The organism is Nonomuraea antimicrobica, from assembly GCF_039536965.1.
GTDB lineage: Bacteria > Actinomycetota > Actinomycetes > Streptosporangiales > Streptosporangiaceae > Nonomuraea > Nonomuraea antimicrobica.
The window spans coordinates 111,552-168,108 of record NZ_BAAAZP010000149.1; the positions used below are offsets into that span (position 1 = coordinate 111,552).

Genomic DNA, 56,557 nt, shown 5'->3' on the forward strand with positions numbered 1-56,557 from the left:
ACGCCGACATCCTGAACAACGAGGAAGACACGGGCGACAACAACTGACGACTCCTCACGTGGCGTAGGCAGGAAGCTGATCGGCGGCTTCCGGACAATGACGGAAGCCCGCCCGGCCAAGATCCTCTTCCTGGTGCCTTGAGGTGAACCGAAAAGAGCGGGCCGCGGAATTTCGCGAATCCGCGGCACGGGCTCGGTGCGCACCGAGATCTCGACGTCGCGCGGTTCGGGTCGATCACTGCAGGACGACCTGGGCCGCGCGATCGTGTGCCGAGCCCCCACCCTCCTCCGCTGGTGGATCGACGTTGGCCGCGCTCTCGCTCGGCCGTACCGCTCCCATGAAGGTGCGCCGGTCGAGCGGATCCACCCGGACAAGCTGCCCCGTGTACGGCGCGTGCACCATCCGGGTGGAGTCCACCACCACGCCCACGTGTTCCGGTCCGGCGGTGGCCGGATCGTTGTCATAGAAGACCAGGTCCCCCGGCTGGACGAGTTCCTTGGCGATCCGGATCCCCGAACGCCACTGCTCGTACGTGGTCGTGCCGATCAGCACCCCCGCCCGCGCCCACGCGTACTCCGTCAGGCCCGAGCAGTCGAACCCCCAGACCTTCGCCCCCTTCCCGATCCCGTATCCGGGGCCCCGCACCCCGCCCCCGCCCCACGAGTACGGTGTCCCGATCATCTCCAGCGCCGCCCGCGCCGCGATGGCGCCGGCCGCGGTGCGCGCGAGGACACCTGGGGCGCAAATCCGCGGGCCGCAGCCATTCACGGCCGCCGCGGCGGTGGAATGGGACGTGCCCGGAATCGCGATCGACAACGCTATTACCAGCAGCGGCCTCAGTCCATTCATGGCATATTCAGCGCTCCTTCGGCTCATCGCGCCCAGCCTCGCCGCGGCACGCATCAGAACGTTTCTCCTGCTTATCTTCCTCCATCTCTATGGGGATAAAACGCCCTTTGGTCATGCGGGAAGCGCGTATGGCCATAAGATGAAAAAATGCCGTCTTGCCCTCCCCGGCAAATCCGTACCACTCGGACATATCCGGACTAGTAGGGATTCACCGGCCAAGGAATTGGGGCGCGCATTTGACTTCGACTTAGCACGGCCGGGTTGCGACCCGCCGACGGCCCACGGGATTGTTATTCCTGGAATCTCGCAGCCCTGTGCGAGTGATTCACGATGACGCGCATCCCGCGCCGATTCCGACGAAGGAGAAGTAGAAATGATGCGTCGCATTCTTGCCGGTGCAGCGATCGCGGGCTGCCTGTTCGGGTTCTCCGCCACGAGCGCTTCGGCCGACGTCGGCCCCAACCCCCTCAACAAGGACAAGCAGATCCTGAGCCAGTTCAGCCTCCTCGACGACGCCACGCTGCTCAACGACGTCCTCAACGACTCCGTGAAGTACATCGACGTCCTCACGGCGGCGCACCTCCAGGACATCAACCTGGACGTCCTCAACAACGAGAAGGGCACGGGCGACAACAACTGATCGGTCACTGAAGCGGCGGCCCCCCGCCCCCGGCCCGTACGCCATGCGTGACGGCGTTCCGGCAGCCACGGCCCCTCGTGGCGGCACCTTGCCGGAGCGCCTCCCTGGCCGGCGCACGGGTGCGATGAGCCTCTGCTCACGGTAGATCGCGTCTCCGGGCAGGCCGGTGTGCGTCAAGTCCGCAGCCGGCGCGGGCATGGCCGGCCTGTTCGGAAAGCGCTACCCGCCATTATTTCCCCGTAATTCGGTCATTTCCCAGCGAAAATTACATAGCGTAACATGCCTCGTGTAACCTGAGATTCGGGTTAATCGCCCGGTGTATACACCAGCGGTCATCCCCTGCCGAGTGCAGTACGGCAATACGACCCCCAGAGTGCGCGTTGGGGGGTGCGAGGAGCGTGGGTGTCCCAGAGCGGCTGCTCTACCAGGACGAGCAGCTACGGATCACGATGGCGGCGGCGCCGGGTGTGCCGGCCGTCACGTTGACCGGCGAGATCGACGCCACCAACAGCCCCATGCTGGCCAGCACCCTGGCGAGCTGCCGCCAGGGCACCTACATCGTGGTCGACACCGGCGAGCTGACCTTCATCGACGTCTCGGGCCTGCGCGTGCTCGTGATGCCCGCCCTGCCGCCCTCACAACGGTGGATCCGGCTGCACAACGTCACGCCGTACCAGCGGAGGTTGTTGCGCATGATGGGCTGGTTCTACCAGCCGGCGGTCCACCACGTGCCGCTGTAGGCTCCACGATCGCGGCGGAGGTGCCCAGGCCGGTCGGCCCGCCCAGCCGCCACGGTCGCGGCGCGTGGTGGCGCAGCAGTGACGGCTCGTCGTAGCGGGAGCAGTGGCGGTGCCAGTTGTGGACGCTCGCCAGCCAGTCGCGCAGCTCGGCCACGAACGCCGCCACGTCGTCGCGCGCCTCGACGTCGAGGCCGAAGTCGTCGCACGCGATCGGCAGCTCGTGCGCGACGATGTGCTCGAACTGCCGCACCCGCGAGACCTGCAGATCCCTGACGATGTCGAGCGCCGCCGGATAGTCGCAGTCGAAGAAGCTCTGCACCACCAGCACGCAGTTGTGCAGCTCGCCCCCGAACTCGATCTCCTTCTGGTACGAGTAGACGTCGTTGACCAGGATCGCCCCGTCGCTCATCGCGTTCTCCAGCGCCACCATCGGCCCGCTCGCGTAGAACTCCTCCGGGATCCCCTTGGTGTGCCGCAACCGGCTCAGGCTCATCGTGAGCTGCGCGCCGAAGGTCAGCCGGCGCATCTCCATGTAGTCCACCGGGTCGGGGACATGGCCGGCGATCTCGTTGGCCAGCTCCCACAGCCAGCTCGCGCACATCTCCTCGACCGTCGCGCGCAGCTTGCGCCGTTCGGCGACCGGCATCGGCCCGGCCGTACGCGCCCACACGTCGGCCAGGCCCCGCTCCAGCGCGCTGGCCGGAGGCGGCGCCGGCGAGCAGTCGAGCGGCATGCACGCCCCCAGCCGGTCCACCGCCACCTTGGCCGCCGACAGGTTGCGCGAGCGGCCGAAGACGACCGGGAAGTAGTCGTCCGCGTACGTCCCCCAGGTCAGCCAGAGCGTGGCCAGGTCCAGCTCCTCGGGCGAGGCGTCCGGGTGCAGGCCCGCCGCGCACAGCGCGAAGTCGAAGTCGACCAGCTTGGCCTCGTCCCACACCGCCGAGCCGGCGACCCCGCTCCGTGGCTCCAGGATGCCCATCTCCCCGCACCAGACCACGACGTTGCGCCTGGCCGCCTCCAGGTGGGATGACAACCGCACGTCGGACGGCACGTACAGCTCGGGGATCCGCGACGGCCCCACCCGCTGGTACGGCACGTGCGTGAAGCCGCGCAGCCGCTTGGCCCCCAGCAGGTCCACCACCGACGACATGCCCAGCGGCCGGCTCGCCTGGGCCCGCGTGTTCATGTAGCGGCTGGAGCGCATGTGCCACTCGTGCCCGCCCGACTGCCAGTCCTGCAGCCCCTTGACGTACTGCAGCACGCCGGCCGCGCTCAGCGGATCGACGCCGTGCTCCAGGAACAGCGGCCCCAGCTCGAACACCGCCGTGTGCTCGAACTGCTGCATCCGCGAGGTCAGCAGGTCGTTGACCGCGTTCGCGGCCTCCTGCGTGTCACACCCGAGGAACCTCTCCAGCACCAGCACGCCGTTGCTCAGCTCACCCTCGTCCCCGACCTCCCGCTCGTAGGAGAACAGGTCGTTGCGCAGGTGCACGGCGTCGGAGAAGGAGTCACGCAGCACCCGCATCGGCCGCGTGCCCGCGATCCCGGCCGGCACCTCGGCCCGCACCGCGTGCTCGACGAGCCCGGCCGACCAGGGGGCGCCGCCCACCTTGCGGCGCATCTCGATGTACTCGACCGGGTTGGCGACCCGGCCCCGGTTGATGTTGGCCAGCTCCCAGAGCGACTCGTCGAGCAGGTTGCGCGTGCTCTCCGCGAAGCGCGCCCGCCAGTCGAGCGACATGCCCGGCACCGTACGCGGCCACAGGTCGGCCAGCCCCGCCTCCACCGGGTTGTTCGGCTCGGGCATGGTCAGGTCGCGACCCATCGGCATGAACCGGGCCAGCCGGCTCAGATACTCCTTGCCGCCCCCCAGGTCGCTGGTGCGTTTGAAGACCTCCAGAAAGTGGTCGTCGAAGAAGAAGACCCACACGTACCAGTCGGTGATCAGGCTCAGCTCGGTGCCGTCGCAGTCGGGGTGGGTGTAGGCGCACAACAACGCGTAGTCGTGGGCGTCGAGGTCCGCCTCCTCCCAGACCCCCGAACCTTCGAGCATGCCCATGTCGCGCGCCCACTGTCTGGAGTGCGCGCGGGCCTCTTCCAGATGCTGGTTGAGCCGGGCCGGGTACGGCAGGTAGAAGTCCGGCAGTTCGAACGGCTGGGTCATGGTCACTCCTCCAACGTGTACGGTCAGCGCGCCACCTCGACGTCCGCCAGCACCCCGAGCGCGTCCGGCACCAGCACGGCGACCGAGTAGTAGGCACTGACCAGGTACGACGCCACGGCCCTCGCGTCAATGCCGGTGAGCTTCACGCTGAGGCCCGGCTCCCGCTCGCCGGGGACGCCGCTCTGGCGCAGGCCGACGACGCCCTGGTCGTCCTCGCCCGTACGCAGGACGAGGATCGACGTGGTGCCCGCCCGGCTGATCGGGATCTTGTCGCAGGGCAGGATGGGCACCCCGCGCCAGGCCGTCACCCGGGTGCCCCCGATCTCGGTGCTGTCGGGGTAGACGCCCCTGGCGCTGCACTCGCGGTGGAAGGCGGCGATGGCGCGCGGGTGGGCCAGGAAGTAGCGTGACTTCTTCCTGCGGCACAGCAGCTCGTCGAGGTCGTCGGGGCCCGGCGGGCCGGTCCGGGTGTGGATCCGCTGGCCGGGGTCGGCCTGGTGCAGCAGCCCGAAGTCGCGGTTGTTGATCAGCTCGCGTTCCTGCGACTCGCGTACGGACTCGACGGTCAGCCTGAGCTGCTCCTCCTTCTGGTCCATCGGGCCGTTGAACAGGTCGCTCACCCGGGTGTGCACGCGCAGCACGGCCTGCGAGGCGCCCAGCTCGTACTCGCGCGGCCCGGGGTCGTAGTCGGCGAACGTGCCGGGCAGCACCGTCTCGCCCCGGTGCCCGGCGGCGGTGACGATCGCGGCCTCGCCCCACTTGTTCTGCGGCGCCGCCCGGCGCGCGCGATGGCGGTCGAGCTGGGCGCGCAGCGCCGGCGACCGGTCGCCCAGCGCGTGGATCACCACCCACGGCAGGGTCAGCACCGTGCACGCGGTGCCGGCCTCCAGCGTGTACGGCCACACCTCGCCCTCGTCGGCCGGCTCGGAGCCGACGTGGTCGCCGCCGGCCAGCGAGCCGAGGACGAGCGGGTCGCCGTACTCGCCCGCCTGGAGCTTGGTCACCTTGCCGTGCGCGATGAGGATCAGCTCCTCCGCCGGCCGTCCGGCCCGGACGATGGCGTCGCCGCGGTCGAACTCCCGCTGCTCGAACAGCCCGGCGAGGGTGTCGAGCAGGCGGTCGTCCTCGAGCCCGTGCAGCGGCGGCAACTCGGTCAGGCTCGGCGGGACGACCCTGACCAGAGCCCCGGTGTTCGAGAAGCTCACCCGGCCGCCGCCGACCCGGTACGTGAGCCGCCGGTTCACCCGGTAGACCCCCGCCGCCAGATCCACCCACGGCAGGACCCGCAGCAGCCAGCGGGGCGAGATCTCCCGCATCTGCGGGGGCGTCTTGGTCGTCGTGGCGAGCCTGCGCGCCGCCCCGGTGCCGAGACTCAGCCGCTCGTCGGACTCCGTTGACATGAACACCACCATTCCTGTGGGCCGGACGGACGGGGGAGGGCCGTGGTTACCCGTTCCTGCCGAGTTCGACGTCCTCCAGCACGCCGAGCGCGTCCGGCACCAGGACGGCCGCCGAGTAGTAGGCGCTGACCAGGTAGGAGATGACGGCCTTCTCGTTGATGTTCATGAAACGGACCGACAGGCTGGGCTGGTACTCGTCGGGGATGCCGGTCTGGTGCAGGCCGACGACGCCCTGGTTCTCCTGTCCGGTGCGCATGAGCAGGAACGACGTCGTCCGCGTGCCCGAGACCGGGATCTTGTTGCACGGGAAGATCGGCACGCCCCGCCAGGCGGGCACCCGCTGGCCGCTGACCTCGCTCGACTGCGGGTAGATGCCGCGCTTGCTGCACTCACGCCCGAACGCGGCGATGGCCTGCGGGTGGGCCAGGAAGAACGAGGGCTCCTTCCACACCGTGGACAGCAGGTCGTCGAGGTCGTCGGGGGTGGGCGGGCCCGAGCGGGTGCGGATGCGCTGGCTGAAGTCGGCGTTGTGGAGCAGGCCGAACTCCCGGTTGTTGACCAGCTCGTCCTCCTGGCGCTCGCGCAGGGCCTCGATCGTGAGGCGGAGCTGCTGGTCGAGCTGGCTCATCGGCTGGTTGTACAGGTCGGAGACCCGGCTGTGCACGCGCAGAACCGTCTGGGCCACGCTCAGCTCGTACTCGCGGGGGCTCTGCTCGTAGTCGACGAACGTGCCGGGCAGCACGGCCTCGCCGACGTGGCCGGCCGACAGGTTGATCGCGGCCTCGCCATAGTCGTTCTGGGCGTGGTCGCCGCTCGTACGCCAGCGCGTGACGTGCTCGCGCAGCGCCGGCGCCTGCTCGGCGATCTGCTCGAAGTCCCGCCGGGAGAGCGTCAGCACGGTGGTGGCGGTCTTGGCGCGGGCGGTGAACGCGAACTGCCCGCCGTCGACCAGGGCCTGCTCACCGAGATAGTCGCCGTCGGCCAGCACGCCGAGGTTCTGGTCGTCCCCGTACGCGCCGTGCGCGACCTTGACCACCCGGCCGTGCGCGATCAGCACGAGCCGGTCCACCTCGCCGCCCTCGGCGACGATCTCCTGGTCGGCCTGGACCTCGAACTGCGTGAAGCGATCGGCCAGCGCTTCGAGCACCTCCATGTCGTCGAAGCCGCGCAACATGGGCAGCTCGGTCAGCTCCGCCGGGATCACCCGCACCTCCGCTCCGGCGGTGCTGAAAGTGATCCGTCCGTCGCCCAGCGTGTACGTCAGCCGCCGGTTCACCCGGAACACGCCGCCGGAGCACTGCACCCACGGCAGCAGCCGCAGCAGCCAGCGGGAGGTGATCTCCTGCATCTGCGGCGGGGTCTTGGTCGTGGTGGAGAGCTGCTTGGCGGCATCGGTGCTCAGGCTGAGCTGGCCGTTGCCGTTGGCGTCCTCGGGGGCGGTCGAGTGAGTCGTTTCGGTCATCGTGGTGCACCACCAATCTCGATGTGGGGCCTAGCCTTGGTTGCGGAAAGCTCGGAGTTCGAGTGGCAGGGAAAAGGTCAGGGTCTCCTCGGTCAGGGTGACGGGTTCCACGTCGGCGAACCCGTGGCCGGCGAGCCAGTCCAGCAGGTCAGAGACCAGCCGTTCCGGCACGGAGGCGCCAGAGCTGACGCCGACGGTCTCCACCCCGTCGAGCCAGCGTTCGTCGGCGTCCGCGGCCCGGTCGATCAGGTGGGCCGCCCGCGCGCCGGCGTTCAGTGCCACCTCCACCAGGCGCAGGGAGTTGGAGGAGTTGGCCGAGCCGACGACGAGGACCAGCTCGCACCGGGGCGCGATGGCGGTGATCGCCTCCTGGCGGTTCTGGCTGGCGTAGCAGATGTCGTCGCTGGGCGGGTCGATCAGGTCGGGGAAGCGTTTGCGCAGCTCGGCGACCGCCTGCATGGTCTCGTCCACGGCCAGCGTGGTCTGCGACAGCCAGCTCATCCGGCCGCCGCCCGCGGTCAGCTCGTCCGGCCTGGCCGGGTCCATGACCTGGATGCGGTCGGGGGCCTCGCCCAGCGTGCCCTCGACCTCCTCGTGCTCGGCGTGGCCGATGAGGACGATCTCGTAGCCCGCCTCGGCCATCCGTACGGCCTCCTTGTGGACCTTGGTGACCAGCGGGCAGGTGGCGTCGATCGTCCGCAGCCCGCGCTCCTCCGCCACCTCCTTCACCGCGGGCGAGACGCCGTGGGCGGAGAAGACGACCAGCGAGCCGTCGGGCACCTCGTCGAGCTCGTCGACGAAGACCGCGCCGCGCCTGGTCAGCTCGTCGACCACGAAGGTGTTGTGAACGATCTGTTTTCGCACGTAGACAGGTGGGCCGAAGCGTCTCAGCGCCTCCTCCACCGTGACGATCGCGCGTTCGACGCCCGCGCAGTAGCCGCGCGGGGCCGCGAGAAGTACCCGTCTCATCGGGAAGCCCCTTACCTGTCGCGGTGCGCGAGCTGGTCGGCCATCGCCGCCAGCACGGTGGCGGCCTCGGGCTTGATCTGTGCCTCGGCCAGAGCCGACACGGCCTCGCGCACCCGGTCTTCGATCATTGCCTCGACCCTGGCCAGCGCCCCCGTCTCGACGAGGATCTGCCGCAGCTCGGCGGCGTGCTCCTCGGTCAGCGCCGGGTTGCCGTGCCAGGTCTTCAGGTGGTCGCGCTGGACGGGGGAGGCGTGCTGCACGGCGTGCGCGTACATCACGGTCTGCTTGCCCTCGCGCAGGTCGTCGAGGGAGGACTTGCCGGTCTCCGGCGTGGAGCCGAACGTGCCGAGCACGTCGTCGCGCAACTGGAACGCCTCGCCGAGCGGCACCCCGAAGCCGGAGTACGAGTCGAGCAGCTCCGCCGAGGCGCCGGCCAGCGCGCCGCCGATCTGCAGGGGCCGTTCGACGGTGTATTTCGCGCTCTTGTAGCGGATCACGGTCAGCGCCTCGGCCTCGGTCGCGCCCGCGCGGAGCTGGGTGAGGACGTCGAGGTACTGGCCGCTGATGACCTCGGTGCGCATGGCGTCGAAGAGGTGGTGGGCGGCACGCAGGCGCGGCGGCTCCACCCCGCACGCGGACAGTAACGTGTCGGACCAGGCCAGGCTGAGCGTGCCGAGCAGGATGCCGCCGGCCCGGCCGAACGCCTCGGCGCCCGCCCCTTGGTGCAGGCCCGCCAGGCTGCGGTGCACGGTGGGCCGCCCGCGGCGCAGGTCGCTGCCGTCCATGATGTCGTCGTGGATCAGCAGGCCCGCGTGACACAGCTCAAGGGCGGCGGCGGCGCTGATGATCTCCTCACAGTCGTCCCCGCCGGCGCCGCGCCAGCCCCAGTAGCACAGTTGCGGCCGCACCCGCTTGCCGCCGCCGAGGATGAAGTCGGACAGCAGCCCGTAGGCCGCGTCGACGCCCGGGTCGGAAACGGGGTTCCGCCAGGTTTCCAGGAAACCGCTCAGTCGTTCGTCAATCCGTGAACCAAGGGAGTGCTGCGTGAAGCCCACCGGCATGCGCGCGGCTCCTTCTGTCAGTCGAGAACTACCCCTAGTTACTCACTGAATACGGAGCGTGTAAAGTGTCTTTTGTGGCTCAAGTTTTCTTTTGCCACGGCGATCCCACGGCCCTGGGGACGCCACGAAGACGTTGCCGTGCGGGGGGTCGAGAGCCGGCGAGCGGGCACGAGGAGGCCCAGGCCGGAGAAGGGCTCTCCGGCCTGGGCCGATCGGCTTTCCGGGCCTGGCTAGACCTGCTGCCAGAGCGCCGGCACGTTGGGGGGCTCCCAGCCCGTCTGCGAGGTGTGGCCCTGCAGGCACCGGTACGACGCGCCGCCATAGGTGACGCTGGCGCCCGCCGCGTACGCGGTGTTCGGCGCCCACGTGCCGCCGGGCACGGTCGGCGAGACGGTCGGCGAGCTGGTCGGCCCGCCGCCCTGGGTGGCCAGGGTCAGCCCGTACGTCGAGAGGATCTCGTTGACCGGCTGGAAGTACGTCGTGCCGCCCGAGCTGCAGTTGCCCGTGCCGCCCGAGGTGACGCCCTGGGCCTGGTCACCCGAGATGAACGAGCCGCCGGAGTCGCCCGGCTCCGCGCAGACGCTGGTCCTGGTCACGCCGCTGACCGTGCCCTGCGGGTAGGTGACGCTGGTGTTGAGCTGCTGCACCGAGCCGCAGCGCCACTGGGTGGTCGAGCCCGAGCGGCAGATCGAGGAGCCGGGCTGGGCCACGGTCGAGCCGCGTACGGGCAGGATTCCCGAGCTGTAGCCGTTGACCACGCCGACCGGGGTCCATTGCGTGTTGACCTCGACCCAGGCGTAGTCGTTGCCGGGGAACGACGAGCCGCGGAACGTGCCCTGGGCCACCTGGTTCGAGCCCGACGTGCTCGCGCCCGTGGTGCCGCAGTGGCCGGCGGTCACGAAGCCGCCCTGCGAGCCGGCCCGCGTCACCGAGAACCCGACCGAGCAGCGTGAGCCGGTGCCGATGTAGTAGGCGTCGCCGCCGCGAAGGTCGTAGAACAGCTCGGGCCGCTCGTCCGAGCGCACGACCCGGACGGCCGAGGGGTCGGCGCCGCTGGCCTTGACCCAGGCCGTGGCCTTGGCGGGGGTGGAGGTCAGGACGACGACGGTGTTCTCGACGACGTCCACGTACCAGACGGGGGCGGTCCTGGGAGCCTTGGCCGACGCCTGGTCGAGGGTGGCCTTGACCTGGTCGAGCAGGTCGAGGGAGCGGGTGACCACGCGGGCCGCGACGCCGGCGGCCGTGATCTGCGCCGCCTTCGTCGGGTCGGTGGTGGCGGCGACAGGGGTGGAGGTGGGGCCGGTGACCCAGGCGCCGGCGTACGACGTGCCGAGCATGGCCCGTAGCCTGGGCTCGACAACGGCCGCGGCGGCCTCGTTCACCAGGCGCTCCTCGGCCTGCGCGCGGGTGACGCCGAGGTCGCGCGAGAGCGCCTCGACGAGGCCGGGCGGGGGGTCGGCCGCGACGGCGGCGCTCGCTCTGGCCATGGCGAAGAGGCTGTCGTCGGTGTCACCCTGCGCCGCGGCGCCCTTGGCGGCGAGCGCGACGGCCGGGACGGCGATCAGCGTGACGGCCAGCGCGATGCCGGCCGTCAGGGTCTTTCTCGGGAGCATTCGTGGACTCTCCTCGTACTGGGGGGGTTTCGCTACCGTACGGGAACGGATACGAGGAGTGGTCGTGGCAAATTGCCCCTATCGCGGTGATATGGGGGATCGCTCCTGGGCAGGCAGTTGTTCGGCGCCGAGCTCGAAAGTCATGCCGTGGCTGCTGGCCATCGTGATCACAGGGCGCCGGAGCACCTCGCTCACCCGGTGCGCCACCTCCTGGAAACGACGCTGATTCTCGGGCGTGTCGACGGCGGCCAGACGGACCGAGCCGTTCTCCAGCAGCGACTTGGCCAGCCACTCGGACATGGAGTGCTGGAAGCGGACCTCTTCTTCGGGGGTGAGGGGCATGGATTCCATGGGCCGCAGTTTAGGGCGGAACGTCCGGCCGCGGCGGTGTTGTGCCGGCCCAGCGGCGCTGACCTCGGGTTTCGCGGTCCCGGCGCGGGGCAGCGGGGCAGCCATGAGAGTCGTTGTGGTGGGAGCCACCGGAAATGTGGGCACCAGCCTGGTGCGTGCGCTGGCCGCGGACGATGACGTGACGTCGATCGTGGGAGTCGCCCGGCGGCTGCCCGGGTGGCGGGTCGACCGCACCGACTGGCGGCAGGCCGATGTGGCCGACGCCGACCTGACGCGCATCTTCGACGGCGCCGACGCGGTGGTGCACCTCGCCTGGCTGTTCCAGCCGACCAGGGATCCGGCGGTCACCTGGCGGGCGAACGTGCTGGGCAGCATGCGGGTCTTCCGCGCGGTGGCGGAGGCCGGGGTGCCCGCGTTGATCCACGCCTCGTCGGTGGGGGCGTACTCACCCGGGCCCAAGGACCGGCCGGTGGACGAGAGCTGGCCCACGCACGGCTGGCCGGGGGCCGCGTACGGGCGGGAGAAGGCCTACGTCGAGCGGGTGCTGGACGTCTTCGAGCACGATCACCCGAACATCAGGGTCGTACGGATGCGGCCCGGCTTCACCTTCCAGCGCGCGGCCGCGACCGAGCAGCGCAGGCTGTTCGGCGGGCCGTTCGTGCCGCGGTGGCTCATCAGGACGGGCCGGGTCCCCTTCGTGCCGGACATCCCCGGGCTGCGCCTCCAGGTGCTGCACGCCGACGACGCGGCCGAGGCGTACCGGCTGGCCGTCACCAGGCCCGTGCGCGGGGCGTTCAACCTCGCCGCCGAGCCCGTGCTCGACGCGTCCGACCTGGCAGCGCTGCTGGGCACCCGTACGGTGACGGTCCCGCGCGGGCTGGCCAGGGCGGCCATGGCCGCCGGCTGGCACCTGCGGCTCGCGCCCGCCGAGCCCGGTCTGCTGGAGCTGGTCCTGCGCATTCCGGTGATGAAGATCGAGCGGGCGAGAGAGGTGCTGGGCTGGCAGCCGCGGCACTCCTCGCTGCAGGCCATGCGGGAGCTGTTCGACGGGCTGCACGATGGCGCGGGCATGGACACCCCGCCGCTGGCTCCCGACCACGGCCCGGTCAGCCGGGTACGCGAGTTCGCCACCGGCATCGGCGGCCGCACCTGACGCCGTGACGCCGTGAGTCCCTGCCGTAGCCCTCCGTGCTGCCTGACGCTGCCTGAACGTCCCGTGGCCCTCCGTCTGACCTGGCGGGGCGGCAGGTAGTCTCGTAGGGACGGAAGGGGATCACTACGTTGAGCGGCGAAAATCTTTCCCCGGGGATCATCTCTCCCGTCCGGCGCATCGGGCGGCGGCGGTTCGACTTCGAGCGCCAGGTCGCCATCATGGCCATCGTCAACAGGACACCCAACTCCTTCCACGACCAGGGCCGGACGTTCGAGCTCGACAGCGCGGTCGCGGCGGCCACGAAGGCCGTGGACGAAGGCGCCGACTGGGTCGACATCGGCGGCTTCGCCTTCAGCGCCGCCCAGGCGCAGATCGGGGTGGCGGAGGAGATCGACCGGGTCGCGCCCGTCATCGCCCGGGTCAGGGCCGCCACCGACGCCGTGATCTCGGTCGACACCCACCGGCCCGAGGTGGCGCGGGCCGCCGTCGAGGCCGGCGCCGACGTCATCAACGACACCAACGGCCTGCGCGAGCCTGGCCTGGCCGAGTTCGCGGCCAAGGCGGGCGTGTGCGTGGTGGTCACCCACAGCCTCGGCGGCCCAGGGCGGCGGGTCTTCCGGCCCAGCTACGCCGACGTGGTCTCCGACGTGGCGGCGTTCCTGCGCGAGCGGGTCGCGTACGCGCTGGAGGCGGGCATCGCCGCCGACAGGATCATCATCGACCCCGGGCACGACCTCAACAAGAACACCTTCCACTCTCTTGAGCTGACGCGCCGGCTGGAGGAGATCACCTCGATCGGATACCCGACGCTGGTGGCGCTGTCGAACAAGGACTTCATCGGGGAGACGCTCGGGCGGCCCCAGGGGGAGCGGAAAGAGGGCACGATCGCCGCCAACGTCGTGTCCGTCCTCAAGGGCGCACGCATCCTGCGCGTGCACGACGTGGCCGCGACGGTCGCGTCCGTACGCATGACCGAGGCCGTGCTCGGGTGGCGCGGCCCGGTGGCGCCCAGCCACAACCTCGCGTGAGGAGGACCCGTACGTGACCGAGCGCAAGCCCGTCGGCATGCCCTTCGAGTCCTGGATCGACCGGCAGATCCGGGAGGCGGAGGAGCGGGGCGAGTTCGACGACCTGCCGGGCAGGGGGCAGCCGCTGCCGGGGGTCGATCGGCATCTCGACGAGATGTGGTGGATCAAGCAGAAGATCGAGAGCGAGGGGCTCTCGATGCCCCTGCCGCCGACGCTGGCCCTGCGCAAGGACGCGGAGGAGGCGCTGGCCCAGGCGCGCGGGGCACGGTCGGAGGCCGAGGCGCGCCGGATCGTGGCGGAGATCAACCACCGGATCCGCGAGGCGATCAGGACCGGGCTGTCGGGGCCGCCGCTCAACCTGATGCCGTTCGACGTGGACGAGATCGTCTCCGAGTGGCGCCGCGCCCGGCGCTGACCCTGCTCGCACCAGCCTTGTACCGGCCTCGCACCAGCCTTGTACCGGCCTCGCACCGGCCCTCGGGCCGGCCGGGGACTCGGGTCAGGCGGTCCCCGGCCGGCCGCGTCTCAGCGGGCCGCGTCTCGGTCGGCGGCGTTCAGTTGACGGCGTCTCAGTTGACGGGCGGGTAGGCGTTCTGCAGGAGCTGACGGAACTGGGCGGAGAACCACTGCCCCGACAGCGGCGCGTCGGCCAGCGCACCCGACATGTTGTTGCCGTTGAGGTTGTTGCCGGTGTACGTCGGGTCGCACATCCGGTCGAATTTCTTGCCCTCGTCGTTAGGGATGTCGCGACTGGCGCCGTCGGACTCGCCAGGAGGCTTGATCCACACGTAGGCGTCGAAGCCGGCCGCCGGGGCGGCGGTCGGCCGGGTGCCCAGGCCCGCGCCGTTCTGGTTGCACCAGTTTCCCGCGTGGATGCGGCGGTCGACGCGCGACTGGTTGACGAACTCGTCCAGGTTCGTCGAGGTGCTCGGCCCTGCCGGGCGGGCGCTGCCGCCCCAGCCGTTGCGCGAGGTGTCGATCAGCATGCCGAGCCCCTGGCGGAAGCCCTTGGCGACCAGGGCGTTGCGCAGGGCCGTGGCGAAGGTCTGCTCGTCCACGTAGTAGTTCCAGTCCACCCACTTGGACTGGCGGATCGTCTGGCCGTTCACGGTGCTGTTGATCGTGAAGTGCGGCTCGGTCGTGGCCGAGTAGTTGGCGGTGTTGACGATGAAGCCGTCCACGCTGTCCACACCGGCGGTGGTGGCGGCGACGGTCTCGTAGAAGAGGTTCACGGACGGGGTGAAGTTCGTGTCCCAGCCGAGCCAGGCGTGGTGGGCGGCGTCGATGTAGGTGTAGACGTTCGGGATGGCGTGGAGCTGGTTGAGCGCGTAGCGGACGCCGTCGCGGTAGCCGCCGACGCCGTTGGCCTCGCGGCACTTCTCGAAGGCGTTGAGGTTGGTGACCAGGTTCGGCAGCGAGTCGGGCTCGATGATCGTGACGATGCGCAGGCCGGCGTAGGCCGAGCTGCGGAGGATGGCCGCGATCGGGTCGATGTACTCGGCCTTGTAGCGGTTGAAGCCGTTCTCGGAGATGAGCAGCTCGCCGTTGGAGGCCAGGGCCGAGCAGTCGCGGTTGGGCAGGTTGTAGATGACGACCTGGATCGTCAGGGGAGCGGCGCCGTTGGCGGCGTCCTGCCTGACGGCCTCGTCCAGGTGGGCGCGCAGGCCCATGGCGCCGGAGGTGCCGGCGATGGCGGCGATGCGGTCCATCCACACGGCGGTGGAGGTGTTGGCGACCGCCGATCCGCCGGGCTCGGCCGCGGCCTTGGCGCTCCAGTTCGGGTTGACGTAGCCGGTGGCGCCCGCGTACGGGTTCTCGACGTGGGCCGGGTTGGTGCCGCCGTCGTCGTCGGCCTCGGTGGCGGTGACCGTACGCGAGGTCAGGCCGGAGGAGGCGACGGTGAACGTACGGCTGCCGTTGGCCGTGTCGGAGTCCTGCGCGGCGGCCAGGGTGACGGTCTGCGGGGTGTTCCAGTTGGCCGGGGTGAAGGTCAGGCCGCCCCCAGCGGAGACGGTGAGGTCGGTGTCGCCGCTGCCGGCGGTGGTGGTGACGGTCACGTTCCCCGACGGCTGCGCGGCCAGGCGCACCGTGTAGGCGCCGGTCGAGCCCTCGGGCACGGTGACCGCGGTCGGCGTCACGATGAGCGACTGCTCCACGGTGGCGTCGTCGTCCACCTCGGTCGCCGTGACCGTGGCTCCGGTGACGCCGGTGCCGCCGACGCTGAACGCGGCGGTGCCCGCGGTGGTGTCGGCATCCTGGGCGGCGGCCAGGGTGACGGTCTGCGGGGTGTTCCAGTTGGCCGGGGTGAAGGTGAGCGAGGCGCCGGAGCTCACCGTCAGGTCGGTGTCGCCGCTGGTGCGCGCGGTGGTGACGGTGATGTTCGCGCCGGGCGCGGAGGAGAGCCTGGCGGTGAAGGTGGCCGTGCCGCCCTCGTTCACCGCGACCGCGCTGGCGGAGGTGACCACCGACGGGGTGCCCGGGTTCGTGCCGCCGCAGCTCGTGCCGTTGACGCTGAACGCCGTCGGGTTCGGGTTGGTGCCCGTCCAGGTGCCGTTGAAGCCGACGGAGACCGAGGCGCCGGTGGCCAGGCTGCCGTTGTAGGGCATGTTGGTGCCGGTCACGCGGGTGCCCGACTGGCTCCAGTTCGCGCCCCAGCCGGTCGGGGTGTACTTCTGCGTGGTGGTCGGGTAGTCGAAGGCCAGCGACCACGAGGTCAGCGGGTCACCGGTGTTCTTCAGGGTGATGCTCGCGGTGAAACCGCCCTGACCAGGGCTGCTCGTCCACGAGTTGGCTGTGTAGGTCACGTCGCAGGCGACGGCGGCGTTCGCGGCCGTGCTCTGGCCGACGACGAGCCCCAGGGCCGCGCAACTCGCGGCCGTCATGGTCACGGCCCATGTGCGGAGGCCGCGGTGGAGTCTCACGGGCGATCATCTCCAGTGTTAGATGGCTGGGAGCGCTCCCATAGTGAGCCGCGCTCCCGGCCGTGTACAGAGGGCGGGCGGCGGCGGGGTGTCCGTCGCTCCGCATGCTCGTCGAATGCCCTGGAAAGCGGATGAAACTTTCATCCCGGGCAGCCTGGTGAGGGGAAGCGCGGGGGCCGCCGGACGGCCGTTCCGTTGACATCCGCCGGAGCGCACCCACAATCCACTGTGGGAGCGCTCCCATACCCCCTACTCCCATGGAGACCCCGTGAAGCACAGACCTCCCATCCTCTTGACGCGCTTGTCGAGGCGGCTCGCCGTGGCCACGGCCCTCGTCCTCGTCGCGGGCGCGACCACGGCCCTGTCGGCCGCACCCGCCCAGGCGGCCGTGTCGTGCGACGTGACGTACGCGGCCAACCAGTGGGGCTCGGGCTCGGGCGGTTTCACCGCGAGCATCACCCTGAAGAACACCGGTGACCCGCTGACCTCGTGGTCGCTGGCCTTCGACTTCCCGACCACCACGCAGAAGTACACCCCGACCGGCTGGGGCGCCAACTGGAGCCAGTCGGGCACCAGGGTCACGGCCACCAACATGCCGTGGAACGGCAGCCTGGCCACCGGCGCCTCGGCCAACATCGGCTTCAACGGCACCTGGACGGGAAGCAACCCCAGCCCGACCGCGTTCAGCGTGAACGGGGTCGCCTGTGGCGGCCCCGGCACCGGCTCCGCGCCCACCGTGGCGCTGACCTCGCCAGCCGCGGGCCAGACGTTCACCGCCCCGGCCACCGTGCCGATCGCGGCCAACGCCGCCGACTCCGACGGCACCGTCGCCAAGGTCGACTTCTACCAGGGCAGCACCCTGCTGGGCACCGACACCTCGGCGCCCTACGCCTACAACTGGGCGAACGTGGCGGCGGGCAGCTACTCGATCACCGCCAGGGCGACCGACAACGCCGGCCTGGCCACGACCTCGTCGCCGGTCGGGATCACGGTCTCGCCGAGCACTGGACCGGCGCTCGTGGTCAGCCCGACCACGCTGTCCGTGCCGGAGGCGGGCACCGCGAGCTTCGGGGTCAGGCTGTCGCAGGCGCCCTCCTCGAACGTGACCGTCTCCGTCGCGCGCGCGAGCGGCGACGCCGACCTCACGGTCTCGGGCGGCGCGACCAGGACCTTCACGTCGTCCAACTGGAACACCGCGCAGAACGTGACGCTGGCCGCGGCCGAGGACGCCGACACGACGAGCGGCTCGGCCGTCTTCCGGGTCAGCGCCACCGGCTACACCCCGGTGGACGTCACCGCGAGCGAGGCGGACAACGACGTCGGCGGCGACAACGAGTACGTCCGGCGCTTCGTGGAGCTCTACAACGAGATCCACGACCCGGCCAACGGCTACTTCTCGCCCGAGGGCGTGCCGTACCACTCGATCGAGACGTTCATGGTCGAGGCGCCGGACCACGGGCACGAGACCACGTCGGAGGCCTACAGCTACTACCTGTGGCTGGAGGCGACCTACGGGCAGGTGACCGGCGACTGGACGAAGTTCAACAACGCGTGGGCCTCGATGGAGAGGTACATCATCCCGGCCGCGGCCGACCAGCCGACGAACTCGTTCTACAACGCCGCGAAGCCGGCCACGTACGCGGCCGAGTACAACACGATCAGCAGCTACCCGACGCAGATCGACTCCGGCGTCAGCGTGGGCACCGACCCGATCGCCTCCGAGCTGCAGAGCGCGTACGGCACCCGCGACGTCTACGGCATGCACTGGCTGCTCGACGTCGACAACACCTACGGCTTCGGCCGCTGCGGCGACGGCACCACCAGGCCCGCCTACATCAACACCTACCAGCGCGGCCCGGAGGAGTCGGTCTTCGAGACGATCCCGCAGCCGTCCTGCGACACCTTCAGGCACGGCGGCGCCAACGGCTACCTGGACCTGTTCATCAAGGACTCCTCGTACGCCAGGCAGTGGAAGTACACCAACGCCCCCGACGCCGACGCCCGCGCGGTGCAGGTGGCGTACTGGGCGCAGACCTGGGCCAAGGCGCAGGGCAAGGAGTCGCAGATCTCCGCCACGGTCGCCAAGGCCGCCAAGATGGGCGACTACCTGCGCTACGCGATGTACGACAAGTACTTCAAGAAGCCCGGCTGCACGAGCCCGTCGTGCGCGCCGGGCACCGGCAAGGACGCCTCCAACTACCTGCTGTCGTGGTACTACGCCTGGGGCGGCGCGACCGACTCCAGCGCGGGCTGGTCCTGGCGGATCGGCTCCAGCCACAACCACTCCGGCTACCAGAACCCGTTCGCGGCCTGGGCGCTGGCCAACGTGGCCGAGCTGAAGCCCAGGAGCGCGACCGGCGCCGCGGACTGGAGCACCAGCCTGACCCGCCAGCTCCAGTTCTACACGTGGCTGCAGTCGGCCGAGGGCGCCATCGCCGGTGGCGCGACCAACAGTTGGGAGGGCCACTACGCCACGCCGCCCGCGGGGCTGCCGAAGTTCCACGGCATGACCTACGACTGGCAGCCCGTCTACCACGACCCGCCCTCGAATCAGTGGTTCGGCTTCCAGGCGTGGACGATGGAGCGGGTGGCCGAGCTGTACTACGCCACCGGCAACGCCGACGCCAAGGCGCTGCTGGACAAGTGGGTGACGTGGGCGCTGGACAACACCACGATCGGCTCCGACGGCAGTTACCAGATCCCCTCCACCCTGCGGTGGACGGGCCAGCCCGCGGGCGACTTCAACGCGACCACGGGCATGCCGCCGGCCAACCCCGGCCTGCACGTGACCGTCGCCGACCACACGCAGGACGTGGGCGTCGCCGGCTCGTACGCCAAGGCGCTGATGTACTACGCGGCCAGGGCCGGCCACGCCGAGGCGCGCGACACGGCCAAGGCGCTGCTCGACGGCGTCTGGCGCAACCGCGACGCCAAGGGCGTGTCGGTGCCCGAGACCAAGACCGACTACAACCGCGTCGACGACCCGGTGTACGTGCCCTCCGGCTGGAGCGGCCGCATGCCGAACGGCGACACGATCAACTCCGCCTCGACCTTCATCTCGATCAGGTCCTTCTACCGGAACGACCCCGACTGGCCCAAGGTCGACGCCTTCCTGAAGGGCACGGGCCCGGCGCCGGTCTTCAACTACCACCGGTTCTGGGCGCAGGTGGACGTCGCCGTCGCGCTCGCCGAGTACGGCCGCCTCTTCCCGTAAGCCCGCCAGAACCGAACCGCCCCCGATCCCGGTGCGTATGAGGAGGTGAGGCCGGAAACCAGCAAGCCCTGCCCCACACCATCCCCGCCCGGATGGGACGGACGCGGCCGATTCCCCCAGTCGGTCGCGTCCGTTTGTTCGTTGTCGGGGGGCTACTGAGCGGTGGAGGAGGTCGCCAGGGCGAAGCGTTCGCGGGCCGCTTCGATGGCCGTGTCGTCCTGGAAGTTCTCGAACGCCTGCCGGTGGTAGCGCTCCGGGATCAGCCGCCTGACCCGGTCGGGGTAGCCGGCGCCCGATTCCGGGACCTCGACCTGGGGCGGGATGCCGAGCTTGACGGCGATCGGCCCCGACGCGCGTACGGAGGCGGCCCAGTCGGGGCTCTCCCCGGTGATCGCGCACATGTGCCGCGCGTACACCCACTCCACCTCCACCAGCGAGGCGGCGTCCGGCGGCTCGGTGCCGAACGGCTCCACGGCGCATACGGCGCGCGAGTCGAAGCCGTGCCCGTGTGCGTGGTGCTCGCCGGGGGAGGCCCGCTCCAGGATCAGGGTCACCTGGGCGGCGAGCTGTTCGTCCAGCTCAGAGGACGGCTGGGCGAACAGCATCACCCCGGCCAGGCTCAGCCCGGCCAGGGTGATGGTCGCCGCGACAAGTCCGCGACGCGTTGCGGTCACGGGCTGGTGCAGGTCAGGGTCGGCGCGGGGCTCGGGATCGAGCCGGTGGCGTTGAACCCGAACGAGGTGGTGGCGTTCGGCGCGAGCTGCCCGTTGTACGTGGCGTTCCTGACCGTCACGTCAGGAGGTTGCGCCGACAGCACGCCGTTCCACGGTGCGCCCTCGAAGCCCTGGCCGCCGCCGTAGCTCCACTTGACCGTCCAGCCGTTGAGCGAGCCGGTGCCCGTGTTCTTCACGGTCACCTCGCCCTGGAAGTGGCCGGCCCAGCCGGTGTCGGTGGCCTTCCAGGTGGCGGTGCAGGCCCCGGTGGGCGCCGGGGGCGTCGGCGTGACGGTCGGGTCGGGGCCGGGCGTGCTGCCGCCGGGGCCGACCCCGGTCACCTCGCCGTTGCCGCCGTCGAAGACGACGTCGGAGCAACTGTAGAAGTTCTCGTTGCTGTCGGCGCGGATCCAGTGCGTGAAGATCAGGTGCCGCCCGCTCTTGCCGGACGGGAGCTGGGCGTTCCAGTAGTAGTAGTTGAGCCCGCCGGGGCCGCCGGACTTGGGTGGGTTGGTGACGCTGCCGAACGGCTCCAGGTCGGACCACTTCAGCGGCCCGTTGGGGTTCCAGCCGTTCTTGGTGATGTAGTAGTTGAACGCGCCGGGGTGTTCGGCCCAGTTGCTGTGCCGCATCTGGATACCGGCGCCGGAGGTCAGGTGGGTCAGCGGCCAGTCGGAGCGAACCGCGTTGTAGGCCGTGAAGTCGTAGGGCCCGCCGGTGCCGCCGCTGCAGAGCTGGCCGTCGGGGATGAATCCGGTGGTCCGGCCTGCGCCGTCGGAGCGCAGCACCGCGAACCAGTTGTACAGGGGAGTCGCGCCGCTCTGGTTGACCGCGGCCGCGCACGCGGGGTTGTAGGGCAGGATCTGGCCGTTCTCACGCAGGCCGTCCTGCCAGCACAGGAACGTACGGCTGCCGGGGAACATCGACACTCCGTGGGCCTGCGCCTGCGTGGGCACCATCAAGACAGTTGTGATCAGGACGAGGACGGCGGTCAGCGCCGCCGACTTGAAAGACCTCATGGGGATTCCCTTGCGCTGACGACAGAGGAAACCTGCCCACGACCTGCCCGCCCGGCCTGCGCATTGAACCACGCCCGTTCGCGATCCGACAACGCCGTGTGAAACTTTCAGCCGATCTTGGTCATCCGCCCGGCGGCGGGTCGCGCCGGTCGTCAGTCCCGCCGGATGGCCGCCTCGATGACGTCCAGCCTGGCCTGCAGCTCGCTCAGGCAGGCGGGGGCGAGCCGGCCCTCCCGCAGGCGGTCGGAGAGCTTCCGGCGCAGGCCGTCCGTACGCGACTCCGGCGGGCCGCGCCTGGGCGACACCGCGGCCTCCAGCACCTGCTTGAGGTCGAGCACGACGTCGTCGTCCGTGGCGCCGCACGGAGTCCTGGCCTCCAGCACGGTACGGAACCCGGCGGCGGCCTGCTCGACCGTCTGCTCGACCGTTCGCCCGGCGGTGGCGCTCGCCGCCGGGGAGCTTTCGAGCAGCCGGGCCGTGGCCGTGGGGGACGGCGAGGGCTTGGCCGTCCGCTCCGGCTGCTGCGGCGGCGCCGTCTGCTGGAACCACAGCAGGGCCGACACCGCGAGCACCGCCGACCCGGCCACCGTGATGCCGCGCCGCACGTTCCGGCCCAGCGTCGCGGTGTCCAGCGCGGCGGTCAGGGCCGAGACGATCTGCGCGGCGGTCGGACGGTCCTCCGGCCGGTGCGCCAGGCAGCGGCGGCAGAGCGCGGCGAGCGCGTACGGCACGCCGGGGACGCGGGGAGGCGGCTCCGTCCTGCGGGCCGCCTCGATCTCCTCCCACGTCGTCTCCGGGTACGGCGTGCGCCCGGTGAGCATGGTGTGCAGCAGCACGCCCAGCGCGTACACGTCCACCGCGGGATGGGTGGCCGCGCCGAGCAGCCGTTCCGGGGCGACGTAGGGAGGGGTGCCGCGGTCGTCGTCGGGGTCGCCCGCCCAGGCCGCGATGCCGAAGTCGAGCAGTTTGGGGCCGTCGGCGGTGAGCAGCACGTTCTCCGCGGTGACGTCCCTGTGCACCAGGCCGCGGGCGTGCCCGGCCATCAGTACCCTGGCCAGCCGCAGGGCGATGGCCGCGGCCTCCGTCCACGGCAGCGGGCCCTGCTCGACGCGTTCGGCCAGCGGCGTGCCGTCGAGCAGCGGCATCACCACGAAGGCCGCGACGCCGCCGCTCGTGGTGACGGTCTCGCCGTAGTCGTAGATGTCGATCGAGTCGGGATGGAGGAACGTGGCCGCCGCACGGGCCTCGCTGCGCACGCTGACTCGCCCTCCCGGGTCGGTGTGCAGCGGGGCCGTGAGCACCTTGACCGCGATCATCCGGTGCAGTGACTGGTCGAAGGCGCGCCAGATGACCGACATGCCCCCGCGAGCCAGTGGGTCCAGCAACAGATACCTGCGGGCCAGGACGTCCCCGGGCTCAAGCCGACTCACGGACGACCAGTTCCGTGGGGAGGACGGGGTCGATCCCCGCGGCCCCCGTCAGGAGCAGCCGGGTGGCGACCGTGGCGAGCTCCTCGACGGGCTGGCGGACGGTGGTCAGGGCCGGGATGGTGCGCCTGGCGACCGGGGCGTCGTCGAACCCGATCACCGCGACGTCCGACGGCACCTTGCGCCCGGCCCTGCGCAGGGCCTGGATCGCGCCGGCCGCCATCAGGTCGGAGGCCACGAAGACGGCGTCCAGGCCCGGGGCGTGGCGCAGCAGCCACTGCATGGCGTGGGTGCCCGAGGCGGCGGTGAAGTCCCCGTACGCGACCGGTACGTCGGGTGCGCCTGCCGTCCGGAGGGTGCGTACGAGGCCCTCCAGCCGGTCACGGGCGCCGGGTAAGGAGGGCGGGCCCCCGATGGCGGCCACGTTGCGGCGGCCCGACAGCAGGAGGTGTTCGGCCGCCTGCCGGCCGCCGTCGAGGTTGTCGACGTCGGCGTACGGGAGTCTGAGGTCGTGGGGCGGACGGCCGATGTTGCGCACCGGCACGCCCGAGGTGGACAACTTGATCGCCAGGGGGTGGCGCTCTCGCGCGCCCACGATCAGCACCGCGCCGGACAGCGCGGGCAGCGTGGCGGAGGTCGGGGTGACGGTGGTCACCATGAGGTGCGTGCCGTGCTCGCTGATCACCGCGCCGGCCGCGGACAGGAGCCTGGCGTAGTAGGGCTCGGAGAAGAGCCGGGGGAGGTGGTCACAGATCACCGCCGTGACGCCGTCGGCCATGGTCTTGGCGGACGTTCCCCGGGGTGCGCGTTGCCGGACGTATCCCATGCGGGACACCGCGTCGTAGACCTGGCGGCGGGTCGAGGTACTGACCCGCACCGAGCCTGTGAGTACTCGAGATGCGGTCGCGGGGGAGACCCCTGCAGCGGCCGCCACCTGTGCCAGTGTGGGCTGCTCGGTCATGGGGCACCTCACGGAAAGATCCTGGGAGCGCTCCCACGTTACCAACGTTTCGGCGCTGTTAATAGGGCCTTTGCAGGGAGTGCGTCCGGCTGTGCGGACGCACTCCCTGTCTGTTCGGCCTGCGCTCGGCATCGGCTCAGCTAGGGGCGGTGGCGGCGGGCGGAGCCGCCGTTCCCGAGGTGGATCACGGCATATTTCCGTGCCCGATTTGTCTTATCCGACGATCAGGAAAACCTCCCCGCCGGTGATCAGCCGAAGTCCGCGATGTCGGCGTCCTCCAGCCGGCCGTCGGAGTCGTCGTCCCCGCCGCTGTCCGGCTGTACCCGCACCGGCTGGCAGCTCGAGCCGCAGCCGCCGAAGCGGGAGTTGTCCACCGGGGTGAAGTCGCTCGGCGGGGTGCCCTTCAGGGCCGCGATCATGGTGTCCTTCCAGATCGGGCCGGGGATCGAGGCGCCGAAGACCGAGCCGTAGTAACGGCCGCCGATGGTGATGTTGTTGAGCTTGTAGTCCTGCGCGCCGCGCGGGTCGCCGATGCTGACCGCGCCCGCCAGGTCGGGGGTGAAGCCCGCGAACCAGGCGGTGGCCTGCGCGTCCGTGGTGCCCGTCTTGCCCGCCGCCGGCCGGCCGATGCCGCCGACGCTGGTCATCGTGCCCTTGGTGAACACGCCCGACAGGATGTTCGCCGCCGCGTCGGCGACCCCGGGGTCGAGGGCCTGCTTGCACTCGGGCGCGTAGTTCTTGACCTTGCCGTCACGGTCGGTGATCTTGGTGATGGCCATGGGCTCGCAGTACTTGCCGCGCGCGCCGATGGTGGCGTACGCGTTGGCGACGGTCACCGGGTCCATCTCGTTGGTGCCGAGCGTGAACGTCTCGAACTCGGTCAGCGGCAGGCCGTCGGACCGCTCGATGCCCAGCGACTTGGCGGTCTTGACCGTGTCGCACAGGCCGACCTTCTGCTCCAGCACCATGAAGAACGTGTTCACCGAGCCCCAGGTGCCGGTGGCCAGCGTCTTGAAGCCGCCGCCGCCCTCGTCGTTGGTGACGGTGTGGGTGGGGTCGCCGATGTTCTCGCCCTTGCAGTTCTTGAACGTGGAGTAGTACGGCGCCCGGTAGCCGCTGCCGACGCTGAACCCGTCGTTGATCTTCATGCCCTCCTTGAGGGCCGTGAGCAGCGTGAACGTCTTGAACGTCGAGCCCGCCTGGAAGCCGACGCCGCCGCCGTGCACCGCGTCGGCCACGACGTTGTACGACATCTCCTTCTTGCGCTTGTTGTTGCCGTACTTGCGGCTGGCGGCCATGGCCTTGATCGCGCCCGTGCCCGGCTCCACCAGGGCCTCGGAGGCGACCGGGTTGTCGGAGGCGTACACGTGCTTCTTGATGGCGTTGTCGGCGGCCTTCTGCATCTTCGGGTCGAGGGTGGTCTGGATCGTCAGGCCGCCCCGGTTGAGGAACTGGCTCCTGGCCTTGGCCGTCTTGCCGAAGACCTTGTTGCTGAGCACCTCGTTGCGTACGTACATGCAGAAGTACGGCACCTCGCTGGTCCCGCAGCCGCCCGGGATCGGGGTGCCCTTGTAGCCGAGCTTCTCCGCCTTGGCCTCGGTGGCCTGCTCCGGGGTGATCTTCTTCAGTTCCGCCATCCGGTTGAGCACCACGTTGCGCCGCGACAGCAGCTTCTTCTGCTGGTCCTTGCCCAGGTTGGGGTCGGTCGCGTTGGGGTCCTGCACGGCGCCGGCCAGCGTCGCGGACTGCGCCAGCGTCAGATCGGACGCGCTGACCCCGAAGAAGCGCTTGGCCGCCGCCTCCACCCCGTAGGCTCCGGCGCCGAAGTAGGCGATGTTCAGGTACTTCTCGAGGATCTCGTCCTTGGTGTACTTGTCCTCGACCGCCATCGCGTAGCGCAGCTCTTTGAGCTTGCGGGCGTAGCTGGCCTCAAGGGCGGCGTTCTTCTCCTTCTCGGTGGTGGCCGAGTTGAGCAGCACCTGCTTGACGTACTGCTGGGTGATGGAGGAGCCGCCCTGGGAGATGCCGCCGGAGGAGACGTTCTTGGCCAGGGCTCGGATGGTGCCCTCGATGTCGATCGCGCCGTGCTCGTAGAAGCGGTAGTCCTCGATCGAGATGATGGCCGTCTTCATGACCTCGGCCACCTGGTCGAGCTTGACGTTCTCGCGGTACTCCTCGTAGAACCAGGCGATCTCGTTGCCCTTGGCGTCGAGGACCGTCGTGCGCTCGGCCAGCGGGGGTTCCACGAGTTCCTCGGGCTTGATGCCGAGTTCTTCCGATGCCGAGACGAACATCGCCCCTGAACCCCCGACCGCGGGCAGCGCGATGGCGGCGGCCACGACACCGGCCGCCGTCGCGACCGCAGTCAGGCGCGCGACACTCGACAAACGGGTACCCATGGTGGTAAACCCTCCCCTTCGTGGCAATTGGCTGCATCCTAAACCCGGGCATGACGTGCTCCGGGTAAAAACTTGGATGTCTCATGGGACGCGATTGTTCTGTGTGGAGCCGGGGTTTTTGCCGAATCTGGGTTTTGGGGCGGGTTCGTGCTGCTTGGGGCCCACGAGACGGGTGTGACGAGAGCGGCCCTGTCTCCTCCGGTGCCCCTGTTTCCGTCAGGCCACGGCAAAGGACCGTGTCGACCGCGCGGTGGCGACGCGCCGATCTGGCAACGTCGAGCCGGGCATTTTTTCCTGCGCCTGGGTGGAGGGGCTTTATGCGTCGCATCGGGGATGGCGAGCACGTCGATCGGCTGCTCGCCGCCGCCAGGGCCTATTGGGGCGACAGCCCAGGCGGTGACGGATGCGTCGTGGCGGAGACGTACGACGAGGACCTGCGGGTCGTGGCGCGTACGCTGCTGGTGGCCAGGGCGGTCAGCGGCCTGCTCGGGGCCCGGCTGGTGGCGCTGACCCGGCCGGAGTGGACGCGACTGGCCAGGGCGTTCGGCGCAACCGGTGACATCCTGCCCGAGGTGCCGCCCCGCGCACTCGTCACCAGCCGCGCCGACCCCGCCGTGCCCAGAGAGGTCCCCGTCGTGCACGTGCACGGCACGGGGACGCTGAAGGCGTACGCGCTCTTCCCCGACCAGGGGCCGCGCTCGATCGAGGAGGAACTGCCCGCCAAGGTCGGCGCGTTCTTCGAACGGCACGTCTGGCCGCACCGGGAGGCCATCAGGCCCAGCGCGGAACGGGTCGCCTGGCGGGCGAAGAGCGGCTACCAGATCCGTACGGACACCGAACGCCGCCAGCTCCGCCACCATGGCTGCGCCCGCCTGGGCATCGACGCCGACCGTCCGACGATCGCGGTCTTCGGGCACGTGCCGGGGCGCGACGACGAGCTGTTCGAGCTGACGGCGGCGTACGCGCTCGCCGACGACTGCGCGAACTGGCTCTTCCACGACCCCGTTCCCGCCACCTCCCATCCCAGGATCAGGCGCGTGAACGGCACGATGTCCGCCAACCTGCTGTGGAGCATGGCCGACGTGGGCATCGCGTTCGGCGACAGTGACCTGCCCGCCTATGGCATCCCCGTCATCCAGGCCGGCTGGTCGGAGGGCCGCGCCTGCGGCGCCACGCACGTGCCGCGCTCGCCGGAGGAGCATCGCCTGCTGCTGGAGGAGGCCGTCGCCAGGCACGGCAAGGGCGAGTCCATGCTCGGCCAGGAACAGCGCGAACGCGCCCGGCTGTGGCTCTGGCTGCGCCACTGCGGCGCCGACGTGCCCAGCCAGCTCCTGCCCCACTGGGAGCACGGCGACGACTACGCCCGCGCGCTCACCGTCAACCTGCGCCACGTGGAACGCGACGGCGACCCCCTCTTCAGCGCGGTCGGCCGCATGTGGGAGCGGCGCGAACCCGTGCTCACCCGATTCGACTTCGACGACCCGGCAGGGCCGGGCGCCGTACTCGCCCCCTGGAGGAGCGTCCGATGAGCAGCTCAGGATCCGGCACCGACCTGGACCAGGTGATCCTTCCGGTCATTCCGCCCGTGCACGTGACCAGCGGGCAGGTGTCCGCGCTGCAGGTGACCGACGGCCTGCGCCGCGGCAGTCAGATCGTGGGCAGGTTCGAGTCGTCAGGACTGGCCGGGATCAAGGTGTCCGCGCAGGGGCGGGCGCTGCGGGTGCAGGTGTCGCTGTCGGCGGACGAGCGGTCGGTGAGCGGGTGGCAGTCCGGGCGTGCCGAGGTGGGCCCGCTGCCGCGGTTCATCCAGGTCCGCTCCCAGGGGCGGCTGCGGCAGTGCGTACTGCTGCGCGGCAAGAGGACGCACGCCAGGGTGGCCTTCGACCTGACCCCGGAAGAGATCCCCGACGACGGCCTGATCTGCGTCGAGGTGCTGGACATCGCCGAAGGTGACGGCGTCAGCGAGGAGCTGCGCGCGGCCGTGTCGGGACGCGTCGCCCCCGACGGCGTGGCCGGCGTCCGGCTGGACAAGATCGTGTTCGAGGAGCCGCCGGCGGTCGACTACGACCCCGACACGCTCGACGGCTCCCGCTGCGAGCTGTACTCGCTGATCAGCGCGGGCGGGCTGGTCAACCTCAACCGGCAGGGCCCGCGTGCCCTGCGGTCGGGCATGTTCGTGGTCAACCCGGTGCTCAAGGACCGGTTCGGGTCGAACGGCCGCATCGCGCTGCGCCTCGGCACCAAGGCGGAGGCGGTGAGCGTGATCCCCGCGACGTGGCGGCGGGTCAACAGCGAGCTGCGCTGGCTGCGCCACGCCACCAGGAGGCTGCTGCACTCGGCCGCGCCGTCCGTGGCCCGGGTGCTCAGCGTCCGGGACGGGGACATGGGGGCGCCGGTGCAGGTCACCCGCGGCAACGTGACAGAGCTGGAGCTGCCCAGTCCGTCGGGCTCGCCGCTGCTGGTGCTCCTGGCGCCCTGCCCGGACGCCGTACCGATCCTGGAGTACGGCACCGCGCTGGAGCCCTGAGCGACTGACCACGCGGTGATCGGGGAGACGGCGCGGCCCAATGGGCCGGGAAAAATGGCGATCAACCGTGAAAAGCGCGCTCACTGGGCAGGGTGTGTATGTGGGCAGGAGCGGTTTGCTTATCGAGACGACCAGGCATCTGCAATGCACGGTCATCCGAGCGAGCGGTGTGCTCGATCACGACGGCCGCGTCCGCTTCAGCGCCCGCATCGACGCCGTGTGGAACTGGTCGGCGGGTCCCGTGCTCGTCCTCGACCTGGCCGAGCTCGACTTCTACGACTCGTCGATCATCGGGGTGCTGGCCACGGTCATGCAGCGGATGGAGGAGGAGGGCAGCGGACGCATCATCCTCGTCCGGCCCTCCGATCACCTGCTGTCGGTGCTGCGCATCACGGACCTGCTGTCGCACGTGGAGCTGCGCGACAGCGTCGAGCAGACGGTGGCGGAGCTGACCTTGCAGGCCGGAGACTCCGCCACCTCCGCCACCTCCGCCACCTCCGCCACCTCCGGCCCGACGGGGACCCCGCCGCCCGTGACGTGCACGAACACGCCCGCCGACCTGCGCCTGCGGCCGGATCAGGACGAGGGCCCGCCGCTCGACGAGTGACCCTGCCGCTGCCGCCCGCGCGTTTCCGGTGGCCGTCGGAGCCTCGCCACAAGCCAGGCCCGCGTTTCCGGCCTCGCTAGAGTCCGTACGCCTCCAGGAGCCGCAGCCAGATCTCGCTCACCGTCGGGAACGACGGCACCGCGTGCCAGAGCCGGTCGAGCGGCACCTCGGCGGTCACCGCGATCGTGGCCGCGTGCAGCAGCTCCGCCGCGCCCGGACTCACGAACGTGACGCCGAGCAGCACCTTCCTGTCCTCGTCCACGACGGCCCTGGCCTTGCCGCGGTAGCCGTCGCCCAGCAGGTACGCGCCGGTGACCGCGCCCATGTCGTAGTCGACGACGCGTACCCGGAAGCCCTCGGCCCTGGCCACCGCCTCCGTACGGCCGACCGCGCAGACCTGCGGGTCGGTGAAGACGACCTGCGGCGCACCGTAGCCGCCCGCCAGGTCGCGCATCGTGGGCAGCTCGTCGCCCCTGGCCCGCGCGGCGATCACGTCACCGCAGACTCTGGCCTGGTACTTGCCCATGTGCGTCAGGAGCACCCGCCCGTTGACGTCGCCCACCGCGTAGAGCCAGCCGTCGGCGATCGCGGTGGCGCGCATGCTGTCGTCCACCTCGACCGGGGCGTCGTCGGGCAGGCCCACCGAGCCCAGCCCCAGGTCGCGGGTGGCGGCCCGGCGGCCGGTGGCCACCAGCAGCTCGTCGGCCTCCAGTGGCGGGCCATCGGACAGATGCGCGGTGACCTTCCCGCCGGGCTCGGGACGCTCGACCCTGACGAGGTCGGTGTGGGTGCGTACGTCGATGCCGGAGTCGGCGAACGACTCGGCGAGCAGGTCTCCCGCGAACGGCTCCATGCGGTTGAGCAGCCGGCCGCCGCGTACCAGGACGGTCGTCTGCCGCGTGCCGAGCCCGTGCATGGCCTGCGCCATCTCGCAGGCGACCACGCCGCCGCCGAGGACGACCAGCCGTTCGGGCACCGCGGTCGTGGCGGTCACCTCGTGGCTCGTCCACGGGGACGCCTCGGCCAGGCCCGGCACCGGCGGCACGACCGCGGTGCTGCCCGTGGCCAGCACGACGGCCTGACGGGCGGTCAGGACGCGTTCGCCGCCGTCCGCCGTGGTCACGCGTACCCGCCTGGGGCCGTCGAGGCGGCCGCGGCCCCGTACGAACTCGGCGGGGACGCTCTCGATCCAGCGCACCTGGCCGGCGTCGTCGAAGTTCGAGACGGCCTCGTCGCGGCGGGCCAGCACCTTGGCCACGTCGACCTCGCCGAGCGACAGGCCGGGCACCCGCGCCACCTCGCCCGCCAGGTCCACCGGTCGCAGCAGTGCCTTGCTCGGCACACAGGCCCAGTAGGAGCACTCGCCGCCGGCCAGCCGGTCCTCGACGATGGCCGCGGTCAGGCCGCCGCGTACGGCCCGATCCACCACGTTCTCGCCCGCCGGCCCGGCACCGATCACGATGACGTCGAACTCGTCAGCCACTCCTGCCTCCACAGCACTCGCTCTCCTACGTGAGGAATGCTTTCACGCCGAGAGGACGAATACAGCGATCACGGGTGCCGCCGGTGTCGCACGGGTCGTCTCGCCCGAGCCCTCGCGCACGGGTCGTCTCGCCCGGGCCCTTGCGCATGGGTTGTCTCGCACGGGCCCTCTCGCGGCGAGTGCTGTCGCGCGGGCCGGTCGCGGTGAGAGTCCTTTCATCTCGACCTCATGGTGGTCCAACGGCCGCCGACCACTCTGAAACCAGTCGCGAAGAACTCGCGGCCCGGCATCAGGAGGGTCATTCACATGGGTCAGACGTTGAGGCGGGTCCTGCTCGCCATCACGGTCACACTCGGCCTGGGCACCATCGGCACGCTCTTTACCGCGACGTCCGCTCAGGCGTCGGTCGCCCAGACAGCCGTCCACACCACCAGCACCGCGGTCGACGACGATGACGACGACGATGACGACGACGACGGCGGGGACGACGACGGTGCTCCGCGTGGTGGGGTCGATACCGGCGTGGGTGGGTCGGCTGCGCGGGACGACGACGATGACGACGATGGTGCTCCGCGTGGTGGGGTGGACACCGGCGTGGGTGGGTCGGCTGCGCGGGACGACGACGATGACGACGACGGTGCTCCGCGCGGTGGTGTCGACACCGGCATGGGCGGCACCGCCGGCGGCACGACCGCCGAGAGCGGAGCCTCCACGTCGGGCAAGGTCGTCATGACCGAGTCCGCCGCGGGCACGGCGAGCGACGGCAACGACGTTCCGGTGGTCCCGCTCGCGCTGGCGGGCGCCGGGCTGCTCGGGGTCGGCGCGTACTGGCTGCGGCGCACGTTCGCCACGGGTAGCTGACCGTGCGCGCGCTCCTGGCAACCGCCACGTGCACCGTCCTGATGGCGACCAGCGCCTGTGCCACCGGCACCGGCACCGGCACCACCGCCACCGGGACGGCCATCAAGACCGCCACCAAGACCGACACTGGGACCGCCGCTGGGACCGCCACCGGCATCACCGAGGTCACCGGCGCCGCAGGCATCACCGGCACCGCTGCGATCGGCGAGGCACGGGGCGGGGGCGCCGTCCCGGTCGCCGATCGGGCCGGTCGCACCACCACCGAGGCGCTGAGCAGCGCCTCGGCGGATGCGGCCGCACCCGTGCGGTTACGCATCCCGGCCATCAAGCTCTCCACCCGGGTGATCCCGCTACGGCTCGACAAGAAAGGCAAGCTGATCGCACCCACCAAGTTCGACCGGGTGGGCTGGAACCAGTCCGGGCCCGAGCCGGGCGAGAAGGGCGTGGCCGTGATCGCGGGTCACGTCGACTCCAAGACCGGCCCGGCGGTGTTCTACCGCCTCCGCCAGCTCAGCAAGGGCGATCGCATCCATGTCGACCGGGCCGACGGCAGCACGGTCACGTTCGTGGTCGGCCGCCTGGCCCGCTACCCGAAGAGCAACATCCCCAACAAAGTGGTCTACGGCCAGAGCAAGAGCCCTGAGCTCCGGCTGATCACGTGCGGCGGCACGTTCGACCGCGCCCGCAGCAGCTACCGCGACAACGTGATCGTGTTCGCTTCTTGACGCCCGCCCGTACGGGTCGGCGATCCAGGCCGTGCCGCCGAGGAGACCACACCTCGGCGGCACGGTCGTGTGCGTGCGCGAGGGGAGGTGGCCACGTGTTGGTGGCTCGGTCATGTGCGTGCGCGGGGGTTGGCGGTACGGGCATGTGCATGGGCAAGGGCGGTGGCTGTGTGTTGGTGGTGCGGTCGTGTGGGTGGGGCGGGGGAGGGCCGTGCGTCGGTGGTGCGTGCGGTGAGGAGAGGTCGGTGGTGCGTGCGGTGAGGGGAGGAGGTCATGCGGCGGGGACATGGTCATGTGCGTGCGCCGGGGGTGGGTGGCGATATGGGTGGTTTGTGGTTGATGGGGTGGGTGTGGTGGTGGAGTTTGGGGTGGCGGGAGTGGGCTCATTCGCCTGTGCGTACGGCTCGCGTCGGAGTCCGTTAACCCGGCGGCCGTAGCGTGCTCGTATGGCGGATCGTTACCCGACCTCAGTGCCCTACAAGCAGTTGACGGACGGCTATCACACGTTCCGGATCCCGGCGACGGTGGTGACCAAGGCAGGCACGGTGCTGGCCTTCGCGGAGGGGCGGCGGGGCTCGGCCTCCGACTCGGGACATATCGACCTCGTACTCAAGCGTTCTTCCGACGGCGGCCAGACCTGGGGCGCGCTCCAGGTCGTGGCCACGGAGCCGCGCCGGGGCACGGCGGGCAACCCCGCCCCGGTGGTGCTGGACGACGGCAGGATCGTGCTGGTCTTCGTCCGGCAGGGGCCGTCGGCGACCGAGGACAAGATCCGGCGCGGCCAGGTGGCGGCGGCCGACGGGCGAAGGGTGTTCGTACAGGTCAGTGCGGACGACGGGGTCACCTGGTCGGCGCCTCGCGAGATCACCGACAGCGTGAAGCGGTCCGGGTGGCGCTGGTACGCGACCACGCCCGGCCACGCCTTCGCGCTGCGGCAGGGCGCGCACGCCGGGCGGCTGGTGGTCCCGGCCAACCATTCGCTGCCGCCCAGCGGGCAGGACAACGGCACCGAGGGCAAGTACAACGGCGGCCACTCCCTGCTGAGCGACGACGGCGGTCAGACCTGGCGCATCGGCTACGTCGACGACAACCCCGACGGATACGTCAACGTCAACGAGACCACCGGCACCGAGTTGCCCGGCGGACGCGTCTACTTCAACACCCGTACCGAGTCCACCGCGCCCGGCACCAGGGCCGACGCCTACTCCGCCGACGGCGGCCAGACGCTGGAGCACCCCTTCCGTCCGCAGGCCGGGCTGGTCGGCCCGGTGGTGGAGGGCAGCGTGTTGTGGTGCGAGTCGCCGGAGGTGCTGCTGTTCTCCGGGCCTGCGGCTCCCGACGCGCGGGCCCTGATGACCGTACGCGCCAGCGACGACCACGGTGTCACGTGGCGGGTGGCGCATACGGTGTCCGGGTTGCCGGCCGCCTACTCCGACCTGGTGCGGATCGACGCCGACACGGTGGGCCTGCTGTTCGAGACGGGGAACCTCGGCCCGTACGAGAGCATCGCCTTCCGCCGCCTCCCGATCGCGGAGTTGGCCGCCCCCAAATAGCCTGCCCTGTCTCGGCGGGCAGCACAGGTAGCCCGCACGTGCACTGCCCGGTGGTCATCCGCAGGTGTGGGTGGTGCCGGTTGTTAGCGGCCGTTCCGCGTGTCGTTCCCCCGCCAGGGTTCTGCCTCTGGAAGGCGAGCGTGGTGGCAGTCGGCGTGGGCGTGCGGACGGTTGGGGTGGTTCGCCGTCGTGGGAGGGTGTCATGGGGCGCCCAGGGTGATGAGCGGGTTGGGCAGGCTGGTCCAGGAGTCGCCCGGTGGGGCGCCTTCCAGGCGGGCGAGCAGGTGCGCCTTGACCGTGATCCGTTCCGCGAACAGGGCCCGTACGTCCGGGGCGGGCAGCGCCGTGCACGCCTGCCGCGCGGCGGTGGCCACCACCTCCCACAGTCGCGCCTCCACGTCCCGGTCGCCCTGCCCGAACAGCGAGACCAGGCTGCCGAACGTGGTGCCGACCAGCGAGCCGAAGAGCTTGGCGTGCAGTACGGCCGGGTCGTCGCTGAGCAGCCGGGCGCTGACGGGCGGGACCTCGACGCCGTTGCGGGCCAGCCTGGCGGGGCTGATCCGGACGTCGGCCAGATCGCGGTAGATCAGCCGGTACGCAAGCCCGTCCCCGCCCAGGGCGACCACCAGGTTCTGGCCGTGGGCCTCCAGCGCCACGCCGAACGACAGCAGGCGCAGCGCGTTCTCCCAGGCCAGACGGGCGAACGCGGCCAGCCACGCGAACGGGTCGGGCACCATCGCCCGGCTGAGCGCCGCGACCGGCAGGACGGTGCCCGCCTCGGGCGTGGGCTCCCGCAGCAGGACCGACAGGTCGGCGCTGTGCTCGCCGTTCACCGCCCCGGCGGCCCCGGCCAGGTAGCGGGCCGTGCGCAGCCCGCCGCCGCAGCGCACGGACACGGTGGTGAGCAGGTCCGACAGGGGGACGCAGTCGCGTACCGAGCCGGGGGAGATGTCCCTGATCCCCGAGGTCATGCGCGTGCTGAACGCCGTCTTGAGATGCGGGCCGCCGTCCAGCGGGGAGAGCGTGCGTACGGACATGAGCGGGCGGGCCGGGATAACCCCGATCGCGTACGGGCGCAGGCCCAGCCCCGGCAGGACGTGCCTGGTCTGCCAGGGGTGTACGGGCAGCAGCAGCTGGTCCCCGTCCCTGAGCGAGTCCGGCCACGGGCCGGTGACCAGGCACTCCTTGGAGGGCAGCGCCAGCAGGTCGAGGGCGACGACGGGGCGGTGTTCGGGCATGTACGCGAGTTGCTCGGCGACGGAGACCCCCGGGCGGTTGCGGCAACCCGGGTGATAGGGATGCCCGTCCACCACGCTCTGCTCGAAGTCCTCCAGGGACGCGGTCGAATCCTTCAGGTTCGCGGCCGATGGGGGCGTGGGTCCGTCCAGGGGTGCGGCCGATCGGCGTCTCATCGGTGCGGCTGATGGGAGCCAGGCGCCCTCCGACGGCACGGAGAGCGAGAAGGCGTCCGGTGGCGTGGTGGGGCGGCGGGGAGGCCGGTCAGAGGGCGCGGACGAACGGTTGGCGGCGCGGGACAGGGCCAGGGAGGCGACGCTGTTGTCGAGATCCTCGATCAGGCGGGCGGTGCCGGGCAGGGCGAGGGCGGCCAGCAGTTCGGCGGGGTGCGTGTGGGGCAGGCCGTCCAGCCGGAGCACGGCCTCGCCCCCCACGTCGTACGGCCGCCGCGCCCGCCCCGTGAGCCGACGCCCGTCGGCCAGCACCACACAGCCGGGGCCGGTCGCGGCCAGGCCGGGCAGCGGCTCGTACAGCAGGCCCCGCCACAGCCGTCCCAGGACGGCGGCGCGCGCGCCGGGCAGCGCCTCGGCGTACGCGTCGGAAAGATCGGGACGCACGAGGGCCAGTTCGGCGGCGAACTCCCCCTCCATCCGCCTCATAATTCCCACCTTCCCCGGTAACACGCCTGATAGCTAGCCTTTGGGCACCAGCGGGGACACAGGGTAGGAGTAGGGTCGCCATGGCATCTACAGAACGCCTCCTGCCACCCCTCGGGCCGGAGCGGGAGGCCCCGACGGAAGCCTCGGCGCAAGCCTCGACGGAGGCTTCTGCGGAGGCTGAGGCGCTCGCGGTGACGGCGCTGCTGAACTGCCTGCTCAGGGAGGTGGCCCTGCCCGCCGAGCCTGGTGCTTTCCTGCTGCCCGCGACCGGACGCGTGCTGCGTACCGGCGGTGCGCGCTACCCGGCCGACCCCGCCCTTCTGACCCAGGACGGCTGGCGTCCGCTGGCGCTGCCCGACCTGGTGGCGCTGACGGCCGCCGAACTGCGCGCGGGCACGGGGGTCGCCAACGACACGCTGGCGGCCGAGATTCTGCACAGCCGCGACGTCACGGCCGCGCTGCTGGCGGCCAGGCGGACCGGGGTGCCGCCCGCGGATCCGTACCTGGTGTCGGAGCAGGCGCTCGTGGCGGGGCACCGCTATCACCCCGCGCCCAAGGCCCGCGGCGGGGCGGGGCCAGGGGCGTGGCTGCGGTACTCGCCCGAGGCGCGTACGAGCTTCGCCCTGCCGCTGCTCGGCGTGCCCGCTGCGGACCTGGTGGACGAGGGGGACACGAGCGCCCTGGACCGGCTCGGCGGCCCGCCAGGCGACGGCCTGACGCTCCTGCCCGCCCATCCCTGGCAGGTGGAACTGCTCGGCGGCCTGCGCGACGGCCCCCTGCGCCACCTGGGCGTCACGGCGGTCACCGCCGTCCCCACGGCGTCGATCCGCACCGTGTACCTGCCGGAGGCGGACCTGTTCTGCAAGTTCAGCCTGGACGTGCGGATCACGAACGACGTACGCCGTCTATGGCTGTCCGACCTGCGCCACCTCCCGTTGGTCGCGGCCCTGGTGGACGCGGCCTTCGACGACCTGCCCGGCCACCTGCCGCGTCCCTCCGTGCTGCGCGACCGCGGCTACCGCGGTGCGGAGCTGGACGGGGACGGGGGCGAGGCGCTGGCCGTGATCGTCCGCGACGGGCTGGGCGAGCATCTGCGCCCGGGGCTGACCGCGCTGCTGGCGGCCGGGATCAGCGAGGGGTTCCCCGGCAACCCGCTCGACGGCCTGGACGAGGACGGGGCCCTCGTCTGGTGGGAACGGTACCTGGAGCACGTGGTGCCCCCGGTCCTGCACGCGTACCTGCGGCATGGGGTCGTGCTCGAATGCCACCTGCAGAACGTGCTCATCGCGGTGGACGCGGCCGGTCTGCCCGCGCAGGCGTTGTTCCGCGACCACGAGGGCGTCAAGCTCGTCGCCGAGCGGCACCCGGGGCTGAGCGCGCCCGTGCTGAGCGGCGTACGGGCGTGGGAGCGGCTGGTGTACTGCCTGGTGACCAACAACCTCTGCGAGATCGCCGGTGCGGTGGCGGCCCGCCATCCCCGGCTGGGTCCGGAGTTGTGGGCGCGGGCGAGGGCCGTGTTCGCGGCCGCGGGCAAGGACCACGGGGATCCGCCGGAGCTGCGCGACCTGCTGGCCGCCACGCACGTACCGGCCAAGGCGAACCTCCTGCTGCGCTGGCTGGACGCCGACGGCGCGGCCATGCGGTGGGTGCCCATCCCCAACCCGTTGAGACTCTTTACGGCCTAAGCTATTCTCGCTCCCATCAATTCTTTACGTCGTAATGAGTTAGGGGGGACGATGGTCGAGGCGACACTGCACGACGGGAACACCATCGAGGTGGAGGTGTCCGGCTCGGGCCCGGTCGTGCTGCTGCCCGTCGATCCACAGCCTGTGGAGGGCGAGCAGGCCGAGGAGATGCGGAAGTGGGGCAACGACCCGGCGCTCGGACGTTCGCTGATCGACGGGCTCAGCGACGCCTTCCGGGTGGTGGCCTTCGACTACCAGGGGCACGTCATGAGCACGCCCAAGCCCGCCACGCTCACGCCCGGCAACGTCGTGCGTGACCTGCTGGCGGTGGCCGACGCGGTGGGGGCCGAGCGGTTCGCGTACTACGGGTACTCGTGGCTGGCGCTCAGCGGGCTGCAGCTCGCGATCCGGACCGATCGGCTGACCGCGCTCGTGATGGGCGGGTTCCCGCCGTACGGGGGGCCGTACGCGGAGATGTTGCGCGTCACCACGGCCACGTACGAGCTGGCCGCCGCGCCCAAGCCGGTCATCGGGCCCGGCTCCGCCTCGAAGGGCTCCGACGACGCGTACGACTGGTCCTCGGTCGAGGTCACCACGACCGAGGACCAGACCCGGCAGTTCGTCACCCTCTACGAGGGGTTGCGCGGATTCGACGACCGGGCGGCGCGGCTGACCTGCCCGCGGCTGTGCTTCGCGGGCTCCGCCGACCAGATCCAGTACGACGAGCGGTGGGGCGGCGTGCTCGTCGACATCGCGGGACCGCTGGTGCGGCACCGGGCCGAGATGGAGGCGCTGGGCTGGGACGTCGAGGTGCTCGACGGCCTCGACCACATGAGCGCCATGCAGCCGCCCAACGTCCTGCCGGTCCTGCGCCCCTGGCTGGAGCGGACGCTGGCCCAGGATCCCCGGCGGGGAGGGAGCGGGCCAGGGGAGTGAGCGCGGTGATCGGCCCGCCCGGTGCAGCAGCGTCCCTTCGCCGTCCAGCGTGGTCACCACCAGCCGGGCCCCGGTCAACTCCAGCAGGCGCTCGGAGCCGGCCATCAGGTACGCCGCGGCGCAGCGAGAAGCCACCCCGTTTACGGGGGTGGAGGAGTCACGAGAAGCGAATACCAGCATCGGACCAGCTCAAACCCGGCATTGCTCAAGTTATGGACGCCAGGTCTCTGGGTAGCCAGCCCGCTATGCACGGCCCTTCGGACCTCCACCCGCTCGCCCCGGCCGGCGAGGCGCACGCCCCGGCCGGGGCGGCGGCGCTGGTGGACGGTGTGCGGCGGATCGCCGTCCTGCGGGCCAACGCGCTCGGCGACTACCTCATGGCCGTCCCTGCCCTGGAGGCGCTCAAACGGGCCTACCCCGGCGCGCGCCTGACGTTGCTGGGCAGGGCCTGGCACGCCGAGTTCCTCACGGGCCGTCCTGGGCCGGTGGACGACGTGGTCGCGCTGCCGCCGATCTCGGGCGTGTCCACTCCCGAGATCGGGCGCCCGGTGCCCGACGGGTTGTGCGAGGAGTTGCGGGAGCGGGGCTTCGACCTGGCCGTGCAGATCCACGGGGGCGGACGCTTCTCCAACCCGTTCGTCCGGCGGCTGGGGGCGCGGGTGACCGCGGGGATGCGGGCGCCGGGCGCGGAGAGCCTGGACCGCTGGGTGCCGTACACGGACTACCACCACGAGACCTTGCGCTTCCTTCAGGTCGCGGCGCTGGTCGGCGCGGTGGGGAACGGGCTGGAGCCGCGGGTCGAGGTCACCGCGGACGACCGCGCCGAGCTGGCCCGCGCGCTCGGGCACCCGCCTCCCGGGCTGGTGGCCGTGCACCCGGGTGCGAGCGATCCCCGGCGGCGCTGGCCGGTGGAGCGGTTCGCCGAGGTGGCCGACCGGTGCGGCCGTCCCGTCGTCGTGACCGGTACGCGGGCGGAGCAGGACCTGGTCATGGGCGTGGTCGCGGCCATGCGCCGCCCCGCGATCCCGGTCGTCGGCGCGCTTGGCATCGGCGGGCTGGCCGCCCTGTACGAGGGCTGCGACCTGCTGATCGCCAACGACACGGGCCCGCGCCACCTGGCCGCGGCCGTCGGCACGCCCACGGTGGCCGTCTACTGGTGCGGCAACCTGATCAACGCGGGCCCGCTCAGCAGGACCGCGCACCGGCCGCTGGTCTCGTGGACCACGGCCTGCCCGCGCTGCGGCGCCGGCGGCGTGGAACCGCGCGCCGAACGTTGCCCGCACGACGAGTCGTGGGTGCGCGACGTCTCGGTGGACATGGTGAGGGAGCAGGCAGAAGACCTGCTCTCGGGAACTCGGGGGGATGGAAGATGACCGATCGCGCCGTGCTCGACGAGTTGCGCCAGGCCATCGACGAGGCGTTCCACGGACGCGAACGGGTGGCGATGAGGGAGGTGTACTCGCAGGTCTCCCAGCACGTAGGTCTGTCGGCCGACGTGCTGACGCACCTCAACGAGCTGCCCGAGGGCGCCTACGACAAGCGGGAGCTGACCGAGGCGATCAACGAGGTGATCACCCGCCGGGGCGAGCAGGACACGCTCGGGCTGCTGGAGGTGCCCAGGCAGGCCGGTCCGCCGGAGGGGCCGCGGGCCGTGCGCGACGAGGCGGCGCGGGGAGGTCTCCGCGAGCCGGACGACGACGACCCCGATCTGATGCGCTAGAGGACGTCACGCGGGCCCGACTTTTTTGACCGATCGTTCTCGATAATGTTAGCGTCTGCGACCGTGGCAAGAACCAAGGAGTTCGACCCCGAGGTGGCGCTGCAGCGGGCGCTGGAGCTGTTCTGGGAGCGCGGCTACGAGGCGACCTCGATGGCCGACCTCGTGGAGCGCCTCGGTGTCGCGCGGGCGAGCATCTACGCGACCTTCGGCGGCAAGCGCGAGCTGTACCTCAAGGCGCTCGAGCGCTACCTGGGGCAGCGCGACGTGGTCGGCCCGCTGTCCCAGCCGGGGCCCGCGCTGCCCGCCATCCGCGCCTTCCTCGACTCGTACGTGGCCGAATGCCTCGCCGACGAGCTGCGGCGGGGCTGCATGGTGGTCAACACGGCGGTCGAGTTCGCCACCCGCGACGCGACCGTGCTGGCGAAGGTGGCGTCGAGCTGGGCGGGGATGGAGGCCGCGCTGGCCGGCGCCCTGGTGCGGGCGCGCGCCCAGGGGGAGATCCCGGCGGGCAAGGACCCGTACGCGCTGGCCAGGTTCCTGCTCGTGCTGGTCCAGGGTCTCAGGGTGCTCGGCAGGGCCGACCCCGACCCGCGCAGGCTGCGTGACGCGGTCGACCAGGCCATGAAAACTGTCGAAATTTGAGAACGATTGGTATGGAATAATGGCGAGACGTTTCGAGGGGAAGGTCGCGCTCGTCACGGGCGCGAGCGGGGTCGTGGGCCGCGCGGCCGCACTGGCGTACGCGCGGGAGGGCGCGGCGGTGCTGGCCGCCGGGCGTGACGCGGCCAGGCTGGCGGAGGTCGTGAAGCTGGCGGAGGAGGGCGGCGGGCGGGCGAGCGCGTTCGTCGTCGACCTGACCCGCTCGGCCGAGGCCGCCGCCATGGTCGAGGCCGCGGTCTCCCGCTACGGCGGGCTCGACGTGGCGCTCAACGCGGCCGGGATCTTCGGCACGCTGGCGCCGCTGGCCGACTACGACGAGGACACGTGGGACGAGGTGCTCGCGGTCAACCTCAAGGGCGTGTACCTGTCGATGAAGCACGAGATCGGCCACATGCGGGCGCACGGTGGCGGGGCCGTGGTCAACGTGTCCTCCAACCTCGGGGCGCATTGGCGCCTGGCCGGGGCGAGCGCGTACGCGGCGTCGAAGGCCGCGGTGAGCGTCCTGACCCGGGCGGCGGCCCGCGACCACATCGCCGACGGCGTACGCGTCAACGCCATCAGTCCCGGCCCGATCGACTCGCCCATGTCCCTGGGTCCCGGCGAGACCCCGCGGGACCGCGACGAGCGCATGAGGGACGCGCTCCCGATCGGCCGGGTGGCGACTCCCGAGGAGATCGCCGCCGCGGCGTTGTGGCTGTCGTCCTCCGAGTCGAACTTCGTGGTGGGGGCCGACCACGTGATCGACGGCGGCGCCACCGCCTGAGCCGACGTGAAGACGGCCCGCGCCCGGGAAGCGGAGGGAGGTGGGCGCGGGCCGTGCTGGGGGTTCGCTCAGAGGCGGCTGATGCGTACCGCGTCGGCGATCACGAGACCGGTGCCCGAGGTCCACCGGCTCACGCCGACCACGTTGTACGTGCCCGCGCTGAGCGAGAAGGTGCCGATGCTGCGCCAGGCTCCGCCGCCTGATCGCTGATCGACGTAGACGGTCTGGTTACCGCCCGAGGCCGCCACGATGTACGGCGCCGAGCTGTTGTACCCGGGATCGCCCGGATACCAGACCTCGACCTGATAGTTGCCGGCGCTCGGGATCGTCGCCGAGTACCACGCCGGGTCGCTGGAGGCGACCGGGTCGGCGAAGCGGTAGTCGGCGCCGTGACGCTGGCTGGAGTAGGTGGAGGTGCCCCAGTTGGCGCTGGCGGTGAACTGGCCGGAGGTGGCGTTGTCGACCGTGGTCTGCCACGTGGGCTCGCCGCCGCCACCGGTCACGTAGCCCATGAACTTGGTCCAGTTCCAGTTCGGGCCCGGGTCGGTGTGGGTCGCGCCGGGCACCTCGTTGTGGCCGACGATGCCGGTCCGGGTCTTCGGGATGCCGTACTTCTCGCAGAGCGCCTTCGTCAGCGCCGCCGAGGCCCGGTACATCGCGTCGGTGAACCACGAGGCGTCGTTGACGAAGCCCTCGTGCTCGATGCCGATCGAGCGGTTGTTGTAGCTGGAGTTGCCGGCGTGCCAGGCGACGTCCTTGTCCCGCACCATCTGCGTGATCGCGCCGTTGGAGGACTTGACCACGTAGTGCGCGGAGACCTGGGCACTGGGGTTCTGGAACCAGGAGATGGTTCCGGCGTAGGAGCCCTGGGTGACGTGGATGACCACCCGGTCGATGTTGTAGCTGGTCTCCCGGTTGGAGACGCGGTAGTTGCTGGTGCTGGCCGCGACCCAGGCGGCCGGCGGGTAGTCGGGGCTGGCCACGGCGGCCTGCGCGTTCAGGTCGCGGGCCTTGGCGTACTCGCCGCGGTCGGCGGTGACCTCCTGCGGCTTGACCTGGATGCCGCGCAGGTCGATGCCGAGGCCGAGCTGCTCGTAGACGGCGTCGGCGTACAGGCGGGCCAGCTCTGGGGAGGAGGCGTTGCCGTAGGCGGCCACGGCCTGGTACCAGCGGCCGAGGTCCTTCCTGGCGGTCTCGTCGAGGCCCAGCTTGTCGGCGTGGGCGCGCAGCACGGCCGCGCCGCCGAGGACGTTGGCCTCGTCGTCGATCTTGAGCTTGTCGGCCGCGATCCCGGTGAGCTCGGCGGCCTTCTCAAGAGAGTGGTTGGTCGGGTTGCTGACCAGGTGCATCACGCCGTAGCCGCCGCTGGCGCTGGGCTCGCCGCCGTGACCGTCGAGATGGGTCTCGGCGTAGGAGAGCGCGACCAGCAGGTCACGCGGTACGTCGTGCGCGGCGGCCGCCTTGGCGAAGGCCGCGGCCAGTGCGGGCTCCTTGACCTGAGTCGTCTCTGACCAGGCAGGACGGCCTGAGACGAGTAGGAGGAGGGCGAGCATCGAGGTGGCGAGGGCTGCTAATCGCATGCGGGCGAGAGTCATGGGTGCTCCTCGTTCACAGGTGACGGGGTGCACGTTACGACAGCCATTGACTAATGTCGATAATTGACATTACTTCGCTGTTAGGTGAAACTTTCCGCCCCGCCCCCGGCGTCGCCTCAAAGATTGGGCCCCCCGGAAGTCCTGAAAACTATTGCGCATTCATGTGGATGCGCTGAAACTTCCCTTCGTGACCGCCTTCCTGCGTACCGTCCTGGCGGCGATCACCGCCGCTCTCGTCAGTATCGTGGCCCCTACTCCCGCCCCAGCCCAAGCCTCCTCCGTCGCCTGCGCGACCGATCCCGCAACGCCCAAACGGCAGCTCAGGGCGATGTGGATCTCCTCCGTGGCGAACATCGACTGGCCCAGCCGCACGGGGCTGAGCGTGTCGGCGCAGCAGGCCGAGTTCCGTGCCTGGCTCGACCTGGCCGTGGCCAAGCGCATGAACGCCGTGATCGTGCAGGTCAGGCCGACGGCCGACGCGTTCTGGCCGTCGCCGTACGAGCCGTGGTCGCAGTGGCTCACCGGCACCCAGGGCGGCAACCCGGGCTACGACCCGCTGGCCTTCATGGTCAGCGAGGCCCATGCCAGGAACCTGGAGTTTCACGCCTGGTTCAACCCGTACCGGATCGCCAATCACGACGACCCGTCCAGGCTGGTGTCCACACACCCGGCGCGGCAACATCCCGACTGGCGTTTCGCCTACGGCGGCAAGCTTTACTACAACCCGGGCATTCCGCAGGTCCGCGACTTCATCGAAGACGCGATCATGGATGCCGTCTCCCGGTACGACGTGGACGGCGTCCACCTCGACGACTATTTCTACCCCTATCCGGTGAGCGGCCAGGCCATTCCCGACTCCGCCACATACGCCCAGTACGGCGGCTCCTTCTCCAACATCGCCGACTGGCGGCGCGACAACGTCAACCTCCTCGTCCGCGAGCTCGACCAGCGCATCCACGCGGCCAAGCCGCACGTGACGTTCGGGATCAGCCCGTTCGGCATCTGGCGCAACGCCGGCACCGACCCGCTGGGCTCGCGCACCTCGGGGCTGCAGTCGTACGACGCGATCTACGCCGACAGCCGCCAGTGGGTCAAGCAGGGCTGGGTGGACTACCTCGCGCCGCAGATCTACTGGCACATCGGCTTCGCCACGGCCCCGTACGAGGTGCTCACCGCCTGGTGGTCGGACGTGGTCAGGGGCACCGGCGTGCAACTCGTCGTCGGACAGGCCGCCTACCGCGCGGGCGCCTCCGGGCAGGAGGCCGCCTGGCAGGACCCGGCCGAGCTGAGCGACCACCTCACCGACAACAGGCGCCATCCCGAGGTCGTCGGTGACGTCTACTTCAGCGCCAAGGACGTCAAGGCCGACCGGATCGGCGCGATCACCAGGCTGGTCAACACCCACTACGGCAAACCCGCGCTGCTGCCCGCCCGCGGCACGGCGGCGGCCCCTGGCGTGCCCTCGATCACGTCGGCCACCCGGGTCTCGAACGGCGTGCAGCTCGCCTGGACGGGCTCGGCCACCGCGTACGCCGTCCACCGGGTGGACGGCAGCCCGTCGGCCGCCGACCCGTGCTTCTTCGCCGACGCCCGCAACCTGGTCGGTACGACCCGGCAGAAGACGCTCACCGACACCACCGCCACCGGGTCGGCCTACACCTATTACGTGACCGCGCTCAACCGCACCCACCAGGAGAGCGGTCCGAGCGCGGGCAGGGCGGTGGGCACGGGCGGCGGCACGTTCAGCGTGGTGGTGGACAACGCAGAGGCCGGGTTCTCGGCGGGCTCCGCCTGGGGCACCTCCACCTACTCCACCCAGCTCCACGGCACCGACTACCGCTTCGCCGAGCCGGTCGCGGCCAGCGACCCGGCCTGGTTCAGTGCGGCCGTTCCGAGCGCGGGCAGCTACCGGGTGGAGGTGTGGTATCCGGCCAACTCCGGCTACAACAGCGCGACGCCGTACGTGGTGGCGGCCTCGGGCGGGAACCAGACGGTCACCGTCGACCAGCGCACGGGCGGTGGGGCCTGGCGCAGCCTGGGCACCTTCTCGCTCAACGCGGGCACGTACAACGTGGTCGGGGTGAGCCGGTGGACCTCGGGCACCGGTCTCGTGATCGCCGACGCCGTCCGCCTCACCAGGCTCTGACCGGCCGAGGCCCTGTCACGGGGTGTAGATCAGGGAGAGGAAGCGCACCAGGATCGTCTCCCTCGTCGCGGCGGGCAGGGCGTCCAGGACGGTGTTGACCACCGCCATCTCCGGTTGTCCCGCGCCTGGCCGCAGGTCCACGCCCACCGAGGCGGCGAGGGAGGCGAAGGTGGCGTCGTCCAGCGACTCCAGGTCCAGCCCCGCCACCAGCTCCACCAGCCCGTCGGGGAGCGTGGCGGGGCCGCGCCGGCGGGCGGCCTCGGCCGACTCGGCGATCACCTTCAGCATGGCCTCCACCCCGGCCAGTGTGACCCCGGTGACCGTGATGTGCAGGTTGGCCGGGATGCCGGCGTAGGAGAGCTGCGGCTGCAGGAACCAGCCCCGTGCCCGTGCCTCGTCGGCCAGCACGAACACGTCCACCCCGTCACCCGCGAAGGCCACCAGCGACGACTGCGGCTCGCCCAGCACCCGCAGCCCCGGGATCGCGGCCAGGCCCTGGCGTAATCTCGCCGTCGCCGCCAGCGTGGCCCGGCCCAGGTCCGCGTACCCTTCCCGGCCCAGCGCCTGCAACGTCGCCCACGCGCCGCCGAGCGGCCCGGCCGACCGGGAGCTCTGCACGGTCGCGTTGATGATCGTGTAGCCCGGCCAGGCCGCCGAGGCGAAGTACGCCCCGCGCCGCATCGCCGGGTCGGCGAACAGCAGGACGGAGGCCCCCTTGGGCGCGTACCCGAACTTGTGCAGGTCGCAGGAGATCGACGTGACCCCGGGCACCGACAGGTCGAACGGCGGCACCTCCGCCCCCGCCTCGCGTAACCACGGCAGCAGCCACCCGCCCACGCAGGCGTCCACGTGGCAGGGCAGGCCGGCCGCCGCGGCCACGGCAGCGACCTCCTCGACGGGGTCGATCACGCCCTGCGGGTAGGACGGCGCGGAGACGGCGACCAGGATCGTGTCCTCGTCGATCGCCGCCGCGACGTCGCCCGGCCGCACCCGGTACGACTCCAGGTCCACCGGCACGGCCACGACCTCGACGCCCAGGTAGTGGGCCGCCTTGTGGAAGGCGGGGTGGGCGGTGACCGGCAGCACGAGGTTCGGGCGGGTCCCGGCGGCCGGGTCACGGGCGGCGTTCGGGCGGGTCCTGGCGGCCAGGTCGCGGGCGGCCTTGACGGCCAGCATGATCGACTCGGTGCCGCCGCTGGTGAAGACGCCGTGGCCGCCTCCGAGCAGGTCCGCGACCGCGCCGACGACCTGCCGCTCCATCTCGACCACGCTGGGGAACGCGGTCGGGTCGAGGCAGTTGACCTCCAGCATCTCCAGGTAGGCCCGGGTGGCGGCGTCGTGCACCTCGGGCCGCCCGGTGTCGTAGACGTAGGCGGTCACCTGGCCGCCGCGTACGGGCAGGTCGTGCTGCTTGAGCCGGGCCAGCTCCGCCAGCAGGTCTTCTGCGGCCCTTCCGGTCGTGGGCAGGTACACGGGCTCTCCTGTCTGCGTGGCCGTCAGCGGGGGTCGCCGGGCAGGCCGAGCGTACGGTGCAACGACTGGTGCAGGTGGGCGCGGAAGCGGCGCAGCGCGGCCCGGTCGCCGGCGCCCCTGCGGCGGCCCCTGGCGTCCAGCACGCCGCCCTTGGCGAAGCCGTGCACCGCCCAGATGACCGTCCACACGGTGTACTCGAGGTCGGCCTCGGCGCGGATCGTCCCGGCCTCGACCGCGGGGCGCAGCGCCTCGGTGACGGCGGCCATCAGCGGCAGGACGTACTGGCGTTCCAGCTCGGAGATGTCGCTCGCGTCGGACAGCCAGCGGTGCATCCACAGGGCGGGCACCTCGGGGTTGTCCACGCAGAAGTCGAGGTAGTCGTCGGCCACCCGGTGGATGGCGGCCACGGGGTCGTCGCCCGGCAGCCTGGCGAGCGCGGCCTCCAGCGCCGCCTTCTCCGCTCGGTGCGCGGCCTCCATGACCGCGAGGTACAGCTCCCGCTTGCCGCCCACGTGGTAGTTGACGGTGGCGATGTTCAGACCGGCGGCCTCGGCGATCTGCCGCGTGGAGGTGCCGTCGTAGCCGAGGGCCGCGAAGAGTTGCGTGGCGACCTTGAGGATCAGGCCGGCTTGTGCGCTCTCGCCGGGGGTCATGCGACCGAAGGTAGTTCCGCCGCGCCTAGCCGGTCAATCACTTGATGGAGAACTTTGCCCGGATCTGCTGCTCCGCATCACGCCACCCCCGTGTCGTCGTCCACGGCGGCAGGGCCGTCGGGCCCCCAGCGGGTCAGCACCACACGGTGCCCGACCTGCGCCCCGGTGCTCGGGTCGATCCTGAACGCGCCGAACAGCGTGGTGGTCTCCAGCGCGGCGGCGGCCGACCACAACGCCTCCCGCCCGGTGCTCCCCGACACGGCGGCACAGTGCGTGGCCAGGATCGCCGCGGCGGCGGCCTGGACGGCCGGGTAGCCGGGCGGCGTCCGGTACGCGGTGAGGAAGTCGCGCTCCGAGACCCCGAGGGCCGCCTCGCCTTCGACGCCCGGAAACCACTGGCCCACGCCGTAGACCCCGCACGGATCGCGGACGGCCGCGCCGAACTCCCGCACCCCGGCCGCCACGGCGCACACCCGTCCCGGCACCCGGACCCGGCCGAGCAGCTCGACCTCCTCCTCGAAGGACCCGGCGCACAGCAGGTTCCACGACCCGCCGGGCGGGGCCTCGTACGTCACCGGGAGGCCGAGCGCCTTCGCGCGGAGCCGCGCTCCGGTGGCCACCTGGCGGCCGAAGCCGCCCTCGCCGTGCGCGATCCACAACGGGCTCCGGTCGCCGTCGCGGGCGAGGAGGCGGAGGAACGGCTCGGCGTACCGGCTGGCCGGGGTGGGGACGGAGACCACGTGGCCGGGGCGGGCGGCCTCGACGTCGTCGCCCGCCCCGCCGTGGTTCCACACCACGCGGCCCAGCTCCATGGCGACGCGGCCCGCCCTGCGCATGAGCTGCGTCGAGTACGGCCCCAGCAGCAGGTCACACCGTGCCGCCAGGTCCCGCAGCACGCGTTCCAGCACCTCGGGGTCGCTGCGGTCGTCCGCCACGACCAGCTCCGCGGACCTGTCGAACGACTGCCAGACCCCCAGGCCGAGCGCCGCCTGACGGCCGAACCGGGCGTGGCGGCCCGAGAGGGAGAGCGGGGCCCCGACGCGGAGCCGGTTTACGGTCATCCGGTACCCCTGCCCGCCCCGCGTCAGTCAGGCGCCCAGTACTTCTCCATGATCTTCTCAAGCTGCCCCACCACCGGCTTCCAGCTCGCGGGCAGCGTGTACCGGGTGGCCCGCCGCTTGTCGTGGGCCAGCGTGTAGCTGATGAAGTCCGCCCCCTGCGGCCGCCGCTCCGAGGCGCCGACGCGCAGTTTGCTGAGGTGGCCGCGCAGGGTGCGTTCCTCCTTGGCGGTCAGGCACTTGTCGACGGCGGGCCCGGTGCGCCGGGTGAGCCGTACGCAGCCGTTGCCGTAGACGATCACGCGGTCGTCGAACCCCGCGTAGCCGCCCTGCCTGCGCAGGTCCACCAGCACCCGCTTCGCCGTCACCTCGGCCTGCGCCGGGGACATGGACGTGCTCGGCGCCAGCAGGAGCACGGGCAGGAGCACGATTCGCCAGATCTTCATGCCCTCTAAGACGTCTCCCGCCCCCGAACGGCTCACCGCCGACGTGTCCCGTGCCTCAGGGGGAGGCGGGCCGCCACATGGGCCAGAAGAGCGAGCCGTCAGGGAGCGCGAACGGCTCGCGGAGCCGGTAGCCGTGGCGGGCGTACAGGTCGCGGTTGCGCGGGTCGCTGGCCTCCAGGTACGCGGGCAGGCCGCCCACCCGGGCGTGCTGGTACCGGAGCAGGGCGGTGCCGAGCCCCTGGTTCTGCCGGTCGGGGTGCACCGCGAGGAAGGCCAGGTAGTGGTGCGGCTCCGTCGGGTGGTGCTCCTCGAACAGCTCGTCCAGGACGCGGAAGCGGTCTGCCCACTCGCCCGTGGCCTCGGCCATCCGGCGGTCGTATCCGGGCGGAGGGGGCACCGGCGCCATGTGCGGGAACCACACCGCCACCGCCTGCCCCTCGTCCATGAGATGCACCTCGCCGTGCTCGATGGCGTGCTCGACCTGGATCCGGAAGGTGGCCGCCATGACCCGGTGCCGTGCCCTGCGCTCGGGCACCAGGTACGACACGGCCCGCAGCCCGGCGAACGCGGTCGCGATCAACTCGGCCACCTGCTCCGTGTCGGCGGCCGTGGCCAGGCGCACGGCGGGCCGCAGCGCGAACGTGGCCCCCGTGCCCAGATGCCGGACCGGCCACGCCTCGAAGGTCTCCTCCATCGGCCCAGGTCTCCTCTCGTCGCTCATGCGGTGCCCGTCGTTCAGACGTTGCCCGTCGTCCAGAAGGTGTCCATCGTCCAGACGGTGCTCATCGTCCAGATGGTGTCCGTCGCTCATGCGGTGTCCTGGGCGGTGGCCGCCTTGGCGCCCATCCCCACCGCAGCGTAAACGGCGGGCTGCCCGGAACGTAGCACCAGCGCCCACACCACGCCGAGCAGCGCTGCGACGCCGTAGACGACGGGCAGCACCCACGCCAGCGGATCGCCCTCGGGCACGCCGAGCAGGGTCGCGAAGTTGTCCAGCGCCAGCCACACCATCACGGCCAGCGCGATTGCCGCGGGGACGGGGGCCACCACCCGGCGGGAGAGCGCCTCGCCGCTGGGCTCGCGGGCGAAGAAGACGATGATCGCGAGCGAGGTCACGAAGACGAGCAGCAGCACGCCGAACCCGCCGAACGAGCCGCCGTAGAAGAAGAGCTGCACCAGCGGGTCGAGGCCCAGGACGGCGTACACCACGATGACGACCAGCCCGAGCGCGCTCTGCGCGATCGAACCGGCCTGGGGCGCACCGCTGCGCGCCCGCGTGCGGCCGAAGACCGCCGGGAGCACGCGTTCGCGGCCGAGCGCGAAGAAGTAGCGGGCGGTGGTGTTGTGGAAGGAGACCATCGCGGCGAAGACGCTGGTGACGAAGAGCACCCGGGCGATGTCCACCACGACCGAGCCCAGGTGCGCCTCGGCGAGGACGAAGACGGTGTCGGCCTGGTCGCGCCGCGCGGTGGCCACGATGGAGTCGGGGCCGGTGGCGACCGTCATGGCCCAGGACGACAGCGCGTACACGACGGCGACGATGGCCACGGACGCGTACGTCGCGATCGGCACCGTACGCCGCGGCGCCCGGCTCTCCTCCGAGAACACCACCGACGACTCGAACCCGACGAACCCCAGCGTCGCCAGCACCAGCAGCGCCCCCACGCCCGGCACGAACAGCGCGGACGGCGACAGCGCCGCGAAGGACAGGCCCGAGGCGGCCGGGTTCATCAGGTCGGCCAGGTCGAACACCAGGATGACGGCCACCTCGGCGGTCAGCAGCACGGCCAGCAGTCGGCCGTTGACGTCCACGCGCATCACGCCCAGCACCGCGACCAGCGCCCAGGCGACCAGCGAGATCACCCACCAGGCGGGCGCGAGGCCCAGCCACCGCTCCAGCACCGGCGCCGCCGCCGCGCCGAGCGCGCCGTAGAGCCCGACCTGCAGCGCGTTGTACGCGATGAGCGCCACCCAGGCCGCCGCGATGCCCGCGGGACGGCCGAGGCCCCGGGTGACGTAGGTGTAGAACGCCCCGGCGTTGGCCATGTGCCGGGCCATCGCCACGTACCCGATCGCGAACACCGACAGCACCGCCCCCACCACCAGGAAGGCGATCGGCAGCCCGGTGATCCCGGTGACGGCGTAACCGGTGGTGACGACCCCGGCGACGACGGTGAGCGGCGCGGCGGCCGACAGGACGAAGTAGACGACCGTGGGCGCGCCGAGGCGGTCGGCGGCGAGGGCGCCGGCGACCGGGTCGGGCACGGTGCCGGTTCGTGCGGTACGCGTCATGATCCTTCCAGGGGGTGTGGGGTCAGGTGCGGTAGGTGAGCACGGAGTCGCCCACGGCGGCGTGGACCTGGCGGCTCAGGTCGCGCAGCGGCTGGGGCATGGTGGCCAGCAGCGTGGTCAGGTAGTCGCGGGAGGCCCGCCGGTTGTCGGGGTCGTCGAGCACGGTGTCGGTCAGGTCGCAGGCGTCCACGAGCGTGGCCAGCGCCATGTCCTGCGGCGAGAGCGGACGGCACTGCCCGAGCGCCAGCCGCAGCCGGGTCGCGGGCCACACGGCGTGGCTGAAGTCCGTGGCGAAAAAGCGGAATTTCTGGCGTTTGAGTAGTCTGCGGGATTCGCGTTCCAGTAATCCGGCGGTCAGCAGCCGTCCGCTCACCTCCTCGAGTGAACGTTGCGCGAGATAGGCCAGCCAGGTGCGCACGTCGGTATGGTGCGGCGAATTCCCGAGATCCGCCAGCGCCCTGTCGGCCACGCTCTCCTTGACCGGCCGCGAGTCGGACATGTGCAGCCGCACGCCGCGTACGACGATCCGCCGGTGCAGCACCAGCTCACCGAGCAGCGCCCCGGCCAGGCCCAACGCAATCCCCTGTACGTGCAGACGGGGTTTGCCCGTGCCGGTGGTGTCCCAGGAGACCAAGAAGAAATCATCGGCAAGCACCTTGAATCGGTCCGCTCACTATCGCCTATAAAGGACAACCGGCTATCGGCCGGACGGGCGTGAAGTCGCCAGCGGAAATATCTACCAAGAACATCGGGGCGCGGGTAGACCCATTTGCAGGCAAGGTGCTGATACGGGTGGCATTAATGCTCAATAAGATGATTTATCCGTATTAGGGGCAGCATAGGGGTGCGTGTCGTGGGAATCCAGCGCCGCGCCCGGTACGGTCGATGCCATGGGCGCCTACCGCACCGGAGCCGCGGCACTGGTCGCACTGACCGTGGCGACCGCGCTGGCCGCCGGCTGCGGCGGCGACGCGCTGCCCGCCGCCCGGGACACGGCGCGAGAGGCGGCGCGGGAGGCGGCCGGGGATCCGGCGCGGGAAACGGTCCCGGAGACGACCCCGGAAACGGTCCCAAAGACGACCCCGGAATCGGTCCCTGAGACGGTGCCGCCCGCCTCGCCGACTCCCGCGCAGTCGGCCGCGGCGAGCCCGCTGGCGGGGAAGACCGTGGTGATCGACCCGGGCCACAACGGCGGCAACGCCTCCCACCCCAAGGAGATCAACCGCCAGGTCGACGTCATCACCGGCCGCAAGCCGTGCAACACCACCGGCACCGCGACCGACGCCGGCTACCCGGAGCACGCCTTCGCCTGGGACGTCGCCGGCCGCCTCAAGCAGCTCCTCGAAGGCATGGGCGCCAGGGTCGTGCTCACCCGGCCCAGCGACACGGGCGTCGGCCCCTGCGTCACCGAGCGCGCCGCCATCGGCAACGAGGCCAGGGCCGACGCGGTGCTCTCGATCCACGGCGACGGCGCCGCGCCGAGCGGGCACGGCTTCCACGTGATCATGCCGGGGCTGCTGCCCGGCCACAACGACGGCGTGGTCAAGCCCGCGCGCCGGCTGGGCCACGACATCCGCGACGCCTTCCGCGCCGGCACGGGCCTGCCGTACGCCACCTACATCGCGCGCGACGGCTTGGAGACCCGTACCGACCTGGGCGGGCTCAACCTGTCGAAGCGCCCGGCGGTCTTCGTCGAGTGCGGCAACATGCGCAACCGGGGCGACGCCGCCAAGATGTCCGCCCCCGCCTTCCGGCAGCGCATGGCCGCCGCGCTGGCCGACGGGCTCAGGCGGTTCCTGGGGTAGCCGCCTCCGGCGCGGCGTACGCGCGCAGGAACGCCGTCACCGCGGCCTGCGAGAGGTGTTCGAGGTCGGCCTCCGTGTAGTGCCGGGTGCCGCCGCCCCAGAACATGACCTTGTTCACCGGGACCCACAGCAGCAGGCCCACGAAGTGCTCGGCGGCCAGGCGCGGGTCGTCCGTGTGAAGGAGCCCGCGCTCGGCCAATCGCCGGAAGGCGGTGGCCATGGTCTCCAGCGAACGTTCGAAGCCCTGCTCGTACCAGGTGCGGCCGAGGTCGGGGAAGCGGTCGGCCTCCGCGATCACCAGCCTGCGCAGGCGGAGCAGGTCGGGCGCCATGAGCTGGTCGAGGAAGCGGCGGGCCAGCTCGCCGAGGTCCTCGCGCAGGTTCTCGCTGTCGTCGAGGGCCACCGTGATCATCTTGGTCAGCCCCTCCACCTGGCCGGTGGTGTCCAGGATGATGCTGGTGAAGAGCTGCTCCTTGTCGGTGAAGTGCTTGTAGACGGTCTGTTTCGACACGGCCGCCAGTGCGGCGACCTCGTCCATGCTGGTGCCGACGTAGCCGTTGCGCAGGAAGACCGGGCGGGCCGCCTCCATGATCTGCCTGCGCTTGCGTGCCGTGCGGGTGTCCTCTTCCGCTGCCATGACCGCCCTTTCCTCGTTCGAGCAAACAGTACTAGACAGTTCCGTACCGGCGTGAGTACTGTACCGTCTAGTTCCAGCGACTGACAGGGGTGGACACGTCATGAGTGATCTTCAGCAGCGGGTGCAGGAAGCGGCGGACAGGCTGGTCGAGTCCGGCGAGGAGCGTGGGCTCCAGGTGGCCGTCTATCGGGACGGGGTGCAGGTCGTGGACGTGGTCGCCGGTGTGGCCGACCCGGAGACCGGCCGTCCCGTGACGCCCGACACGCCCTTCTACAACTTCTCCATCGGCAAGGGCGCCACCGCGACCGTCGCGCACGTGCTCGCCGAGCGGGGCCTGTTCGACTATGACACGCCGGTGGCCGAGCTGTGGCCGGAGTTCGGGCGGCACGGCAAGCAGGGCGTCACCGTACGGCACGTGTTGTCGCACACGGCGGGAGTGCCCGGGGTGCCGCTCGACACCACGCCGGAGGACATTTGCGACTGGGGCACGATGGTCGCCGCGCTGGAGGAGGCCGAGCTGTGGTGGGAGCCCGGCACGAAGGTCGGCTACCACGCCTACACGTTCGGGTTCCTGGTCGGGGAGATCGTCCGGCGGGTCACCGGCAAGCCCATCTCGCAGGTGTTGCGGGACGACGTGGCCGGGCCGCTGGGCGTGGCGGACGAGCTGTACTTCGGGATGCCGGAGAAGGAGCACCACCGGCTGGCCCGGCTGGAGGACGCACCCATGGACATGTCGGCGTTCGGGGAGATGCCCGCGGACCTGCCGATGTTCAAGGCCGGGCCGATGACGCTGATGCCGACCGCGGAGCTGGGCAACCGGCCCGACTACCTGTCGGCCGACATCCCGGCGGGCGGCAAGACCTCGGCCAGGGCCATCGCGCGCATGTACGCGGCGCTGCTCGGCGAGGTGGACGGGACGCGGCTGATCCCCGCCGAGCGGTTGCACGCGGCCACCGCCACAGTGTCGAGCGGCGTCGACGAGGTCTTCGGGATGCCGTCGGCGTGGGGGCTCGGATACGGCATCGGCGGGCCGGCCTCGACGGCGGAGGAGAGCCCGACGGTGTTCGGCGTGCCCGGCGCGGGCGGCAGCGCGGCCTGGGCCGACACGGCCACGGGCACCGCGTTCGCCCTCACCAAGAACCGCCTCACCGGCGACTTCGCCGCGGTCACACTGATCGGCGACCTGGTGACCCGCTCCTGATCCGGCATCGGCAGGAGGTGCGCCTCTCGGGAAGGCGTCAGCCGTCGCGGCACAGCGGCTTGCCGCCGACCACGCAGGCGATGCCCTCGAGCTGGCAGCTCAGCAGGGTGCCGTCCATGCCGAGCACGAGCACCAGGTCGCGCCGGTACGGATGGGCCAGCATGACCCGGCCGACGACGCCGTTGTCCAAGACCACGGTGGGGCGGCCTGCCGCGTACTCCATGCCCACGTGTCTCCTCTCAAGGTCCGGAACGAGGCCCGCGCCGGACCCGTCCCCACCAGAATGCACAGGCTGGTGCCCGAAGCGCATCGGTCATCCGGAGGTAATTACGGTCGGCTCCGGGAACGGGCCCCCGTCGGCGGCCGCCCTGACCGTCACTCCGGCACCACCGTCCCCCTGTTTCCCCTGCGTCCCGGCGTCAGTACGACCTGAGTTCGATGTCCGTGGCGAACTTGTCGGCCATCTTCATCATCAGGCCGAGCAGGAAGCGGTACCTGAACATCCAGTTGCGCATGCGCAGCCGGGCGGGGGAGCCGGGGGCGAGGAAGGGGCCGGCGTTGCCGTTCTTGGCGATCTTGGCGTAGGGGCGGATCTGGCGCTCGTACTCGGCGAAGGCCACCCGGTGCTCGCCGCCGGCCGCGGCCAGCTCGCCCGCCAGCACGTACGCCCCCACGACGGCCAGGCCGGTGCCGAAGCCGCCCAGCGTGTTGCCGTACGCCGAGTCGCCCAGCAGCACCACCCGGCCCGAGCTGTAGCGGTCGATCCCGACCTGGCTGATCGAGTCGAGGTAGACCTCCCGTGAGCGGCTCACCGCCGACATGACGGCCGGGGTCTGCCAGCCCATGCCGGCGTACACGCGGGCCAGGATGTCCCGCTGCCGCGCGGTGTCGTAGCGGTCGTAGTCGAGTTGCTCGGAGGCGAAGACGAAGAACGCCGGAGCCTTCGGCCCGCCGACGGCCACCATCCTGCCCGGCTCGTTGTAGATCCTCGGGATCGGCCCGAAGTCACCCTCGACGTCCACCAGGGCGTAGTAGTGGCCGAGGAACCGCACGAACTCGGACTCGGGGCCGAAGGCCAGGCGGCGCACGTTGGAGTGGATCCCGTCCGCCCCGACGACCAGGTCGAACGTGCGCGGCGCGGAGCGCTCGAAGGTGACGTGCACGCCGGCCGGGGTCTCGGTCAGCGAGGTGATCGAGTCGCCGAAGACGTACGCGCAGGCGGGGGCCGTGCGCTCGTGGAGCAGCTTGGCCAGGTCGCCCCGGGCGATCTCCAGGTCGCCGCCGGTGAACTCGCCGGGCATGAGCGCGAGCAGGCGGCCGTCGGCGTCCACGATCTCCTGGTCGGTGCCGCCGGTGCGCAGGCGGCGTACGTCGTCCAGGATGCCCATGCGGCTCAGCACGGTCTGGTGGGTCGCGCCCTTGAAGTCGACGGCCTGGCCGCCGGGGCGTAGCGCGGGGGCCCGCTCGACGACGGTGACGGTGAAGCCGTACCGGATGAGCCAGTGGGCCAGGGCGGGGCCCGCGATGCCGGCGCCGGAGATGAGGACGTTGGAGTTGCGCGGGGCGCCGGTGCCGCTGTGGTGGTTTCGCATGTGACGCAGCTTCGTGAGCTGCGCTGACAGTGCGGCGACTATCGGCTGACAGCGTCCCGCAGGACTCTCAGCGCCGCGTCCCGGCTCAGCGCCGCCCCCTCGGCGTACGCCGCCGCGAACCCCTCCGCGCCGAGCACCCGGGTGGCTGCGGCGACGGTCG

Annotated in this window: 51 protein-coding genes (2 of these 51 only partly in view); 22 read left to right on the forward strand and 29 right to left on the reverse strand. The window is 71.3% G+C overall.

All coding sequences use genetic code 11. The features are described from left to right. Positions 1–47 carry the end of a hypothetical protein gene (locus tag ABD844_RS37175; RefSeq protein WP_344888739.1) on the forward strand. The gene continues 220 nt to the left of window position 1, outside the view, so 47 of the gene's 267 nt are visible here — the last part of the coding sequence; its start codon lies off the left edge, out of view; its stop codon occupies positions 45–47. A gap of 187 nt (positions 48–234) precedes the next feature. On the opposite strand, the gene ABD844_RS37180 is transcribed toward ABD844_RS37175, so the two are convergent. Continuing rightward, positions 235–849, reverse strand: a complete 615-nt coding sequence (locus tag ABD844_RS37180) for a C40 family peptidase (protein ID WP_344888741.1) — start codon at positions 847–849, stop codon at positions 235–237. Between the two features lie 7 nt (positions 850–856). Beyond that, the gene (locus tag ABD844_RS37185; RefSeq protein ID WP_344888744.1) at positions 857–1,039 is read right to left on the reverse strand and encodes a hypothetical protein; all 183 of its coding nucleotides are present in this window, start codon (positions 1,037–1,039) and stop codon (positions 857–859) included. Between the two features lie 183 nt (positions 1,040–1,222). Here ABD844_RS37185 and ABD844_RS37190 point away from each other — a divergent pair, with 183 nt between their 5' ends. Both ABD844_RS37190 and ABD844_RS37195 read left to right on the forward strand, forming a co-directional pair. Continuing rightward, the gene (locus ABD844_RS37190) at positions 1,223–1,489 is read left to right on the forward strand and encodes a hypothetical protein (RefSeq protein WP_344888747.1); all 267 of its coding nucleotides are present in this window, start codon (positions 1,223–1,225) and stop codon (positions 1,487–1,489) included. A 398-nt stretch (positions 1,490–1,887) separates the two neighbouring features. Next, on the forward strand, positions 1,888–2,229 hold the full coding sequence (locus ABD844_RS37195; RefSeq protein WP_344888750.1) for an STAS domain-containing protein: 342 nt from the start codon (positions 1,888–1,890) through the stop codon (positions 2,227–2,229). Here ABD844_RS37195 and ABD844_RS37200 read toward each other — a convergent pair. The 7 genes from ABD844_RS37200 to ABD844_RS37230 form a co-directional block, all read right to left on the reverse strand. Continuing rightward, positions 2,153–4,393: a terpene synthase family protein gene (locus ABD844_RS37200; RefSeq protein WP_344888753.1), complete on the reverse strand. Its 2,241-nt coding sequence runs from the start codon at positions 4,391–4,393 to the stop codon at positions 2,153–2,155. The two genes, ABD844_RS37195 and ABD844_RS37200, sit on opposite strands and share 77 nt — an antisense overlap. A 23-nt stretch (positions 4,394–4,416) precedes the next feature. Next, the gene (locus tag ABD844_RS37205) at positions 4,417–5,793 is read right to left on the reverse strand and encodes a family 2B encapsulin nanocompartment shell protein (protein ID WP_344888756.1); all 1,377 of its coding nucleotides are present in this window, start codon (positions 5,791–5,793) and stop codon (positions 4,417–4,419) included. Between the two features lie 46 nt (positions 5,794–5,839). Next, on the reverse strand, positions 5,840–7,255 hold the full coding sequence (locus ABD844_RS37210) for a family 2B encapsulin nanocompartment shell protein (protein ID WP_344888759.1): 1,416 nt from the start codon (positions 7,253–7,255) through the stop codon (positions 5,840–5,842). Positions 7,256–7,285: 30 nt separating this feature from the next. Next, entirely contained in the window at positions 7,286–8,224 is a 939-nt protein-coding gene (locus ABD844_RS37215) for a 4-hydroxy-3-methylbut-2-enyl diphosphate reductase (protein WP_344888762.1), read from the reverse strand. 11 nt (positions 8,225–8,235) lie between these two features. Then, positions 8,236–9,285, reverse strand: a complete 1,050-nt coding sequence (locus ABD844_RS37220) for a polyprenyl synthetase family protein (protein ID WP_344888765.1) — start codon at positions 9,283–9,285, stop codon at positions 8,236–8,238. 230 nt (positions 9,286–9,515) lie between these two features. After that, entirely contained in the window at positions 9,516–10,898 is a 1,383-nt protein-coding gene (locus ABD844_RS37225; protein ID WP_344888768.1) for a carbohydrate-binding protein, read from the reverse strand. 78 nt (positions 10,899–10,976) lie between these two features. Then, entirely contained in the window at positions 10,977–11,249 is a 273-nt protein-coding gene (locus tag ABD844_RS37230; RefSeq protein ID WP_344888771.1) for a hypothetical protein, read from the reverse strand. A gap of 103 nt (positions 11,250–11,352) precedes the next feature. Here ABD844_RS37230 and ABD844_RS37235 point away from each other — a divergent pair, with 103 nt between their 5' ends. From ABD844_RS37235 to ABD844_RS37245, 3 genes are all read left to right on the forward strand, one after another. After that, entirely contained in the window at positions 11,353–12,402 is a 1,050-nt protein-coding gene (locus tag ABD844_RS37235) for an NAD-dependent epimerase/dehydratase family protein (protein ID WP_344888774.1), read from the forward strand. 128 nt (positions 12,403–12,530) lie between these two features. Then, positions 12,531–13,430: a dihydropteroate synthase gene (gene folP, locus ABD844_RS37240; RefSeq protein WP_344888777.1), complete on the forward strand. Its 900-nt coding sequence runs from the start codon at positions 12,531–12,533 to the stop codon at positions 13,428–13,430. A gap of 13 nt (positions 13,431–13,443) precedes the next feature. Then, positions 13,444–13,845: a DnaJ family domain-containing protein gene (locus ABD844_RS37245; RefSeq protein WP_344888779.1), complete on the forward strand. Its 402-nt coding sequence runs from the start codon at positions 13,444–13,446 to the stop codon at positions 13,843–13,845. 154 nt (positions 13,846–13,999) lie between these two features. Here ABD844_RS37245 and ABD844_RS37250 read toward each other — a convergent pair whose 3' ends face one another. Next, positions 14,000–16,312, reverse strand: coding sequence for a glycoside hydrolase family 6 protein (locus ABD844_RS37250; RefSeq protein ID WP_344888782.1), 2,313 nt, complete (start codon positions 16,310–16,312; stop codon positions 14,000–14,002). A gap of 340 nt (positions 16,313–16,652) precedes the next feature. On the opposite strand from ABD844_RS37250, the gene ABD844_RS37255 reads away from it, so the two are divergent. Then, positions 16,653–19,565 carry a glycoside hydrolase family 48 protein gene (locus tag ABD844_RS37255; protein ID WP_344888785.1) on the forward strand — a complete coding sequence of 971 codons (2,913 nt, stop codon included), beginning with the start codon at positions 16,653–16,655 and terminating at the stop codon, positions 19,563–19,565. Positions 19,566–19,717: 152 nt separating this feature from the next. On the opposite strand, the gene ABD844_RS37260 is transcribed toward ABD844_RS37255, so the two are convergent. From ABD844_RS37260 to ABD844_RS37280, 5 genes are all read right to left on the reverse strand, one after another. Continuing rightward, positions 19,718–20,239, reverse strand: coding sequence for a hypothetical protein (locus tag ABD844_RS37260; RefSeq protein ID WP_344888788.1), 522 nt, complete (start codon positions 20,237–20,239; stop codon positions 19,718–19,720). Beyond that, on the reverse strand, positions 20,236–21,297 hold the full coding sequence (locus ABD844_RS37265) for a lytic polysaccharide monooxygenase (RefSeq protein WP_344888791.1): 1,062 nt from the start codon (positions 21,295–21,297) through the stop codon (positions 20,236–20,238). Before ABD844_RS37265 ends, ABD844_RS37260 begins: the two co-directional genes overlap by 4 nt. A 152-nt stretch (positions 21,298–21,449) precedes the next feature. Next, positions 21,450–22,727 (reverse strand): serine/threonine-protein kinase, encoded by a 1,278-nt coding sequence (locus ABD844_RS37270; protein ID WP_344888794.1) that lies wholly within the window; start codon positions 22,725–22,727, stop codon positions 21,450–21,452. Further along, on the reverse strand, positions 22,714–23,685 hold the full coding sequence (locus tag ABD844_RS37275) for a LacI family DNA-binding transcriptional regulator (RefSeq protein WP_344888798.1): 972 nt from the start codon (positions 23,683–23,685) through the stop codon (positions 22,714–22,716). The genes ABD844_RS37270 and ABD844_RS37275 overlap by 14 nt, the downstream gene beginning before the upstream one ends. Before the next feature lie 248 nt (positions 23,686–23,933). After that, complete coding sequence (locus ABD844_RS37280) at positions 23,934–26,084, reverse strand: transglycosylase domain-containing protein (RefSeq protein WP_344888801.1); 2,151 nt, start codon at positions 26,082–26,084, stop codon at positions 23,934–23,936. A gap of 317 nt (positions 26,085–26,401) precedes the next feature. Here ABD844_RS37280 and ABD844_RS37285 point away from each other — a divergent pair, with 317 nt between their 5' ends. From ABD844_RS37285 to ABD844_RS37295, 3 genes are all read left to right on the forward strand, one after another. Next, positions 26,402–27,613 carry a hypothetical protein gene (locus tag ABD844_RS37285; protein WP_344888804.1) on the forward strand — a complete coding sequence of 404 codons (1,212 nt, stop codon included), beginning with the start codon at positions 26,402–26,404 and terminating at the stop codon, positions 27,611–27,613. Next, positions 27,610–28,611 (forward strand): hypothetical protein, encoded by a 1,002-nt coding sequence (locus ABD844_RS37290; protein WP_344888807.1) that lies wholly within the window; start codon positions 27,610–27,612, stop codon positions 28,609–28,611. The genes ABD844_RS37285 and ABD844_RS37290 overlap by 4 nt, the downstream gene beginning before the upstream one ends. Positions 28,612–28,726: 115 nt before the next feature. After that, positions 28,727–29,218 (forward strand): STAS domain-containing protein, encoded by a 492-nt coding sequence (locus ABD844_RS37295; protein WP_344888810.1) that lies wholly within the window; start codon positions 28,727–28,729, stop codon positions 29,216–29,218. Between the two features lie 76 nt (positions 29,219–29,294). Here ABD844_RS37295 and ABD844_RS37300 read toward each other — a convergent pair whose 3' ends face one another. Then, positions 29,295–30,701: a dihydrolipoyl dehydrogenase family protein gene (locus tag ABD844_RS37300; protein ID WP_344888813.1), complete on the reverse strand. Its 1,407-nt coding sequence runs from the start codon at positions 30,699–30,701 to the stop codon at positions 29,295–29,297. Positions 30,702–31,007: 306 nt separating this feature from the next. Between ABD844_RS37300 and ABD844_RS37305 the strand changes: the two genes are divergently transcribed. The 3 genes from ABD844_RS37305 (at position 31,008) to ABD844_RS37315 (ending at position 33,840) form a co-directional block, all read left to right on the forward strand. After that, positions 31,008–31,562 (forward strand): hypothetical protein, encoded by a 555-nt coding sequence (locus tag ABD844_RS37305; RefSeq protein WP_344888816.1) that lies wholly within the window; start codon positions 31,008–31,010, stop codon positions 31,560–31,562. A gap of 2 nt (positions 31,563–31,564) precedes the next feature. Next, entirely contained in the window at positions 31,565–32,287 is a 723-nt protein-coding gene (locus ABD844_RS37310) for a class F sortase (RefSeq protein WP_344888819.1), read from the forward strand. A 446-nt stretch (positions 32,288–32,733) separates the two neighbouring features. After that, the gene (locus ABD844_RS37315; protein WP_344888822.1) at positions 32,734–33,840 is read left to right on the forward strand and encodes a sialidase family protein; all 1,107 of its coding nucleotides are present in this window, start codon (positions 32,734–32,736) and stop codon (positions 33,838–33,840) included. A gap of 200 nt (positions 33,841–34,040) precedes the next feature. Here ABD844_RS37315 and ABD844_RS37320 read toward each other — a convergent pair whose 3' ends face one another. Continuing rightward, positions 34,041–35,735: an IucA/IucC family protein gene (locus ABD844_RS37320; RefSeq protein ID WP_344888825.1), complete on the reverse strand. Its 1,695-nt coding sequence runs from the start codon at positions 35,733–35,735 to the stop codon at positions 34,041–34,043. Between the two features lie 80 nt (positions 35,736–35,815). Here ABD844_RS37320 and ABD844_RS37325 point away from each other — a divergent pair, with 80 nt between their 5' ends. The 6 genes from ABD844_RS37325 (at position 35,816) to ABD844_RS37350 (ending at position 41,499) form a co-directional block, all read left to right on the forward strand. Continuing rightward, entirely contained in the window at positions 35,816–37,420 is a 1,605-nt protein-coding gene (locus ABD844_RS37325; protein ID WP_344888828.1) for an IucA/IucC family C-terminal-domain containing protein, read from the forward strand. A gap of 51 nt (positions 37,421–37,471) precedes the next feature. After that, positions 37,472–38,356, forward strand: coding sequence for an alpha/beta fold hydrolase (locus tag ABD844_RS37330; RefSeq protein ID WP_344888831.1), 885 nt, complete (start codon positions 37,472–37,474; stop codon positions 38,354–38,356). Between the two features lie 245 nt (positions 38,357–38,601). Further along, positions 38,602–39,729, forward strand: coding sequence for a glycosyltransferase family 9 protein (locus ABD844_RS37335; RefSeq protein WP_344888834.1), 1,128 nt, complete (start codon positions 38,602–38,604; stop codon positions 39,727–39,729). After that, positions 39,726–40,076 carry a hypothetical protein gene (locus tag ABD844_RS37340; protein WP_344888837.1) on the forward strand — a complete coding sequence of 117 codons (351 nt, stop codon included), beginning with the start codon at positions 39,726–39,728 and terminating at the stop codon, positions 40,074–40,076. The genes ABD844_RS37335 and ABD844_RS37340 overlap by 4 nt, the downstream gene beginning before the upstream one ends. Positions 40,077–40,139: 63 nt before the next feature. Next, positions 40,140–40,718, forward strand: coding sequence for a TetR/AcrR family transcriptional regulator (locus tag ABD844_RS37345; protein ID WP_344888840.1), 579 nt, complete (start codon positions 40,140–40,142; stop codon positions 40,716–40,718). Positions 40,719–40,737: 19 nt separating this feature from the next. Continuing rightward, positions 40,738–41,499 carry an SDR family NAD(P)-dependent oxidoreductase gene (locus ABD844_RS37350; protein ID WP_344888843.1) on the forward strand — a complete coding sequence of 254 codons (762 nt, stop codon included), beginning with the start codon at positions 40,738–40,740 and terminating at the stop codon, positions 41,497–41,499. 68 nt (positions 41,500–41,567) lie between these two features. On the opposite strand, the gene ABD844_RS37355 is transcribed toward ABD844_RS37350, so the two are convergent. Continuing rightward, entirely contained in the window at positions 41,568–43,094 is a 1,527-nt protein-coding gene (locus tag ABD844_RS37355; protein ID WP_344888846.1) for a golvesin C-terminal-like domain-containing protein, read from the reverse strand. A 187-nt stretch (positions 43,095–43,281) separates the two neighbouring features. On the opposite strand from ABD844_RS37355, the gene ABD844_RS37360 reads away from it, so the two are divergent. Continuing rightward, positions 43,282–45,240 carry a family 10 glycosylhydrolase gene (locus ABD844_RS37360; RefSeq protein WP_344888849.1) on the forward strand — a complete coding sequence of 653 codons (1,959 nt, stop codon included), beginning with the start codon at positions 43,282–43,284 and terminating at the stop codon, positions 45,238–45,240. A 15-nt stretch (positions 45,241–45,255) separates the two neighbouring features. On the opposite strand, the gene ABD844_RS37365 is transcribed toward ABD844_RS37360, so the two are convergent. From ABD844_RS37365 to ABD844_RS37395, 7 genes are all read right to left on the reverse strand, one after another. Next, on the reverse strand, positions 45,256–46,713 hold the full coding sequence (locus ABD844_RS37365; RefSeq protein WP_344888852.1) for a pyridoxal phosphate-dependent decarboxylase family protein: 1,458 nt from the start codon (positions 46,711–46,713) through the stop codon (positions 45,256–45,258). A gap of 23 nt (positions 46,714–46,736) precedes the next feature. Beyond that, positions 46,737–47,366: a TetR/AcrR family transcriptional regulator gene (locus ABD844_RS37370; RefSeq protein ID WP_344888855.1), complete on the reverse strand. Its 630-nt coding sequence runs from the start codon at positions 47,364–47,366 to the stop codon at positions 46,737–46,739. A gap of 77 nt (positions 47,367–47,443) precedes the next feature. Beyond that, positions 47,444–48,427, reverse strand: coding sequence for an ABC transporter substrate-binding protein (locus tag ABD844_RS37375; protein WP_344888858.1), 984 nt, complete (start codon positions 48,425–48,427; stop codon positions 47,444–47,446). Between the two features lie 23 nt (positions 48,428–48,450). Then, the gene (locus ABD844_RS37380; protein ID WP_344888861.1) at positions 48,451–48,870 is read right to left on the reverse strand and encodes a hypothetical protein; all 420 of its coding nucleotides are present in this window, start codon (positions 48,868–48,870) and stop codon (positions 48,451–48,453) included. 55 nt (positions 48,871–48,925) lie between these two features. Further along, positions 48,926–49,681, reverse strand: coding sequence for a GNAT family N-acetyltransferase (locus ABD844_RS37385; RefSeq protein WP_344888864.1), 756 nt, complete (start codon positions 49,679–49,681; stop codon positions 48,926–48,928). Next, on the reverse strand, positions 49,678–51,162 hold the full coding sequence (locus ABD844_RS37390) for an APC family permease (protein ID WP_344888867.1): 1,485 nt from the start codon (positions 51,160–51,162) through the stop codon (positions 49,678–49,680). Before ABD844_RS37390 ends, ABD844_RS37385 begins: the two co-directional genes overlap by 4 nt. Before the next feature lie 22 nt (positions 51,163–51,184). Then, entirely contained in the window at positions 51,185–51,817 is a 633-nt protein-coding gene (locus ABD844_RS37395) for a GOLPH3/VPS74 family protein (protein ID WP_344888870.1), read from the reverse strand. 193 nt (positions 51,818–52,010) lie between these two features. Here ABD844_RS37395 and ABD844_RS37400 point away from each other — a divergent pair, with 193 nt between their 5' ends. Then, entirely contained in the window at positions 52,011–52,967 is a 957-nt protein-coding gene (locus ABD844_RS37400) for an N-acetylmuramoyl-L-alanine amidase (RefSeq protein ID WP_344888873.1), read from the forward strand. On the opposite strand, the gene ABD844_RS37405 is transcribed toward ABD844_RS37400, so the two are convergent. Continuing rightward, positions 52,948–53,604 carry a TetR/AcrR family transcriptional regulator gene (locus tag ABD844_RS37405; RefSeq protein ID WP_344888876.1) on the reverse strand — a complete coding sequence of 219 codons (657 nt, stop codon included), beginning with the start codon at positions 53,602–53,604 and terminating at the stop codon, positions 52,948–52,950. The genes ABD844_RS37400 and ABD844_RS37405 overlap by 20 nt on opposite strands. 100 nt (positions 53,605–53,704) lie before the next feature. Here ABD844_RS37405 and ABD844_RS37410 point away from each other — a divergent pair, with 100 nt between their 5' ends. Further along, entirely contained in the window at positions 53,705–54,805 is a 1,101-nt protein-coding gene (locus ABD844_RS37410; RefSeq protein WP_344888879.1) for a serine hydrolase domain-containing protein, read from the forward strand. Between the two features lie 37 nt (positions 54,806–54,842). On the opposite strand, the gene ABD844_RS37415 is transcribed toward ABD844_RS37410, so the two are convergent. From ABD844_RS37415 to ABD844_RS37425, 3 genes are all read right to left on the reverse strand, one after another. Then, positions 54,843–55,028: a hypothetical protein gene (locus tag ABD844_RS37415; protein WP_344888882.1), complete on the reverse strand. Its 186-nt coding sequence runs from the start codon at positions 55,026–55,028 to the stop codon at positions 54,843–54,845. A 196-nt stretch (positions 55,029–55,224) separates the two neighbouring features. Then, entirely contained in the window at positions 55,225–56,397 is a 1,173-nt protein-coding gene (locus tag ABD844_RS37420) for an FAD-dependent monooxygenase (protein WP_344888885.1), read from the reverse strand. 38 nt (positions 56,398–56,435) lie between these two features. Beyond that, on the reverse strand, positions 56,436–56,557 hold the final stretch of the coding sequence (locus tag ABD844_RS37425) for an AfsR/SARP family transcriptional regulator (protein WP_344888888.1). Its footprint extends 3,043 nt past the window's final position; 122 of the gene's 3,165 nt are visible here — the last part of the coding sequence; the start codon falls outside the window, past its right edge; its stop codon occupies positions 56,436–56,438.

Bases quoted from the DNA above. Each gene is read 5' to 3' on its own strand.
- ABD844_RS37180 (WP_344888741.1), bottom strand. From the start codon at position 849: ATGAATGGACTGAGGCCGCTGCTGGTAATAGCGTTGTCGATCGCGATT.
- ABD844_RS37185 (WP_344888744.1), bottom strand. From the start codon at position 1,039: ATGTCCGAGTGGTACGGATTTGCCGGGGAGGGCAAGACGGCATTTTTT.
- ABD844_RS37190 (WP_344888747.1), top strand. From the start codon at position 1,223: ATGATGCGTCGCATTCTTGCCGGTGCAGCGATCGCGGGCTGCCTGTTC.
- ABD844_RS37200 (WP_344888753.1), bottom strand. From the start codon at position 4,393: ATGACCCAGCCGTTCGAACTGCCGGACTTCTACCTGCCGTACCCGGCC.
- ABD844_RS37205 (WP_344888756.1), bottom strand. From the start codon at position 5,793: ATGTCAACGGAGTCCGACGAGCGGCTGAGTCTCGGCACCGGGGCGGCG.
- ABD844_RS37210 (WP_344888759.1), bottom strand. From the start codon at position 7,255: ATGACCGAAACGACTCACTCGACCGCCCCCGAGGACGCCAACGGCAAC.
- ABD844_RS37215 (WP_344888762.1), bottom strand. From the start codon at position 8,224: ATGAGACGGGTACTTCTCGCGGCCCCGCGCGGCTACTGCGCGGGCGTC.
- ABD844_RS37220 (WP_344888765.1), bottom strand. From the start codon at position 9,285: ATGCCGGTGGGCTTCACGCAGCACTCCCTTGGTTCACGGATTGACGAA.
- ABD844_RS37225 (WP_344888768.1), bottom strand. From the start codon at position 10,898: ATGCTCCCGAGAAAGACCCTGACGGCCGGCATCGCGCTGGCCGTCACG.
- ABD844_RS37230 (WP_344888771.1), bottom strand. From the start codon at position 11,249: ATGGAATCCATGCCCCTCACCCCCGAAGAAGAGGTCCGCTTCCAGCAC.
- ABD844_RS37235 (WP_344888774.1), top strand. From the start codon at position 11,353: ATGAGAGTCGTTGTGGTGGGAGCCACCGGAAATGTGGGCACCAGCCTG.
- ABD844_RS37250 (WP_344888782.1), bottom strand. From the start codon at position 16,312: ATGACGGCCGCGAGTTGCGCGGCCCTGGGGCTCGTCGTCGGCCAGAGC.
- ABD844_RS37265 (WP_344888791.1), bottom strand. From the start codon at position 21,297: ATGAGGTCTTTCAAGTCGGCGGCGCTGACCGCCGTCCTCGTCCTGATC.
- ABD844_RS37275 (WP_344888798.1), bottom strand. From the start codon at position 23,685: ATGACCGAGCAGCCCACACTGGCACAGGTGGCGGCCGCTGCAGGGGTC.
- ABD844_RS37280 (WP_344888801.1), bottom strand. From the start codon at position 26,084: ATGGGTACCCGTTTGTCGAGTGTCGCGCGCCTGACTGCGGTCGCGACG.
- ABD844_RS37285 (WP_344888804.1), top strand. From the start codon at position 26,402: ATGCGTCGCATCGGGGATGGCGAGCACGTCGATCGGCTGCTCGCCGCC.
- ABD844_RS37290 (WP_344888807.1), top strand. From the start codon at position 27,610: ATGAGCAGCTCAGGATCCGGCACCGACCTGGACCAGGTGATCCTTCCG.
- ABD844_RS37305 (WP_344888816.1), top strand. From the start codon at position 31,008: ATGGGTCAGACGTTGAGGCGGGTCCTGCTCGCCATCACGGTCACACTC.
- ABD844_RS37315 (WP_344888822.1), top strand. From the start codon at position 32,734: ATGGCGGATCGTTACCCGACCTCAGTGCCCTACAAGCAGTTGACGGAC.
- ABD844_RS37320 (WP_344888825.1), bottom strand. From the start codon at position 35,735: ATGAGGCGGATGGAGGGGGAGTTCGCCGCCGAACTGGCCCTCGTGCGT.
- ABD844_RS37325 (WP_344888828.1), top strand. From the start codon at position 35,816: ATGGCATCTACAGAACGCCTCCTGCCACCCCTCGGGCCGGAGCGGGAG.
- ABD844_RS37330 (WP_344888831.1), top strand. From the start codon at position 37,472: ATGGTCGAGGCGACACTGCACGACGGGAACACCATCGAGGTGGAGGTG.
- ABD844_RS37335 (WP_344888834.1), top strand. From the start codon at position 38,602: ATGCACGGCCCTTCGGACCTCCACCCGCTCGCCCCGGCCGGCGAGGCG.
- ABD844_RS37340 (WP_344888837.1), top strand. From the start codon at position 39,726: ATGACCGATCGCGCCGTGCTCGACGAGTTGCGCCAGGCCATCGACGAG.
- ABD844_RS37350 (WP_344888843.1), top strand. From the start codon at position 40,738: ATGGCGAGACGTTTCGAGGGGAAGGTCGCGCTCGTCACGGGCGCGAGC.
- ABD844_RS37355 (WP_344888846.1), bottom strand. From the start codon at position 43,094: ATGACTCTCGCCCGCATGCGATTAGCAGCCCTCGCCACCTCGATGCTC.
- ABD844_RS37370 (WP_344888855.1), bottom strand. From the start codon at position 47,366: ATGACCCCCGGCGAGAGCGCACAAGCCGGCCTGATCCTCAAGGTCGCC.
- ABD844_RS37375 (WP_344888858.1), bottom strand. From the start codon at position 48,427: ATGACCGTAAACCGGCTCCGCGTCGGGGCCCCGCTCTCCCTCTCGGGC.
- ABD844_RS37380 (WP_344888861.1), bottom strand. From the start codon at position 48,870: ATGAAGATCTGGCGAATCGTGCTCCTGCCCGTGCTCCTGCTGGCGCCG.
- ABD844_RS37385 (WP_344888864.1), bottom strand. From the start codon at position 49,681: ATGAGCGACGGACACCATCTGGACGATGAGCACCGTCTGGACGATGGA.
- ABD844_RS37390 (WP_344888867.1), bottom strand. From the start codon at position 51,162: ATGACGCGTACCGCACGAACCGGCACCGTGCCCGACCCGGTCGCCGGC.
- ABD844_RS37405 (WP_344888876.1), bottom strand. From the start codon at position 53,604: ATGGCAGCGGAAGAGGACACCCGCACGGCACGCAAGCGCAGGCAGATC.
- ABD844_RS37410 (WP_344888879.1), top strand. From the start codon at position 53,705: ATGAGTGATCTTCAGCAGCGGGTGCAGGAAGCGGCGGACAGGCTGGTC.
- ABD844_RS37415 (WP_344888882.1), bottom strand. From the start codon at position 55,028: ATGGAGTACGCGGCAGGCCGCCCCACCGTGGTCTTGGACAACGGCGTC.
- ABD844_RS37420 (WP_344888885.1), bottom strand. From the start codon at position 56,397: ATGCGAAACCACCACAGCGGCACCGGCGCCCCGCGCAACTCCAACGTC.